Raw genomic sequence first — 48,125 nt, forward strand, 5'->3', positions numbered from 1 at the left:
CTTCATTGGCTAACGCCTGAAGATAGGCGCTGACCAGGCCAATATCGCCGCATGGCGTAAGCTCAGGCAGAACATCCACCTCTTTTGGCAGGTTAACGCACTCCCCTACCACTTCGAGCGTCTGCTCCGCACGCAGGAACGGGCTCACCAGAACACGATCGATATTCACATTTTGGTCTTTCAACCAGGTTGCCATCTGACGAGATTCATCACAACCACAACCGGTGAGAGGACGAACCGAGTCACTGGCTGCATCGAGGGCAGCGTCGCCGTGACGCATAATAAAAACTTGCATATTGCACCGCTTTTGTTGACCAGAAGCACCAGCGTCACCATAACGGTGACGCGGTAGCCGGGCATTGTGCCTTATCCATTCACTGAATGAAACGCTGATTTTTACCTTACTGGTGTAAGTATAGTCAACATCCGTTTACAAAATAGCCAAAAACCATGCATTTCATCTGGGTTCCACTACCTTTGACCTCAGCTCAGCGAATCTGTTTCATCACCTGGCCAAAAGGTATCGCCGCGTTCCGCCCGCTGCACAAGTGCCTCGCAAGGGGTAAATCGCGAACCATACTGTGTAGCCAATCGTTGCAACCGGGCAACTACCTCACCCGCGCCTAATGAATCCATATAGCGCAGCGGGCCACCGAGGAACGGTGGAAAACCAATGCCAAAGACCGCGCCGATATCGCCGTCACGGGCGCTACGGATAACGCCTTCATCACTGCAACGCGCCGCTTCATTCAGCATCAGCATCACGCAGCGTTCAGCCACTTGCTCAGCCGAACACTGACTACGCCGAGCCGACATCCCCGGGAGGGAGTAGACCGCGCTATCGACCTGTTTCTTGCTTTTACGCCCTTTCGCACCATAAAGATAGAAACCGCGACCATTTTTTCTGCCTTTGCGATCGTCATTCAAAATTGCCTGAATGAGCGTTGCAGGCGCGCTAAAACGTTCGCCGTAGGCGGCTTCAAGAATAGGCAGAATTTTGGTGCCGGTGTCGATACCCACTTCATCGAGCAACTGAATAGGCCCAACCGGGAAGCCAAATTTAACCAGCGCATTATCAATATGTTCGACACTTTCACCATCCACCAGCATGCGCATGGCCTCGGCGATGTAGGGCGCAAGAATGCGGTTAACGTAGAATCCCGCTTTATCTGCGACCACAATCGGCGTTTTGCCCTGTTTCTTGGCAAGCTTCACGGTGGTAGCAATGGTCTGCTCTGAGGTTCCTGCATGGGGAATCACCTCGACCAACGGCATTTTTTCTACCGGGCTAAAAAAATGCAGGCCGATAACCTGTTCAGGCCTTTGGGCCAAGGCAGCAATATCGCCAATCGGCAAAGATGAGGTGTTTGAGGCAAAAATAGTGTGAGGTGCGCAATACTGTTCAATCTCACTAACCATCTTCTGCTTGAGCGCTAAATCTTCAAATACCGCCTCAATCACCAGATCGCGATGGGCAAAACCACGGTAGTCAGTGCTGCCGGAGATTAACGCCAGCTGCGCGTCACGCTCTGCCGCTTTCATATGGCGACGGCGCACTTTTTGTTCAAGCTGGTCCCAGCTGTATTTCAGCGCATGGTTAATCCCGTTGGCATTAATATCTTTAATACGTACTGGCAATTTGCCTTTTATCGCCGTGACGTAGGCAATGCCTCCCCCCATTAATCCACCGCCCAGCACGCCTACCGAGCGCAGCGGGCCAGGCGCAACAACGGCACCGGGATCTTTTTTGATATCGGTACTGGCAAAGAAAATGTTACGTAGCGCTTTAGATTGCGGCGTCATCGCCAGCTCGCCAAACGCGCGCGCTTCTGCCTCATAGCCGCTGTTCACGCCATGTGCCAGGCCGGTTTCAATGACCTTCAGAATTTTATCGGTCGCCGGATAGTTACCCTGCGTTTTTTGCGCCGTCTTTTTGGCGGCCATGCTAAACAGCAGATTGCGCCCCAGCGGCCCCGCCAGAATGCGCTCGCGCACCGGCAAACGACGGTGTTCGTGATGCGGTTTGCGGGCGTATTCGGCAGCAGCTTCCAGCAGAATTGAGTGCGGTACGACTTCATCTACCAGCCCGGCTTTCAGCGCCTGACGAGCGCGAAGCTGCTTGCCGGTGAGAATCATATCCAGCGCCGTGCTGACGCCAATCAAACGCGGTAAACGCTGGGTGCCGCCGGAACCCGGTAACAGGCCAAGCTGTACTTCCGGCAATCCCAGTACGGTTCGCCCATCGTCTGAGCAAATACGCGCATGGCAGGCTAACGCCAGCTCCAGCCCGCCTCCCAGACAGGCACCGTGGATTGCGGCGACCACCGGAATCGACAGGCTGTGGATTTCGGCCATCACCTGCAGCCCCTGACGGGCGAGGGATTCCGCTGCCTGAGCGCTTTTGCAGCGGCCAATCATATTAATATCCGCCCCGGCGATAAAGTTATCTGCCTTCGCGGAGATAAGCACCACGCCCTGCAGCGCTTTGTTTTCTCTGATCTGCTTGAGGATCGCACGCACCTGGCCGCCAAACTCAGCCTTCAGGGTATTCATTTTTTCATCAGGTACGTCAATCGTCACTACCGCCACGTTGTCCGGGCGCACGGTGAGCGTAAATGCAGATTTCATTTCCATTATTCAGCCTCCAGAACCATTGCCGCACCTAATCCACCCGCCGCACACGCCGTCACCAGTCCGAAGCCACCGCCACGGCGGCGCAGTTCATTCAGGGTCTGGGTGATCATTCGTGCGCCGGTTGCCGCAAACGGGTGGCCGTAGGCAATAGAACCGCCCAGGACGTTGAATTTACTTTCATCAACCTCACCGGTAGCGTGGCTGCGCCCGAGCACCTCGCGGGCAAATTTTTCGCTCGCCAGACACTGAATATTCGCCAGCGTCTGGGCAGCAAAGGCTTCATGCATATCGATAAGCGTGAGGTCGGCAAAGGTCAGCCCTGCGCGATCCAGCGCCAGCGGCGTGGACCATGCCGGCCCCAGCAGCATATCCTGCCAGACATCAATGGCGGTAAAAGCGTAGCTGCGCAGATAGCCCAACGGCACCAGCCCCAGCTCTTTGGCGCGGGATTCGGTCATCAGGATAACCGCAGCCGCACCGTCGGTTAATGGCGTACTGTTGGCCGCCGTCACCGTGCCATGCTGACGGTCAAACGCTGGACGCAGCTTGGCGTAATCGGCAAGCGTGGAGTTTGCACGGATGTTGTTGTCCTGCTCCAGTGGGTTGCGGTACGGCGGCGAGTAGGCCGTCATGACCTCATCGTTCAATTTTCCTGCCGCCCAGGCCTGCGCCGCCAGTTGATGCGAGCGGTTTGCCAGCGCATCCTGCTGCTCGCGGGTAATGCCGTAGGTTTTCGCCATTTGCTCCGCGGTGTCGCCCATCCGTAGACCGGTCGAGTATTCCGCCACCGCCGGAGGTACCGGCATCAGGTCACGCAGGCGTAGACGAGAGAAGAGTTTGAGTTTCTGGCCCAGAGTACGGGCCTTGTTGGCATCCACCAGCGTACGCGCCAGCTTTTTGCTCACGCCGATGGGTAGCACCGAGGAAGAGTCGGCCCCGCCCGCAATCCCGGCGCGAATAGTGCCTGCCATCAGGCTTTCCGCAACGTTCGCCACCGCCTGGAAGCTGGTGGCGCAGGCGCGGCTGACGCTGTAGGCATCGGTATGCACGTTCATGCCGGTACCCAGCACAATTTCACGGGCGATATTCGGCGCAGCGGGCATCTGCACCACCTGACCAAAGACTAACTGTTCGATAACTTCAGGGGAGATTTCGCTACGGGCCAGCATTTCACCCACGACCATTTTACCGAGGTCGACGGCGGGAACGCCGTGAAAAGCGGTCGCCTGTCGGGCAAACGGGGTACGTAACCCACTGACTATAGCAATGCGATCGCCCTGACGGGTGATAAGCGGTAACGCCTGACTCATAACTCTCCCCTGTTAACGGAATAAAACCAAGTGGTCTGACCTGATAACAGTTTTAACTAATTTATTACACTTAGCCAATCAGGGAGAGAAAAAATTGAGAGCTAAAACACACTGAGAACAAAAGAAAACGCCCCTGTTACGCGAGTAGCAGGGGCGTTATTTAAAGCCGTTATGCGAGAGGCGCGATTAACGCAGGCCCAGCTGGAAAATCAGCGTTTCAGCTTCGCAGGCGAAGACAAAATCGATATCCAGCTGCACGCCGCCTTCAACGTCTTTGAAGTCAGCGGTGATTTTGCAGGGTTCAGATTCTACGCTACGGGCTTTTTCTGACAGCGCGGCCAGCGTTGCTTCTGCGTCGGCACGGTTCGCGAATACACGGCTATAGGAAGCGGTGCAGTCGGAGTTGTCCATAATGGTACCCACGTCCATGCAGCAGCAAACCGGGGTTTCATCAGCACTACATTTGCTCATTGTAGATTTCCTCTGTTTTGTGCACTCAAGGTGCCAGATAAACGATGAGGATATTTTACGTCCGCCCGCCTTACGCCTCCAGTCGAGAATGTGATCTCTGACGTTAAGTGACCGAAATCACAATTAAAAATGATCTAAAACAAATTTAGCGTTTCTGACCCTATGACCAGACCCGCAATTTTGCCAACCAGATCCCGTTTCAAACAACATCTCAGAAAAAATTAATAAACAATATTGCAACATACCAGCTGGTCAGACCTATACTCTCGTCACTGGTCTGATTTCTCTGTCGTAGTCCAGCCCCTACACTTCGCGCTTCTGTTACTACATGTAACATTGTTTGTATAAAAATAACTCAATGAGGTTATGGTCATGAGCCAGAAAACCCGTTATACGAAGTCTGCTCTTGCTGTCGCAGTGGCACTTGTTTCAACTCAAGCCTGGTCCGCAGGCTTCCAGCTTAATGAATTCTCAGCCTCTGGTCTGGGCCGTGCCTATTCCGGCGAAGGTGCTATCGCAGACGATGCGGGTAATGCTAGCCGTAACCCGGCGCTGATTATGATGTTCGACCGCCCAACGTTTTCTGCTGGTGCGGTGTTTATCGACCCAGATGTAAATATTAAGGGTAAGTCGCCAAATACAGGCAAAAGCACCAATGCCGATAATATTGCGCCAACGGCATGGGTTCCTAACATGCACTTCGTTATGCCTATTAACGAACAGTTTGGCTGGGGCGCTTCAGTAACCTCCAACTATGGTCTGGCGACGGAGTTTAATGATAACTACGCCGCGGGTCCGTTTGGCGGGACTACCGACCTGCAGACTATCAACCTGAACCTGAGCGGTGCTTACCGCTTGAATAGCTCCTGGAGCTTCGGTCTCGGTTTTGATGCGGTGTATGCCAAAGCGAAAATTGAGCGTACGGCGGGTGATATCAGTACGGTAGCAAACAGCATGGGCGCTGGCGCGCTTGTTGGTGTACCGTCAACAAGCTCACAAATCGCCCACCTTAAAGGTGATGAGTGGGGCTACGGCTGGAACGCCGGTATTTTGTATGAACTGGATAAGAACAACCGCTGGGGCCTGACCTATCGTTCCGAAGTTAAAATCGATTTTGATGGCGACTACAGAAGTTCAATTACACCTACAGGAAACGTAGTACTTCCAGGTCTGGGTATTGATGCGCCATTCGGTACCAGCGGCACCACCATTCCAGGCTCTCTAACCCTGAACCTGCCTGAAATGTGGGAAGTCTCCGGTTATAACCGCGTCGATCCGCAGTGGGCTATCCACTATAGCATCGCCTACACCAGCTGGAGCCAGTTCCAGGAGCTGAAAGCCACTGGTTCAAACGGTCAGCAGCTCTTCTATAAAGAAGAAGGCTTTAAAGATGCTTACCGTATCGCGCTGGGTACCACCTACTACTACGATAAGAACTGGACCTTCCGCACCGGTATCGCATTTGACGATAGCCCGGTTCCAGCTGATAACCGTTCTATCTCCATTCCGGATCAGGATCGTTTCTGGCTCAGCGCAGGTACCACCTACGCCTTTAACGATGACGCTTCTATCGACTTCGGTGCATCCTATATGCACGGTCAGGACGTCACCATTAAAGAAGGTGGCTACACCTTCAAATCCGAAGGTAAAGCCTGGCTATTCGGTACCAACTTCAACTATCGCTTCTGATAGCTAACCGACATAAAAAAAGGGTGAACATCATGTTCACCCTTTTTTATTGCCGCCGATTCGCTATTCAGAATCGATGTCTTTCAGATCGTCCTGAATCGCCTGCGCGTTCGGATTTTCTTCCGGCTTCAGCTTACCGCCGTTGGCAATAAAGTCATGCTGCTGGAAGTAGGCTTCGCGGACCATAATGTATGGATCAGAGGACTGGCGCAGCAGGCCGTCAGAATCGAGCAGTTGAGCGCGTGTTTCCACCCCTTCTACCATCCACTTACCAACGGACATCGGCCAGGTCAGCCAGGAAAGCACTGGGTAGGTGGTATCCGCGAAATCGCCGCCGTCTTCACGCAGCGTGAAGCTGCCGTAGAACGGCAGTTGCAGATACGGGCCGTAGCCTACGCCGTAGTGACCCAGCGTGCTGCCAAAGCGGTGCGGCTGGACGCGCTGCAGTTTAGGGTTAGCCATGCCTGCCACATCGATAAAGCCGCCCATCCCCAGAATAGTGTTGAGGAAGAAGCGGGTAAAGTGAACCATCCCCTGGTACGGGTCGCCCTGTAAGAAGGAGTTCACCATCGTTGCCGGCTCTTCCAGGTTGCTGGTGAAGTTACCCAGGCCATTACGTGCAGGTTGCGGAACATAATCACGCCAGGCTACAGCCACTGGACGAACGACATAAGGATCCAGCACGTTGAAGTTGAAGCTGTACATCGTGCGGTTAAAACCTTCGAAGGGGTCTGAACGCCCCTGCTGTTCAGTACCGGAACTCGCACAGCCCACCAGCAGTGTCGTCCCGATCGCAAGCGCCGACAGGCGAAGCTTCATAAATGTCTCCCTGTTGATTATGGCTATCGCTGATTGCCATCCATGCGGCACGTTTACGTATCCGCCTGTTTAGATGTGAGCGATTGTAACAGCCCATCGGACGATGTCTATATAGCCAAGTTTTGTTGATTTTATCATAGCCTGGTAAAGACAGGGCTGTAGCGCGCCTTGCCTGCCGACCTCAATTAAATCTATGCAGTAATGCCAGTATTTCAGAATAGCGCCAAACCTGCATTGCCTGTAACCCGCTACGCTTAGGCTATACGTGCTTATTCAGGGCCACCGCTATGGATGAAAGCAAAAAAGAGACTCTAGATCGCCACCATGATGACTTAGCAGTAGAAAGTGAAGAAAAACAGCAGGGGAAAAAAATCGAAGTAGATGAAGACCGGCTCCCTTCGCGCGCCATGGCGATTCATGAACATATTCGCCAGGAGGGAGAAAAGGAGATGGAACGCGATGCAATGGCATTGCTTTGGTCCGCCATCGCCGCAGGGCTATCAATGGGAGCATCGTTGCTCGCAAAAGGTATTTTTCATGTTCAGCTCGACGGCGTGCCCGGCGGTTTTCTTCTTGAGAACCTTGGCTATACCTTTGGTTTTATCATCGTCATTATGGCCCGCCAGCAGCTCTTTACCGAAAATACCGTCACCGCCGTACTGCCCGTGATGCAAAAACCAACCCTGGGGAATGTTGGTTTACTGATGAGGCTCTGGGGCGTGGTGCTTCTTGGGAATATTATCGGAACGGGCATCGCAGCATGGGCGTTTGAGTACATGCCTATTTTCGATGAACCGACGCGCGATGCCTTCACCAAAATCGGCATGGACGTGATGAAAAATAACCCAACAGAGATGTTTTCAAACGCCATTATTTCAGGGTGGTTGATTGCGACGATGGTCTGGATGTTCCCCTCTGCGGGAGCAGCAAAAATCGTGGTCATTATCCTCATGACATGGCTTATCGCGCTGGGTGATACCACGCATATTGTGGTCGGTTCAGTCGAAATACTCTATCTGGTATTCAGCGGCACGCTTCACTGGAGTGATTTTATCTGGCCTTTCGCCCTGCCAACCCTTGCCGGCAATATCTGCGGCGGGACTTTTATTTTCGCCCTGATGAGCCATGCACAGATTCGCAATGACATGAGCAATGCGCGTAAGGAAAAAGCGCGTTGGCAGGCAGAACAGAAAGAAATACAGCAAAAAGATGAGAAGAATCTTCCCTGAGTGGCGACTGTTTGAGCAGTTAAACAGCGACATACTTACCCCTGGGGGCAAAAAACGCTATACTCGGCGCCACTTTGTCCCCTTAGTTAAATGGATATAACGAGCCCCTCCTAAGGGCTAGTTGCAGGTTCGATTCCTGCAGGGGACAAATCCTGAATACTCCTCATGCTTCATCTCACCTAAACGATCCCGTCATATCCAGCCTCTATGCTATCTCCTGCTGGCCGACAATAAACGCCGCGAGTTAATTTTGACTCAAAAAGGTCATGGGGTTACAGACGCAATGCCGTTCCAGGCAAAGAACGTCGCTGTCGATCGGCAAAGCCATCGTTTTTTCCCCCGCATCCCACCTCTACGTCTTTTATATTATTACTAATAATATAAATAGCCTCCTAACATATAAAAAACAAATTCAAAGTCGCCAATATATCGATCCAACAAACACTTTTGAAACATTGTTCCAAATCCTGGCGTTAGACATCTATTTTTGTGAACGTCGTCATCGAAATAATTAGTTACAATCATTAACCTGCATAACGAGCAGCATTAAGTCCTTTTTTCACCGCCCTTCTCAGGAGCGGTTCTTACTCTGTTTTTTCTATTAATGGATATTAATACGTGCCTGGAGAAGGAAAATGAAATTGACAAAAACACTGTTAAGTTTATGCATTGGTTCGACCTTAATATTGACTGCCCACACGGCTCTCGCGCAAACATTACGCGCCGCTGACGTCCATCCTGCCGATTATCCAAACGTCGTTGCCGTAAAACATATGGGTGAAAAACTCAGCACCGCAACCCAGGGCCGTCTTGATATTAAAACCTTCCCTGGCGGCGTTCTCGGCGATGAAAAGCAGATGATTGAGCAGGCGCAATTGGGTGCGATTGATATTATCCGTGTATCCATGGCCCCGGTTGCAGCGATTCTGCCAGAGATTAACGTCTTTACCCTGCCCTATATTTTCCGTGATGAAAACCATATGCATCAGGTGCTTGATGGTATGATTGGTCAGGAAATTGGCGATCGTCTAACCGGCAATAGCAAGTCTCGCCTGATCTTCCTCGGCTGGATGGACGCCGGTACCCGCAACCTCATCACCAAAGAGCCGGTCGCCAAACCGGAAGACCTCAAAGGGATGAAAATTCGCGTACAAACCAGCCCAGTGGCGCTGGATACCTTAAAAGCCATGGGCGCTAACGCCGTTGCCATGGGAACCAGCGAAGTGTTCAGCGGCATGCAAACCGGCGTCATTGACGGCACGGAAAATAACCCGCCAACCTTTGTAGCCCATAACTATTTACCGGTAGCGAAGAATTATACCTGGAGTAAACACTTTATTATTCCTGAACTGTTCCTGTTTTCAAAACCAAAATGGGACAAGCTGAAAAAAGAGGACCAGCAGTTAATTCTCAATCTGGCGAAAGAGGCGCAGATGGAGCAGCGTCAACTTTGGCAAGTCTATAACGAAAAATCCCTCGAAACGATGAAGGCCAACGGCGTTCAGTTCCATAATATCGACACCGAATACTTTTATAACGCTACTCAATCCGTGCGCGATAAATACGGTAAAGACCATCAGGATTTAATTAAGAAAATTCAGGACGTGAAGTAATCGTTCGGGCGGGTGAAACTGTTCATCCGCCTCAGTTCCATTATGTCTTAGAGGTTATGATTATGGATGAACGCTATTCGTCATTGATGGATATTATCTATCGTATCTCCATGTGGATTGCCGGGCTTGCGCTGCTGGTCATGGTTGCCGTTATTCCCGTGGGTATTTTTGCCCGCTACGTGATGAACAGTGCCCTCTCCTGGCCTGAACCGGTTGCCATTTTATGTATGGTGACCTTTACCTTTATCGGTGCCGCCGTCAGCTATCGCGCGGGCTCCCATATTGCCGTCAGCATGGTCACCGATCGTCTGAGCGAAGGTGCACGCCGCGTCTGCCTGATCCTGGCCGACCTGATGCTGATGGCTATCAGTCTGTTTATTCTCTGGTATGGCACCCTGCTCTGCTACGAGCTGTGGGAACAGCCGGTGGCGGAGTTCCCGCTGCTCACCGCCGGAGAAAACTACCTGCCGCTGCCGATTGGCTCTGCCATCACCCTGCTTTTCATCATCGAAAAGCTCTGGCGCGGCCCGCAGTATCAGCGCCCCGTCGTGATGCTGGGTTCCACCAGTTAAGCCCCGGTTATTGAGAAAAGGAAAACAGATGGACGCATTTATTCTCGTCTTTACGCTCGGCATTATGCTGGCAATTGGGGTACCGGTGGCTTTCGCCGTGGGGATCAGCGCCATTATTGGCGCCTGGTATATAGATATCCCGCTGGAAGCGGTGATGATTCAGTTGACCAACGGGGTCAACAAATTCTCCCTGCTGGCGATTCCATTCTTTATTCTCGCCGGGGCGATTATGGCCGAGGGCGGCATCGCCCGCAGGCTGGTGAACTTCGCCTATATTTTCGTGGGCTTTATCCGTGGCGGCCTATCGCTGGTCAATATCGTTGCCTCGACCTTCTTTGGTGCCATCTCCGGCTCGTCGGTGGCGGACACCGCGTCTATTGGTTCGGTGATGATCCCGGAAATGGATAAAAAGGGCTATCCGCGTGATTTCGCGGCGGCAGTCACCGCTAGCGGCTCGGTGCAGGCAATCCTGACGCCACCGAGCCATAACTCGGTGATCTACTCGCTGGCAACCGGCGGCACCGTCTCCATTGCCGCACTGTTTATCGCCGGTATTTTACCGGGTCTGCTGCTGAGCTTAAGCCTGATGGTGATGTGCGTATGCTTCGCCCGTAAGCGCGGCTACCCGAAAGGCGAACGCGTGCCGTTCCGCCAGGCGCTGAAGATTTTCGTCGATACCCTCTGGGGGCTGATGACCGTGGTCATCATTATGGGCGGGATCCTCTCCGGCATCTTTACCGCAACGGAATCCGCGGCCATCGCCTGCCTGTGGTCGTTCTTCGTGACGATGTTTATCTATCGTGATTACAAATGGTCTGAGCTGCCAAAACTGATGTATCGCACGGTAAAAACCGTCACTATCGTCATGATCCTGATTGGTTTTGCCGCCGCCTTTGGCGCCATCATGACCTATATGCAGTTGCCAATGCGCATCACCGAAGCCTTCACCAGCATCTCCGATAACAAATACGTGATCCTGATGTGCATTAACATCATGCTGCTGCTGATCGGGACATTGATGGACATGGCGCCGCTGATTCTGATCCTGACGCCGGTGCTGCTGCCGGTAACCAACGCGTTGGGTATCGACCCGGTTCACTTCGGCATGATTATGCTGGTTAACCTGGGGATTGGTCTGATTACGCCGCCGGTCGGTTCGGTGCTGTTCGTTGCCAGCGCGGTCAGTAAGCAGAAAATCGAGCAGGTGGTAAAAGCCATGCTGCCGTTCTACGGCGTACTGTTCCTGATTCTGCTGCTGGTCACCTATATCCCAGAGATCTCACTGTTCCTGCCTAAACTCTTCGGGGTGATGTAAAAAACAGAGAGGCGACGTTTTCGTCGCCTCTCTCCCATTACCACCTACTGAGCGGCTTTCCACATCTCAACGCAGTTTCTTCCACGTTTTTTGGCAATGTAGAGCGCTTCATCCGCCAGTTGGATCAGCCGTTCATAGTCCGGATGGCCGTTAAACATCGCCGCCCCGATCGACAGCGACAGCGGAATATCATTGCCATCCGGCGCTTTCACTTTGGTTTTCTCCACCCGGCTGCGGATACGTTCGGCGGTGCGCAGGGTATCAGCCGGGGAAGCTTCGGTGAGGACGATAATAAATTCATCACCACCGTAGCGGAACACGTAATCACTGCTGCGCACGTTGTCATAAAAGACCTGAGACACCCGGCGCAAAATATCATCGCCGGTGTTATGGCCCCAGGTATCATTAATTGTCTTAAACTTATCGACGTCAATGACCAGGATAGACAGCGGCGTGCCAACCCGGTTGGCGTGGACGATTTCACGTTTAAAAATAGTGGGCAGAAAACGGCGGTTGAGCAGTTTGGTCAGCACGTCCATCCCCACCTCATGGCGGGAAACTTCCTCAAACAGTTCGCGCAGCAGCGTCAGGATCTGTGACACCGTACTTCTAAGTTGGATCAGAAATTTATTGCGCTGGGCTTTGTTGCCGAGCGATTTATCTCCCGCGCTCAGGGCGTGGATCACGCCGTCAAAATCCTGCATCAGACGGGAAATATGGCCCACTTCGGCAATACCACTGAAATAGTGGCGTCCCTTATGGTTAAACCACAGACCAAAGTCCGACTGGCTGAGCGGCATGCTGTTGCCGAGATCCGAATCCAGCACAATTTTATAGATGATATCGAGTTCCCAGGTCAGCAACGTAGCAATCTGACGCTCTTTCTCCTCTTCGGCATTCTCCAGCAGCGAGAAAATACGGTAGTTCTCATCTTCTTTCGATAGGCTGCTTTCACTGAAGGAAAACGCCCGCGACATCACCTCCATCGCCAGATCGATACTGTTGATAGCGAAGTGGTAGATTTGTAGCTTATCGGCCGACGCCTGCGAGCTGTAAGTAATGGCGGGATAGAGGATTTTTTTCAGCACCCGGAATCCCATCTCCACCAGTTCAACCGGAATACCGATCCGCGCGTGCACTTCCGCAACGGTATGCTGGGCTTCAATCAACCGATCGATATCTTCCTCTTTGCAGGAGAGAATATCGATAATCCACTTCTCCAGCGCGCTCTTAAGCTGCTTTTCCACCTGCTCGTTGCTGAGGAACTCCTCAGCGTGAGGGTCGGCCAGCACCACTTTATAAAATTCAGCGCACAGCGCATGGGCATTGGCGACCGCAATCTCTGCGGCCAGTGTCCGTATGTGAGGTTCGGTCTGCTCAAGCAGCAGCTGCCACTCGCCTCTCATCTTTTTCAGGTACGTCTCCATAGGCGAATCTCTCACATAACAATCATTCATAAACTAAATAACGACTAAATAACTATGGTCCCTGACGATGCAAGACACAAGCAACCCACTTCACTTGCCCGGCAAGTTCTGGCAATCTGACGACAACATTTTCCCGCATAAACAAGGCCTCAGGATGAAACAGATCACCTGTAACGATATGCAACAGCAAAGCGCCGCCGCCGCACACTCTCCTCGCCTGCGTGCGCACCGAAATTTCCATCCTGAGCTCAGCGACCCGGTGCAGCGTCTGGCGATTGCCATGGAACCGGGCACCTACGTGCGCCCACACCGCCATCCGCATACCTTTGAGCTGCTGCTGCCGCTCAGCGGGCGCTTTGTGGTGCTGAATTTTGACGAACAGGGCACCGTGACTCACCGGGCGGTGCTGGGTGAAAGCTGCACCGTGCTGGAAATGGCGGCGGGCACCTGGCATGCGGTACTGTCACTGGACAACGGCGGCGTGATTTTTGAAGTCAAACAGGGCGCGTATCAGCCTGTCGCCGAAGAAGACTACGCGGCGTGGTCTCCGGCTGAAGGGGAAGTGGGAACCACGGAACTGATGGCGTGGTATGCCATGGCACAGGTTGGCGACAGCGCACCAGCCCGCTGAGGAACCGCAATGCCCCGCCAACCTGCGCGGGGCGTTTTTAAGCACCGACGCTAAAGCCCTTCGGTAACGATTTTGGCCGCAGCGGCCAGCACATCGCGGCGGCTTTCCGCCTTCTGCTCCGGCTGAGTAAAGTAGGTCACCAGAATCAGCGGCGCATGGTTTTCCGGCCAGATAACGGCGATATCGTTGGTCGTGCCATAATCGCCGCTGCCGGTTTTATCTCCCACTACCCATGATGTTGGCAGCCCCGCCTGAATGCTCGCGCTGCCGGTCGTATTGCCCTTAAGCCACGTCACCAGCTGCGCCCGCTGGGTTTCCGCCAGCGCTTTACCCAGCGTCAGATTACGCAGCGTCTGTGCCATCGCCAACGGCGTGGTGGTGTCGCGCGGGTCGCCGGGGATGGCGGTATTAAGCGTTGGTTCGGTTCGGTCGAGACGGAAGGTTTCATCACCCAGCGAACGGGCAAAAGCGGTGACTTTCTCCGGGCCGCCAAGATGCGCAATCAGCTTATTCATGGCGGTATTGTCGCTGTATTGCAATGCCGCCGCGCTGAGCTCTGCCAGCGTCATGGTGCCGTTAACGTGCTTTTCCGCTATCGGATTGTAGTTAATCAGATCGCTCTTCTTAATTTCAACACGCTGATTTAAAAGCGCCTTATCACTTTCACTCTGCTTGAGCACCGCCGCTGCCGCCATCACCTTACTGGTGCTGCACATCGCAAAGCGTTCGTCTGCGCGATAGACAATTTGTGAATCATCGGCGGTGTTAATCAGCGCCACGCCCAGCCGTCCGCCCGCGCTTTTCTCCAACGCTTCCAGCTTTTGCTGCACGCTGCTGGTCCCGGCGTACAGTGCCGTGCTGCCAAGCAGTAGCGGAATAGTGGCCATCATCATTAACATTGTCCGGCGAACGCCCAGGGTCATCATAAAAAATCCTCTGTCAGTATTATCCCTCGTCCATTCAGTATTCATTGAAAAAACAAAAAGTAAAAACAAAACCGCGCGTTTTTGCCGATCTGCCTCCACAAACAGCAATGATTAACATTCGCGTAACAGATCACATTTTCAACAACCGCCCGTAGCGCTTTTTTTTCGCTCATCTACTATCAATACACAAATTAGATATATCGCAATAAAAGATATATCTAGATGGTGAGCCTTGTCTTAATCAGCACCCGTACCACCCCAAGCGGCCAAAGAGCCGCTACGTACCCTACTGACTGATAGAGAGAGCCCGACAATGCAGCAAATTGATGAAATAGTTAGCCTCCCGCCGTTTAACGTAACGCGAGCCAGCCATGTGGTGCTTCACGTTCGCGATCTGGCGGCCAGCAAACACTTTTATACCGAACTGATTGGACTCGTCGTCAGCGATGAAGACGAGCACACCGTCTGGCTGCGCGGCCTGGAAGAGCGCGGGCACCACAGCCTGGTGCTGCGTAAAGGCCCGAAGCCAGAGTGCACACGGATTGGCATGCGGATGCACAGCGATGACGATATCAAGCGCGCGTTCGACTATTTCAGCGAGCGCGGCGCTGACGCACGTCTGGTGGACGTTCCCTGGCAGGGGCTGACTCTGCACGTGAACGACAGTATCGGCGTGCCGCTGGAGTTTTGCGCCACGATGACGCCCTGCGAACGCATGCTTAAGCGCTACGATCGCTATCGCGGGGCCTGCGCCCAACGTCTGGATCACTACCAACTGCAGGCCAGCGACGTACGCAGCGCCTGGCGTTTCTACCAGCAGCTCGGCTTTCGTACCAGCGAATACACCTGGTCCGAACTGGATGGCAAAGAGCAGCTATGGGGAGTATGGATGCAGCGCAAAGGCAACCCGCACGACATCGTCTTTACCAACGGCGTTGGCCCGCGTCTGCACCATTTCGCTTACACCCTACCGGACAGCAACGACATGATCCGCGCCTGCGACGTTGCCGGTGCGCTAGGTTATGCCCCACAGCTTGAGCGTGGGCCGGGCAGGCACGGTATCAGCGGCGCGCTATTCCTCTATTTCCGCGACCCGGACGGGCACCGTATTGAGTTATTTAACACCCACTACCAGCACATCGACCTGGAGCCAGCCATCGGCTGGGATCTGGCCGATCCGCAGCGGGCCGATCAGTGGGGGCTTCCCGCGCAGAACAAATGGTTTACCGAAGCGACCACCTTTGCCAACGTGACCCCGCAGCCACCTGCACTGAGAGTCGATCCCCCGGATCTGGAACGTTTCCTGGCGATGGCGAACGACGCCTGATATAGCAAATCGTAACACGCTGTACCGCAACGCCTGCGCGCCACCACTGGCATGAAGGCACATTTAACAGCATTCAGGAGTACGATTGTGGCTACATTCTTACAGAATACGTATCTCAGGATCCTCGTTGCCTACGCCCTTGGGGTGATGGCAGCGATGACCGTCAGCGAAGCGGTAACCGAGCTGGGGTCAATTGCAAAAGAGTTCCATATTGCCGAGCACGGGCAGGTTGGGCTGGTGATGTCGCTGCCGTCTCTGATGGTGGCACTCGGCGCGCTGCTGGCGGGTTACACCGTTGACCGCATCGGCGATCGTGTGGTGCTGCTGATTGGCGCCGTGGTGATTATCATCGGCGATCTGCTGGTGATCGGCGCGCCAACCTTTAAGCTGCTGTTGGTCAGCCGAGCCATTACCGGTGTGGGCTACGTGCTCACCGCCGTGGCCGCCGTGACGCTACTGATTCGTATCACCACCGGCAAGCAGCGCACCATGGCGATGGCCCTGTGGTCTACCTTTGTACCGGCAAGCTTCCTGCTGCCGTTTCTCTCCGCCGGGCTCGCCGACCACTTTGCCAGCTGGCGCGCGGCGTTCCTCGCTCACTCGGTGCTGACGCTGTTGCTGGTCGGTCTGGCCCAGCTTTGTCTGCCGCGCCGTACCGTGGAAGAAAAAGCGATGTTCTCACGAACCCGTGGCCTACGCGATGTGCTGAAAAGCCCGTTGCCGTGGTTGCTCGGGATCTCATTCGGGGCCGATGCGTTCCTACAAACCGGCGTTATCACGACCCTTGCCCCGTGGCTGGCGAAAAGCTACGGCGTTGACCCGATGATGGTGTCGCGCTGGAACGTGGTTGCCATGGTCTGCAACGGCGTGGGTTGTCTGATGGTCGGCGCGCTGATTAACCGCGGCGTGAAAGCGGTTCGAATCGGCCTCGCCGGGATCGTGCTGACCGGTCTGCCCGCCCTGCTCATCTTTAGCCTACAGCCGGGGCTGTGGCCGTCAATTTTCGCCTCCTGGGTTTTCACCTTCGGCAGCGGCCTGCTGGTCGGCATGTGGGCGCTGGCGCCTATCGTCGCGCCATCTCGTGAAAGCATCGGCGCCACCAGCGGGCTGATTACCCAGTTGACGCTGATCGGCGTTTTCCTTGGGCCGCCGCTGTTCTTCCACGCGTTGCAAAACGCCTCTGGTCATTCGTTAGCGCTGCTGGTGCTGGTCGGGCTCGCCGTTTGCCTGGTGGGGCTCCCCATCTGGCTGCGTGACCCCAACCATAAACCAACGGCTGAACAACGCGCCCCGGACGGCGCTGATATCAACAAATCGTCCGTGAACTAAGCACGACATAAAACACACTCTGAGGAAGTCATTATGTTGGATATCGTCATTATTGGTGCCGGTCCGGCAGGGTTAGCTACGGCCCTTCGTCTGCACCAGCAGGGATTTAAACCCCGTTTATTTGAAACGGTACAAGAGATAAAACCACTCGGTGTCGGCGTGGATATTAAACCTTATGCGGTCAAAGAGCTGACCGAACTGGGTCTGTACGAGACGTTCTGCGACATCTCCGTTGAGGCCAAAGAGTCCATTTTCTACACCGGCTACGGCCAGCAGATCTTCGGTGAAGCCTGCGGCCGCCATATGGGCTACGAGCACGATCAGCGCTTTGTACACCGTGGCCATCTGCAGATGATGCTCTACCGCGCCGTGCAGGAACGTCTGGGCGCAGACGCGATCACCCTAGGCTGCCGCTGCACCGATTTTGTTGAAGATGAAAACGGTGTCACCGTCTATTTCGATAACCGCCATAACCCAGCCGCACCTACCCGCGTCCGTGCCGATGTGGTCATCGGCGTCGACGGCATTCGCTCAGCGGTGCGCGGCAAACTGCTGCCGGAATCCCAGCGCAGCCACTTCTCCGGGCTGACGCTTTATCGCGGCGTGACAGTGATGCCGCCGATCAAAGGCGGCGGCGCCATCCTGCATATCGGCGATCCGATCCGCCAGGGCACCATCATCGTCTACCCGATTCAGGACAACGTCGATGGCAAAGGCAATCAGCTCGTCAACTGGGTCATGGAGCAGTCAGAGAAACCGCAAAGCGAAGAGGATTGGAACCAGGAGACCGGCGTGAAGGAGATTGAGCACGTCTTTGACGACTGCCAGCTCCCGTTCCTTAACGTTGGCGAAATGATCCGTAACGCCCGCGAATGCTATCTCTTCCCACTGATTGACCACGATCCGCTCCCGCAATGGTCGTTTGGTCGCGTCACCCTGCTCGGCGATGCCGCGCACGCCATGTACCCGCGTGGCGGCAACAGCGTCTGCCAGGCGTTTGTTGACGCTCGCGTGGTGGCAGAAAAGCTGTCTGCCATCGCCGACCCGGTTGCCGCGCTGAAAGCCTATGAAGAAGAGCGGCGCGAGAAGGTGAACTGGCTGGTGCTGGCGTCGCGCGGCGAAGGCCCGGAAGTGGTGCGCCGCATCGTTGAAGAGCGCAGCGGCGGCAAACCATTCGATGATATCGAAGCCATTTTCCCGCACGAAGAGGCACTGGCCATATTCAGCGAATACCACGCCAAAGCCGGTATGCGTATTCCAGGTAATAAAGAGAGCGTCCCACCGGGGAAATATAAGTCTGTCTTTGCCACTGAACAGAAATAACGCTTTACCCAACAACACACGTGAAAAATAAAGGAAAAAGAGAATGACTAAGATTATTGATGCCAACATGCACTGGCTGCCAGGCGACCTGTTCCAGGATCAAAAACTGCTGAACGCCTTTTTAGACTGCGTGCCAAAACAGTACGGCGTGCACACCCGCGTAGAACAGATTGAAGGCAAGCCGCTCAAGCAGCTGATTATCGAACAGCCAAAAGGCTACGTGAACCTGAACTACGCCGAGGGGCAATACACCCTGGAAAGCCAACTGGCGGATATGGAGAAAGCCGGGGTCGACCACGCTATCTTCCGTCTGCCGGTGTGGCAGGAGTGGCTGGATCTGGAGACCTGTAAAAAGGTTAACGATCGCATGGCCGAGTACGTAAAACGCAGCGGCGGCAAAATGTCAGCGCTGGCGGTGGTTCCGCCGTGGGGGACCGAAGAGTGCCTGCGCGAAGTTGATCGTTGTCTGAATCAACTGGGCTTCCGCGGGGCGCAGATCGTGGCGCACTACGGGCAAATTTACCTCGACGATCCGGCGTTCCGTCCGTACCTGAAATACCTGAACTCACTGGAAGTCCCGGTCGTGGTTCACCACACCCCGCTGCCGGTAGACTTCAATTCCGTGCTGCCGTACACCAACCAACGCCGCCAGTTTGGCCGCTGCATCGACCAGGCCACCGCCGTTGGCCGCGAACTGTTTAGCGGCATGTTCGACGAACTGCCAAACCTGCGCTTTATCCACTCCATGCTGGGCGGCGCGTTCTACGCTTTCGCCGATATGCTAGTACCACCGCAGCATCAGTTTAACGATGCCGTCGATCGCTTCCAGACCGGCACCGGCAACCTGCGCGCGCAGTTGAGCAACAACATTTTCTTCGATACTTCTGGCGCACCGCAGTGGGGCAAAGCCCAGCTGGAAGCGGCGGTGAAGGTGATTGGCGGGAAGAATATTCTTTATGGCAGCTCCTACCCAATTCGGAAAGACTGGTTCTTCCAGGGCGTAGATACCATTAACAGTCTGGATATTTCGGCGGAGGATAAAGCCAATATTCTCGGTGGTAACGCCGCGCGAATGTTCCATCTGGACTAAAACAAAAATCCCGGCCTTGGCCGGGATTTTTGTTTAACATCGCCTGGAGTGAGCCCGAGCCATCCCGGCGTCGCTCCGCTCGGCCGGGCTACACTTGTTTATCGGCGCTGCCAATCAATATCCAGCGTTTCACGCACCGCGGCTTCCGCCAGGTGACGCTCCAGAATCGTCTCCATCTCAACCAGATCGTCCATCTCGGCAGCCGTCAACGTCACCCGCAGCATGTTTTCCAGCACATCAAGGCGCACCTCACCAATGCTCAGGCGGAATTGCCCGCTCTGCTCATCGCTGACCACCGGAGTTCGATGCTGAAAATGGGTACACAGTCGTCGCATAAAGCGCGCCGCGTTCGGCGTATTGATGCTCGCCACGCTGGTATGCTCACCCTCGGTGGGGGCGGGCGTCGTCAGCAGGTGCTCGATACGTTCGGCAGCGAGATGAATCGCCTGCGCCAGGCTGTCTATCATCGTCGCGGGCAGTGGCTCATACTTCACCCGCAGACTCAGCGCCTTTTTCAGATGATCCATCGCCTCCACCAGTACCATCGGAGATTCGCGATGACCCTGCGGGGCCGCTCGCGACTTCAGCATCTCAATCACCGACTGGTTAGCCGCAAGCCAGGCTTCCCCCTCGCCGGTAATGCTATAGCGCTTACGCCCGCCTTTTTCGAGATCAATCACCGCGTAGTTCCGGTCATAGAGCCAGGTTAAGGTGGGGTAGATAACCCCAGGGCTTGGTTTGTATAACCCACCAAAGCGGGCTTTAATATCGTTAATCAATTCGTAGCCATGGCTGGGTTGTTCCGCCAGCATTGCCAGAAGTAGTACACGTAGCTCACCGTAATCGAATATCCGCCCTCGGCGGCCCACCTGCCCCGCTTTTGGCGAGGCGGTCTGGGTCTCCTGCGAGGCAGTTTTTTTTCCGGAGCGTATTGTTGGTTCCATCGTCGACTCCTTTATTCACTCCCTGCAACATAACTAAACTTTAAATATATCGCAAAGTAATGTTGCAGGGCTGAGAGGTGTTTATCAACGGCAGTAAAAAGGCAGGATAAAAAAGGGGAGATTAGAGCACCGCGATAAAGTCACACTGGATACGAATATTACCGCTACCGGCCTCTTCAATAGTATGCCTTGCGGGCCGCGATGCCGGGTCCGGGAAATAGCGTAGCCAGTGGTGATTCACGGTTTCGCGTTCGTTCTTATCCCGCATCCAAAAGGTGATTTTAGCAATGTGTTCCAGCGTCCCCCCGGCATCTTCAATAATCGTCTTGATATGGGAAAACAGTAACGCACACTGTGCATCAATATCGTCCGGGACGATCAACGTTTCAGCATCGCGGCCATAAATAATACCGGAGAAAATCATATTGCCAACCCGACTCGCCGCCGGCACCGGGTTTTTATGGACAAAGGCGTTGCTATAAATACTTTCACGATGTGGTTTCATAAAAAACTCCTGAGCGATCTGCCAATAAAGGCAGATCGGTTGATTAAATTAATATTCACTGTCCGGTTTTAACGCACCAAATTTATAGACCAGGCGCAGTCGCTCGGCATGATAATCACCGGTAACTGGCGATGGAGAATCAATGTAGTCGAATTCAAATTCAGCGTGTAATCGTGGCGTCAGGTTGTAGCCCAAAATCATAAAACCGGCGTTAATGTTCTTCGCCGCAATTGGATAATAGATACCGGTGGAATCTTTCAACTCCAGGCGGGTATAGCCGAGCACCGCCAGCGCTTTTTCATTATGGTAGACATAGCGCACCGCCAGCGCATCACCCGGTTGGTTGCTGGTGATCATCGAGGCCAGTGGCTGCCCGGCCTCAATCGGCGTAGTGTCATAAATGCCGAAGTTGTACGGTGCAAAATAGGCGCCGTTGAGGAAAGCGTCATCTTTGCTCGGCACATGGGTGCCAATCACCGCGAAACTGTGATTGCGCGAGCGAATACCCAACCGCGCAGAGTAGAGGTCGGTATCAACATTCCGGTAGGGCCAGCTCTGGTCGCTAGCATCCCACTCGTGCAGGTACTGCGCGCCAATAAACGGCGTCCACTGCCCCAGGCTCAGCGCGCGAACCGGCAACTCGGTACCGGCAAAGGCCATCTGCGCACGCTTATCAAAGTTGTAGTACCAGGCTTCAGCCTGAGCATCAAACAGATGGCCATAGCGCAAACCGATAGTCGTAAAACCATCGCTGTCCACCGTCGGGATACTGGTGTCATCGACTTCCGGTGCCCCGGCATCGCCTTTGCCAAAGGTATCAGAGCTAAACGGTTTAAAACGATAAATACGGTAGCCGTAGAGCTTCATTTTCTCTTGTTCAAGAAAGGCATAATCACCGCCAAAACCTTCATACAGCGCCGGGATCATGGTGCGCCCTTCTCCACCGTTGGCAAACGGCGTATCCAGCGCAATTCGTCCGCCCTGCAGATCAAAGCCATATTGGTGGTAGCGCAGATAGGCTTTTCCCAATACGTTGATATTATCCGCCGGGAGATAGCCTTCCGTCTTATTTGGATCATCAGGGTTAAACCCTAAATTCCAGGAAGCGTAATCCGCCACACCAAAACTAAAACCATAGAATTCCGGGCTGACATATTGAATATTGCCGCCAAACGCGTGAGTTCTTTTATCATAAACGGTGCCGGTGAACTCTTTAAAAAACTGCATGGTTTTGACTTCGCCATAAATATTCCCCTGCGAGAGCCAATCGTTAAATGCATCCGAACTTTCAGCTAATGGCGCTGAATTGGCATAGCATTGACTACAAAACAACGCCAGCGGAAATAACGCCATCGTTGAGACTCGGAATGACTTTTTTAATTCCATTGCCAGATAACCTCGATATAGGTGACAGAGATATTTTTATTTACCGCTTTGTATTTGGCGCGTCACTGCGCCCGCCGCCGCTGAGAATAAGCGGCGACGTGAAAGGCAAAAAAGAGAGGCGGATATTATCCGCGGTACTGCTGAAGCAGGGCTTTACCGTAATCATTCCCGTTAGGAATACGGGTAATGGTATGAATATGAAAACGCGCTGGCTGCTCATTGGTTAGCCACATGCCGTTGTGATGATCAAACTCCAGCATCACCACCGGGCTTTGAATCCGATAGTAAAAGACATCATCATCGCCACAGCCGCCGATCCAGCACCACCAGGTCTCATCCAGATAGCGCTCAATCAGCGCCAGCCGGGCCTGACGCGGGCCGTCGGGCAGGAGATCGAGAAAACGCCCCACCGTGGTCATCAATTTCTGCCGCTGCTCGGCATTAAACTGCGCCACGCAGATCCCTTCATACGGAATAATACGATTATCCTGAAACGCGCCGCCAAGATGGCGCTGGTCGGCGAAATTAAAGCGCTCCGGCGGCATCAACGGATCTTCCATCTCGCGAAAAAGGGTTGCCTGCGCCTGCTGTTCGGGCGTGAGCGATTGCATCAGCGCCAGACCGTCGTGCTCCTCGTCGTTAAACAGCGTGCAGTCGTGCTCATCGCCACGATCGATAACGTTCGGCTCCACGCCCATAAACGTCGGCGCGATGGTTAACTGGTGGCCGACGATAAAGCAGCAGAACGCCACATGATGCCCGTAGATGCTCCAGCCCCAGGGTTTTTCCAGCGACGGCTCGCCGAACAGCAGAAAGTGGAAGCTCCAGCGATTCATGATGTTATTCAGATCATACAGTTCGCCAAGAAAATGGTTGGCATCCATCAGGCGATGAACTTTATCGAAGCCTTGCTGGCTGGTACAGGCGCGCAGCAGCAAGAGAAATGCCTCTCGCGTCGCGACGGTTGTCACTTCCAGCCGCACACCGTAGTCGTTAAAGGGGATCTCCGGGTTATACCAGGCCCGCCACTGCGGCGCGTCGATAGGCTGGCAGATACGCTGGCGCTGGTCAGGGGTTAGCGTCATCAAAAAGGCCGCCGCAGCCGACACCGCCCCGGCAACATCAAAACCTTCATCCTCAAGGGCAAACAGCCCTTCGCGCACCTGGCCATCGGTGGTAATACCGCGATAGGTTTCGTCCAGCATCGCCTGCCACTGGGCCTGAAGGTCACGCGCCTTGTCGGTCGCCAGCATTCTGCTGCCGTAGGTAGCAACATCCACATCGCGCGCCGCCAGAATGCGTGGCGCGTCCGGCGGTAATAGATAATCACGGTAGTCGCGGCTGGTCATAACGGCTTGCCCTCGGCGATAACGCGGTGTTCAATCATCCCCAGCTCGCTGATGGAAAGCCGCATCACGTCACCCGGCTGCAGGAAGCGCCCCGTTGGTGCGCCGATGCCGGACGGCGTCCCGCTCGCCAGAATATCGCCCGGTTCGAGCGTCATCACCGACGACAGATATTCAATCTGCTGATAGATGTTGTAGATCATATCCGCCGTCGACGATCGCTGGCGCAGTTCACCGTTAACGCTAAGCTGCATCTCCAGCGCCATCGGGTCACTGACCTCATCGGCGGTGACAATCCATGGCCCAATCGGCCCATGGGTATCAAAGGATTTGCCGAGGGTAAAGGTCGGCGATTTCTTCAGCCAATCGCGGGCAGAGACGTCATTGACGATCAGGTATCCAGCAATCACCTCGCTTGCTGCGTCGGCACGTACATGGCGGCAGCGGCGGCCAATGACGACCCCCAGTTCAATTTCGTAATCCATCTCCTGCGTCACTTCAGGCTTGACCACCGGATCAAACGGCCCGTTAATGCAGGAAACCTGCTTGTTGAACCACATTTGCGAAGCGGGAATGGGAATGCCCGCCTGCCGCGCCTCTTCCGCGTGCTGGCGGTAGTTCATCCCAATACCGAGAAATTTCTGCGGGTCGTGGATGGGGGCCGCCAGTACCACATCGCTCAGGGCAAGCGAGGGGCCGGTAGCCACGTCTAACACGTTGCGGTAGGCTGGCAGCACCGTCAACAGCTGGCGCATTGAATCACCGCCGCCCACCGTTTCTGACAGATCCACAACCCGATCACCCACCACTTTACCCAGCCGCGTTTGGCCGCCATGACGATAACGTACGAGTTTCATAAAGCATCCTTTGTTACGCCGTAAGCGGCGTCATTTGCGAAAGCACAATGAGCCAGCCCTGCGCCGAGCGACGCAGCACCAGCGTGGAAAAACCGTGACGAACCGCCTCTTCACCGCTCTCCAGCAGACGGACGGTATTGCGCGTCTCGCCGCTCAGAATGGCAACATCGCCACAAAGACGGATATCCGGCAACGGGCGGTCAATCGCCACAAAGCCGCCCATCCGGCTGACGTGCTGAAGAAGCTGCGTTTTGTTGTGGGCCATGCCGGTGCTGTGGATATGCAGTAGCTCGTCGGCGAGGAGCGTCGCCAGAAGCGCAGTGTCTGCCGTGACCAGCGCCTGCTGCCGGAGGGCTTCTAACGCCAGCAGCGCCTGAATATCGGCGTTCATAGCAGCCCCTCGTAGGTTCCACCGTCGAGCTGCAGGTTTTGTCCGGAGATATAAGCGGCCTGCTCGCTGCATAAAAACGCGCAGGCGGCGGCAAATTCATCCGGGCGGCCAAAGCGCCCGGCGGCAATCGACTGTTCGCTGCGCTGACGCGCTTCCTGAAGGGTGATGCCTTCAAGACTCATCAGCCGTTGCAGCATAAAAGCCTGGCGCGGCGTGTCGATACGTTCCGGCAACAGGTTATTAATGGTGACGTTATCGGCCACGACTTCGCGGCTGATGGCTTTGCAAATCGCCGTCAGCGCCGTGCGTGCAGAGGTGGAGAGCCCCATCATATAGTGCGGCGATTTCACCATTGCTGAGGTGATATTGATGATGCGGCCAAAGCGCCGCTGCTGCATGCCGGGCAGCCAGCTGCGGATAAGCTGAACGGCGGGGATAAAATTAGCCTCCATTGCCAACAACAGCGCCTCTTCTGTCCAGTCGTTGAGTACTCCCGGTTTCGGCCCGGCGTTGTTGGTCACCAGAATATCGACCTGCGGATAGCGGGCAACAATTTCAGCCCGCCCCTGTCCCGTAGTGAGATCGGCGGCGATGGTGGTCACCGTTACACCGGGGAAACGCTGGCGCAGCGTAGCGGACGCAGCGGCAAGTTTCTCTTCATTGCGACCGTTCAGCGCGACATGAACGCCTTCCGCTGCCAGCGCCGTCGCGCACGCCAGCCCTAACCCCTGCGACGATGCGCAGATAAATGCCCGTTTCCCCGCAATCCCCAGATCCATTTCCGCCCCTAATGTTAACGGTTGGTAAATATTGTATGTTTATTGATATATCGATAATTACGATATGTCTAGATTTGCGACAGTGTGATAAGACAAAAGTCAGAGATCGCTCACGAAAGCGGCAGCACATTTGGTTTTGCTATTTCACCGAAGAAGGTTCAGGAGCAGAGCGATGATTTTTCGACATCCGTCACAAAATTAGCCTTAAAATCAATGGGGTTTAAGCGAGCAAAAAGCGGTAAACGAAACGTCGCCAGAATGGAATTTATTACCGTATGAAATTAAAGTGTCGCTGAATCACGACACTCGTAAGTAACTAAAAATTAATAAAAAAATCCCTCTTGTTTCCCCTCATCTTTAGGCGTACATTAGCGCCATCTGGAGCACAAATGCACAGAATTCTGAGGTGATGCCAACCGCGAAAAGTGGGTCAGATTTTTCCGTCGGTTGATATCAACTCGCAGTATCACCCGGTCATAAGTGCGTAGAAAAAATTACGCGGAGAGATGAGTCGTGAAATATTTCTTTATGGGCATTTCCTTTATGGTCATCGTTTTTGCCGGCACGTTCGCCCTGATGATCTAGCCAATAAAAAGCAAAAAAAACAGGAGCCGATTGGCTCCTGTTTGCTTTTATGGGGATGAAGCGATCAGCCTGCCGATTTACCCTCTGACGGCAGCAGGCCGTCGGCGCGGAACATCGCTTTGATACCGCGAATGGCCTGGCGAATACGGTCACGGTTTTCAATCAGCGCAAAGCGCACGTGGGTATCACCATAATCACCAAAACCGATGCCCGGCGACACGCAAACCTTCGCGTCCTGCAGCATCTTCTTGGCGAACTCCAGCGAACCCATATGGGCGTACTGTTCGGGAATTTTAGCCCATACGTACATCGACGCTTTCGGCATGTCGACCATCCAGCCCGCTTCATGTAACCCTTTTACCAGCACATCACGGCGGCGCTTGTACTGTGCGGCAATATCAAGCACGCACTGCTGATCCCCTTCCAGCGCAGCAATGGCCGCCACCTGCAGCGGGGTGAAGGTGCCGTAGTCGTGATAGCTCTTAATACGCGCCAGGGCGTTGACCAGGGTTTTGTTGCCCACCATAAAGCCGATACGCCAGCCCGCCATGTTGTAGCTTTTCGACAACGTGAAGAATTCAACCGCCACGTCGCGGGCACCGGGGACTTCCATAATCGACGGCGCTTTCCAGCCATCGTAGACGATATCGGCGTAGGCCAGGTCATGCACCACCAGCACGTCGTAACGTTTAGCCAGTGCGACCACTTTTTCAAAGAATTCCAGCTCGACGCACTGCGCGGTCGGGTTTGACGGGAAACCTAAGATCATCATCTTCGGCTTCGGATAGCTTTCGCGGATCGCCCGCTCCAGCTCGTTAAAGAAATCGACCCCTTCCACCAGCGGGACAGAACGCACCTGGGCTCCGGCGATCACCGCACCGTAGATATGGATCGGGTAGCTCGGGTTTGGCACCAGTACGGTATCACCATGATCGAGCGTCGCCAGCATCAGGTGCGCTAGCCCCTCTTTCGAACCAATGGTCACAATCGCTTCGCTTTCCGGGTCGATCTCAACGTTGTAACGATCCTGATACCAGCGAGAGATCGCCCGGCGCAGGCGCGGAATACCGCGTGAGGTAGAGTAGCCGTGGGTATCCGGGCGTTGAGCCACGGTGCAAAGCTTTTCGACGATGTGCGGCGGCGTCGCGCCGTCCGGGTTCCCCATACTGAAATCGATAATATCTTCGCCGCGCCGACGCGCAGCCATTTTCAGTTCAGCGGTAATGTTAAAAACATAAGGGGGTAAGCGATCGATACGCGTAAAACGGCGTTCAGGACTGGAGTCAGCCATAGGTTCCTCAGATTTACGTTAGCGCCCGAACCGTTCGAGCGACGCTGCCACCGATGTGGCATGACTAGAAAATAACCTGAAAAAATTGGCGCTGTCGAGGGGGTAGGTAAAAAAATATTTCCCAGACGAAAAGAGGAAGCTCTGCGAACAGGTATCAACCACTAACGGTCAAAATCATTAAAATTAAAACATATATATAACAATATATTATCTAAAAGTTTTCATTAGATCCGTACTGGCAGGTCGCAAATTTATGGCTTCGCCTCGGTGATTCATTTCTTCTATCAATCCCCTTTTAAAAATAAGGTTTATCCCTATTCATGCGTACCGCTGGTCATCCGCCGTCGGGTTTCTTATCATAAGCCCTTTCCTGAAAACATTCGGCGCTCCCCCATGCACGAAATACTCGATATGCTGCTCGCGGTCTATGATCGGGCCGCATTAATGCTGATCTGTCTTTTTTTCCTGATTCGCATCCGTCTGTTCCGCGAACTGCTGCATAAATCAGCGCATACCCCGAAAGAGCTGCTGGCGGTCACGGTCATTTTCTCGATGTTCGCTATCTTCAGTACCTGGTCCGGCGTGCCGGTGGAGGGGTCGCTGGTAAACGTCAGGATTATTTCGGTGATGTCCGCGGGGATCCTCTTCGGTCCGTGGGTGGGTATCATTACCGGCATCATTGCCGGCGCGTACCGCTATTTAAGCGATATCGGCGGAGTGACCGCCATACCTTGTTTTATTACCACCATCGCCGCAGGCATTATTTCGAGCATCATTCATCGCAAAATCCCAAAAGAACAGCATTGGCGTGTAGGGATCCTCGGCGGAATGTTATGCGAAACGGGCACGATGATTCTGGTTATTCTTTTTGCACCAACCACGGCGCTTGGGGTCGATATTGTGTCGAAGATCGGTATCCCGATGATTGCTGGCAGCATCTGCATCGGCTTTATCGTTCTGCTGGTGCAGAGCGTTGAGGGGGAAAAAGAGGCCAGCGCCGCGCGTCAGGCCAAGCTGGCGCTGGATATCGCCAATAAAACGCTGCCGCTGTTTCGCCAGATAAACAGCGACACGCTGCGCCAGATTTGTGACATCATCCGTCAGGATATTCACGCTGACGCGGTAGCGATCACCAATACCGACCGGGTACTGGCCTACGTCGGCGTCGGGGAAGATAACTACCACAATAACGATGATGCCATCAGCCCGACCACCAAGCAGGCGATCAACAACAACGAAATCATCATTAAAAACAATGATGAAGCCTATCGTACGCCGGAAATTCACTCGATGCTGGTGATCCCGCTTTCCGAGAAAGGAGTCGTCACCGGTACGCTGAAAATTTACTACTGCCACGCCCACCAGATCACCTCCTCGCTGCAGGAGATGGCGATAGGGTTATCGCAAATCATCTCTACCCAACTGGAAGTTTCTCGCGCCGAACAGCTGCGGGAAATGGCAAATAAGGCAGAGCTGCGTGCGCTGCAAAGTAAAATCAATCCCCATTTCCTGTTTAACGCCCTGAATGCGATTTCTTCATCGATCCGCATGAACCCGGATACCGCCCGGCAGCTGATTTTCAATCTCTCACGCTACCTGCGCTATAACATTGAATTAAAAGATGATGAGCAGATTGATATTCGTAAAGAGCTGTACCAGATTAAAGACTATATCGCCATCGAACAGGCGCGTTTCGGCGATAAGCTCACGGTCATTTATGATATTGACGATGAGGTGAACTGTCTGATCCCTAGCCTGCTGATCCAACCGTTAGTGGAAAACGCCATTGTGCACGGCATTCAGCGCAGCAAGGGGAAAGGCGTGGTCACCATCAGCGTGACGGAGTGCGGCAACCGGGTGCGCATTGGCGTGCGCGATACCGGGCCGGGTATTGATCCGCTAGTGATTGCGCGAGTTGAGGCCAACGAAATGCCGGGGAATAAGATAGGCCTGCTCAACGTCCACCACCGCGTCAAGCTGCTGTACGGCGAGGGGTTGCATATTCGCCGTCTGGAGCCGGGCACGGAAATGTCGTTCTATATTCCTAACCAGCGTACGCCCGTGCCGGTCGCCGCCACGTTATTGCCCTAATCCGGAGCTTACATGAAAGTCATCATTGTCGAAGATGAATTCCTGGCGCAGCAGGAGCTTACCTGGCTGATTCAGCAGCATAGTCAGATGGAGATTGTCGGGACGTTTGACGACGGGCTCGACGTGCTGAAATTTTTGCAGCACAACAAAGTGGATGCCATTTTCCTCGACATCAACATTCCGTCTCTGGACGGCGTGCTGCTGGCGCAGAACATCAGCCAGTTTGCCCATAAGCCGTTTATCGTCTTTATCACCGCATGGAAAGAGCATGCGGTAGAAGCCTTTGAGCTGGAAGCGTTCGACTATATTCTGAAGCCGTATCAGGAATCACGCATCGTCACCATGCTGCACAAACTGGAGGCCAGTTGGCAACAGCAACAGTCCAGCGGCGTCAGCGTGGCCAGCAGCGCGCCGCGTGAAAACGACACCATTAACCTGATTAAAGACGAACGCATCATCGTGACGCCGGTAAACGACATCTACTACGCTGAAGCGCACGAGAAGATGACGTTTGTCTACACCCGACGTGAGTCGTACGTGATGCCGATGAATATCACCGAGTTTTGCGCCAGGCTGCCAGCCAGTCAGTTTTTCCGCTGCCACCGCTCCTTTTGCGTCAACCTGAATAAAATTCGCGAGATAGAGCCGTGGTTTAATAACACCTACATTCTGCGTCTGCGCGACCTGGAGTTTCAGGTACCGGTGAGCCGCAGCAAGGTGAAAGAGTTTCGCCAGATTATGCATCTCTAGTTCGGGGACGGGCGACGTTAAAAGGATATTCTGTAGATGAAAGCGATGCCCTATCAAGAGACCTTACAGAGTCTTTTACTTGCCGACCCTGGCAGAATGCAGGCGCTTCATGCTGTGCAAACCCTAAGGCTTCAGGACGGCTGGATCGGTGCAGGATTCGTGCGAGAGGCGGTGTGGGATCACCTACATGGATTTACCCCACGTCCTGTAGCAGGCGACGTGGATGTGGTGTTCTTCGATGAAAACCATTGCAGCCCAAATGAGGATCGACACCAGGAAGAACAGCTTCAACAACTTGCCCCCGCCTTTGACTGGTCGGTAAAGAACCAGGCTAGAATGCATCATCATAACGATAACCCTCCCTATCACTCAACGGAGCATGCTCTGAGCTTCTGGCCCGAAACCGCAACGGCGGTGGCTGTCAGAATAGGTGAATATGGGGTTATTGAGGTGATCGCCCCGTATGGTCTGAACGATCTATTCGAACTGCGTCTCAGGCCGACGCCCCCGTTTGAAGGGGAGAAGGCCGCAATTTTTAGGAAGCGGGTCGCAACGAAAAGATGGATGGAGCGCTACCCGCTATTGCGACCTGAATTTTCTGCATTGTCTGTTTAAACGTGGCGGGAGAACGGCCTCATCTCTCTTGTTTATCGGGCACCACTTTTCAGCGGTGCCCGTCCCCTCGCAAATTTATCGGCGTATTAACGCAAAAACACCCCAGCCAAAATACTCTCTCGTCCAACGGACATGACGCTCTGGTGCAATCGTCAGTTCTGCCCGCACCTCTTGTGCGAAGTCATCATCTGGGTTGAGCTCAAGCCAGCGGCGCAGAGTCATCCATTTTGCCGCTTCGTATCTATCCCAGCCCTCCTGATCAGCCAGTACCATTTCCACGACGTCATAACCCAGGCTGGAGAAAGAGATCACCAGTTCAGGCAGCGTAAGAAAATCACTCAGAGATGTTGCGCCACACGCTTTGGCTATCTCCTGGGTTGCGGGCACCTGACGCCAGTAAGGTTCACCGATAAGGAGAATTCCCCCAGGCTTCACACTTTTTGCCAGCAATTGAATCGTTCCGGGATAGCCATCCGCAATCCAGGTTGCCCCAACACAGGCGGCAACGTCACATTTTTCATCGGCCACATATCCTGCGGCGTCCTGGTGAAGGAAACGCACACGGTCACTGACGCCCAATGCTTCGGAACGCCGTTTGGCCTGCTCTGTAAAAAGCGGGCTCATGTCGATACCAAGACCGGTGATACCGTGGTCACTAGCCCAGGTGCAAAGCATTTCACCCGATCCACTACCCAGGTCGAGGATCCGTGCCCCCGGTGTCATGCGCAATACTCGGCCCAGAGTGGCGTATTTTTCCGGCGTAAAGGGGTTATGTATTCGATGTTCACTTTCACTGATGGTAAAAATGCGTGGGATATCCATTATCCTCTCCTTAACGATTATCTGGCTGGGCGCGAACGTTGTTCAGCCCGGTAGTGTTAATGCGGTACGGTTGCCCATTAACCGATTTGATGAGTTTTTTTGTTTTAAGTTTTTTAAAAACAGCGAGCGTGCAGTCGGAAAGCAGCAGCCCTTCGCGGCTATAGCATTCAACGGCGGTGACGCGACCTGAAGTATCACGGACGTGCGTAATGCGGCCACCTTTGGCGAGAACGTGTAAGGTACGTTGTTCCTGACGGGATAAATTCATACTGGAAAACCTGTTTAATCATCATGTGCAAAACGTGCAAACACGCAGCGGTGTCCGCATTCGATTTCGGCGCATTGATAACCAGTCCGGCCTAAAAAGGTCGGTAAGCTGATTATCGGATGATTACATTCTCCAGCATCAAAGCCTCGGGTTGAGTTGAAAGGTGTTTACCAGAAGCCATGCTAACACACCATTTTACCGGGTGTATTTCCGAAGCGATAAATGTGATCCGACAGGGGAAAATGCTTCTATTCCACCCTATTTCTAAGCCAAGCCAAGCTTGACTTACCTAGCCCCTTTCACGCAGATCTTATTCAAACAGCAATGAAGAAAGCCCGATAAACATGACAACGTTCAGAATCAACTGAATCAAAACGACAATAAAAGCCAGTATGCCAAATACCGTGATTTTTCGGCGCAATATAAACGTAATACCGGAAATGACCGCACCGAACAGAATCACCTTAAAGATATAGGACAGCGGAACGATAGCTGCATGGCCGGTATGTATACCCACAAGGCCAAAGATACCTATCACCAGCCCGCCACAAAATCCCCATCCCCAGAACGTCATTGGCAAGCTCAGTTGCCCGGTGACCAATTTTTTCAACACTGCGCTATCCCTTTTTCATTATCTCTGTACGTTAATGCTTTTATCATCCGTTATCCTGGACGGTATAGCGAATTTTACCAATCCCTTTCAGGTTAAAAAAAACCATCCAAAATGAGGTGTCGGGCACCTGTCAGGTTGGTGTCGCCTCCCTGTCGTGCCACTGTTGGGAAAGATGTGCAAGACTCTTGCTATCACATATCTACGAGGCAGCAGCAATGAGTACGAGTGAGAAAATTAAAGCCTACCGGCTCAAAAATGCATGGTCGCAGGAACAGCTGGCGCAGCTGGCCTCCCTGTCGGTGAGAACGGTACAGCGTATTGAAAGCGGACACACTCCGGGGCTGGAAACCATCAGCGCGCTGGCCTCGGTATTTAATGTTACGGTATCAGAACTGTCGGAGGAGACAGATCCCACAAGCGAAGCGCTGGATACCCGGATTCACGACGCCAGACATCGCGTGCAGGAGGAAGCGCGCTTCTACCGCGCTCTGACCATTGCCACGCTGGTTTGTGCCGGGCTGATGGCGGTGAACTACGTTTACTCGCCTGGCAGCTATTGGTCGCTGATCGTCACCCTTATCTGGGGCTCGCTTATCGCCTTTCGCGGGCTGAGAACCTTTGTTCTCCGGGAGCGTATTGCCCTATGGCAGCACAACCGGATGCTGCGGCTTTTGCGTGAAAAAAAGGCCGCATCGACGCCGGATAAAACGCATGCCGATAGCGAACGCTAATTCATGATGTCATGAACGAATTGCCGGATAAGGCGTTTACGCCGCCATCCGGCGATTCGCACCAGAAGCGCTATGCCAATTGATAGGGAAAGAGGTGAACAACATTACTCGCTAGCGGGAAGAGCCCCAGGCTTTCGGTTCGTTTTCGAGTCTCTTCCTGCGGCAGCCCGGCAATCGGTTCACGCCCGCCCCAGATCAGCAGGCCTTTGCTGGCATAGTCAGCCATGACTTCCACCGTTTTGCCATTGTTAAGCGCGATCAGCAGCTTGTTCTCTTTCACCTGACGCAGAACGCCATTAGCGTCCGCAATACACAGCGCAATACTGCCCCAAGTAGAAATATTTTCATGATGCGGGGAGATAATCATGCCATTCGACGCCACCGGCACGATGTTCAGCGGCGAGAACGTATTATCAGCCGCGGTGACAGAGGGCATTCTCCCGCCCCAGATATGGATACCGTCGGGAATTTCCGCCGGTAGCGGCTGCGGACTTTCTGCCAGTTCCAGCGTTTTACCGTTATCAAATTCAACCACAATACTGCTGCCTTGCTGCAAGGCTAAGCCACCCTTCTGGTCGGTGATGTAGAGGTTCATACCATCCCCTTATCCAGCAGTAGATACACCGCTATCATCGCTGCAACGCTCACTATTACACTGATAATAAAGTACGTTTTAAACGGCTGTTTTTGCGTTTTATGGCGAAAAATCTGCTGCCCCACCAGCGCGCCGGGCCAACCACCCACTACGCCAAACGCCAGCAGCGTGGCCTCCGGCACCCTGCGCCAGCCCTGACGAGCCGCCAGTTTATCCGCGCCGTACATCACCAGCGTCAGAACGTTAGCCAGCAGGAACCACGCCGCCAGCGGATAGGGTGTAAAAATGCTGGCAAGAGCCGCCAGCGCCAGCAGCAAATAACAAAAGCGATTGAGATTCATCGTCGTCAGTACAAGGTTGTTGAGCGAATCGAAAGCGCATTATACGCAAAATGAATGTTTTTCACCTTCCCGGCGACCACCACCATGAACTTCTCTCATGTTGCAATGAAATTAAGTCGCTTTCCCTCTTCCACCGCCTCTGGCATAAATTATCAACATTAACTTATCGGCAACATTAAGACTGCTGAATGAGCAAACCAGAGCACAAACTCTGGGTACCAGGATGTGATTTTAATTTTCATTTCAGCACTCGGGATGCAAGACGCGATGAACAAAGACTTTACCTTTACGATTAAAAGCAGCCGTTTCGACGAGAACTATAACCCGGCGGAAAATACGCGTATTACCACCAACTTCGCGAACCTGGCCCGTGGGGAAAATCGTCAGGAGAACCTGCGCAATACGCTGAAGATGATTGATAATCGCTTCAATACCTTAGCGCATTGGGATAACCCGAAAGGCGATCGCTATGCCGTTGAGCTGGAAATTATTTCCGTCGAAATGAATATCGATGCGGACGGGAAAACGAACGCCTTCCCGGCCATCGAAATTTTGAAAACGCATATTGTTGATAAGCAGACCAACGAGCGTATCGAAGGGATTGTCGGCAATAACTTCTCGTCCTACGTGCGGGATTATGACTTCAGCGTCCTGCTGTTAGAACATAATAAAAACCGTACAGAATTTAACATCCCGGATACCTTCGGCGACCTGCACGGCAATATCTTTAAGCTCTTCGCTCACTCCGCAGAGTACAAAGCGAACTTTAAAAAAGCGCCGGTCATCTGCCTGAGCGTGTCCAGCAAAGATGTCTACCGCCGTACCGGCAATGAACATCCGGTGCTGGGCATTGAATATCAGCCGAGCAGCGCGTCGCTGACCGAGCAGTACTTCGGCAAAATGGGCCTGGAAGTACGCTATTTCATGCCAAAAAACAGCGTCGCACCGCTGGCCTTCTTCTTCTCCGGTGACCTGCTGGCGGATTACACCAGCCTGGAGCTTATCAGCACCATCAGCACCATGGAGACGTTCCAGAAGATTTATCGCCCGGAAATTTACAATGCCAACTCAGCGGCGGGCCTGTGCTATCAGCCAGACCTGAACCAGCAGGATCACTCATTAACCAAAATTGTTTACGACCGCGAAGAGCGTAGCCGGTTAGCGATTGAGCAGGGCAAATTTACCGAAGAGCACTTTATTAAGCCTTACCAGAACATTCTTGAGCAATGGTCCGCAAGCTACGCTCTTTGATTAACGAAAAATACCAGGTTATCGACTATGAAAACATTGCTCCCTACTTCCACCGCCGGCAGCCTGCCGAAACCTTCCTGGCTGGCGCAGCCCGAGACGCTATGGTCTCCATGGAAGCTGCAGAACGACGAGTTAATTGAAGGGAAACAGGATGCGCTGCGTCTCTCCCTGCAGGAACAGCTGCTGGCCGGTATCGATATCGTCAGCGACGGCGAGCAGACCCGTCAGCACTTCGTCACTACCTTTATTGAGCACCTAAGCGGCGTCGATTTTGAAAAACGCGAGATCGTGAAAATTCGTAATCGCTACGATGCGAGCGTACCGACGGTGGTGGGTGAAGTGGCGCGTCAGAAACCGGTCTTTGTTGAAGACGCACGCTACCTGCGTCAGCTCACTAAGCAGCCTATCAAATGGGCGCTGCCGGGGCCGATGACCATGATTGATACGCTGTATGACAACCACTACAAAAGCCGCGAAAAGCTGGCGTGGGAATTTGCCAAAATCCTTAACCAGGAAGCCCGTGAATTAGAAGCCGCTGGCGTGGATATCATTCAGTTCGATGAACCGGCATTTAATGTCTTCTTTGATGAAGTTAACGACTGGGGCATCGCCGCCTTAGAGCGCGCCGTTGAAGGGCTGAAATGCGAAACCGCGGTACATATTTGCTACGGCTACGGCATTAAAGCCAACACCGACTGGAAAAAGACGCTGGGCTCAGAGTGGCGTCAGTACGAAGAAGCGTTCCCGAAACTGCAGTCGTCGAATATCGATATTATCTCGCTGGAGTGCCATAACTCCCGCGTACCGATGGATCTGCTGGAGCTGATTCGCGGTAAAAAGGTGATGGTTGGGGCGATTGACGTGGCAAACCACGCGATTGAAACGCCAGAAGAAGTGGCCAATACGCTGCGCAAAGCCCTGCAGTTTGTGGATGCAGAGAACCTCTACCCGTCCACCAACTGCGGCATGGCGCCGTTGCCTCGTCAGGTAGCACGTGGCAAGCTCAAGGCATTGAACGCGGGGGCCGAGATTATCCGTAAAGAGATTCTGGGCCGAACACCGCCTCTGGCGTAAAAATAAAAAAACCGCGATGAACGCGGTTTTTGGTTTTATAGGGCCGGGGATTACAGTACCTGGCCCAGCGTTTGACGCAGGTGCGCACCGGAGCCAAGCAGCCCTGGATTGTCATGAACAATCAGGTAAACCGGGATCGGGTGAACATAATCTTTAAAGCGGCCTTTATCTTCAAACCCGCCGCGGAAGCCGGAGGCTTTAAAGAACTCGAGGAAGCGCGGCACGATGCCACCGGCGATATAGACGCCGCCAAAGGTGCCAAGGGTCAACGCCAGATCACCGCCAAAACGCCCCATGATAACGCAGAACAGCGACAGCGCACGGCGGCAGTCGGTACAGGTATCCGCCAGCGCGCGTTCGGTAATATCCTTCGGCTTGTAGTTTTCCGGCACACGGTTGTCGGACTTCACAATGGCCCGGTAGAGGTTGACCAGACCTGGACCGGAGAGCACGCGCTCGGCGGAGACATGACCAATTTCTTCCCGCAGTACTTCGAGAATAATCCCCTCTTCTTCGCTGTTTGGCGCGAAGTCAACGTGGCCGCCTTCACCAGGCAGGCTGACCCAGCGCTTATCGACGTGAACCAGATGCGCCACGCCAAGGCCAGTACCCGCACCGTAAACGGCGATCGGTTTGCCTTCAACCGGCTCGGTGCCGCCGAACTGGATCAGATGCTCTTTTTTCAGCATCGGAATCGCCATGGAGACCGCGGTGAAATCGTTGATGATTTCCAGGTGCGAGAAACCGAGGTTTTTCTTCATTTCGGCAATGGAGAACTGCCAGGTGTGGTTGGTCATCGCCACCCAGTCACCGGTAATCGGGCAGGCAATCGCGATACAGCCGTCTTCGACCGACACGTTATGCTCGTCGAGATAGACGCGGACAACGGCTTCCAGGCTTGGATAATCCAGGCCGGAATAGGTTTTCGCCTGCGAAATTTCACCGCTGGCTAAATCGCACAATGCCAGACGCGCATTGGTGCCCCCAACATCACCCACTAAAGCAAACTTTGTCATTCCGTTACGGCTCCGCTAAAGTCAGAATAAATCTTTGTCACACTGTAAATTCAAGGCGCTGTCACGACAATGACGTTTGTGTGAGCACCCCAGGATTATCGATCCCGGTCACATTTTTTGCGTCATTCTTATCAGATGCAAAGGCCGGATGCGCTATCGCGCCGTATCGTTTCAGCATCATTTGCGCTGAACGTAAACGCCGGAAAATGCAAAGTAACCTCAGCATTCAGTCAAAAGGATAAAAACATGCTCCACCCGCGAGCCAGAACGATGTTGTTGCTCTCTATTCCCGCGGTGCTGATCGGTATCGCCTCGAGCCTGCTTTTAATTGTGGTGATGAAAATCGCCGCCGTGCTGCAGCACCTGCTGTGGCGCAATCTGCCCGCGACGTTCGGCGTGGCCTTTGACTCCCCTTTTTGGATAATCCTGATGCTGACCCTGACCGGTATCGCCGTCGGTCTGGTCATTCGCTATAGCCCCGGCCAGCGAACCGTTAATCGGCGCGGCGGTTCCCCCTTCACATCTACCGGGACTGGTCATTGCGTTAATTATCGGCCTGGCGGGCGGCGTGAGCCTCGGCCCTGAGCACCCGATTATGTCGGTGAACATCGCACTGGCGGTTGCGCTGGGCGCACGCGTCTTCCCGCGCGTGAGTTCGCTGGACTGGACCATTCTCGCCGCAGCGGGCACCATCGGCGCACTGTTTGGCACCCCGGTTGCCGCCGCGCTGATTTTCACCCAGACGTTAACCAGCAATAACGAATCACCGCTGTGGGACCGCCTGTTTGCGCCGCTGCTGGCCGCCGCCGCCGGGGCATTAACCACCGGCGTATTCTTTCATCCGCAGTTTTCGCTACCAATTGAGCATTATCAGACGCTGCGCATCGTCGATATTTTCAGCGGGGCGATTGTCGCCGTCTTTGCTATCGCCATTGGGATGGTCGCCGTCTGGTGTCTGCCGCATCTGCACGCATTGATGCACCGTTTAAAACATCCGGTATTGATCCTTGGCGTTGGCGGTTTTGTGCTGGGGATTATTGGTACCGTGGGCGGGCCTATCACCCTGTTTAAAGGGCTGGATGAGATGCAGCGGCTAACCGCAGGTCAAAGTTTCGGCGCAGGCGACTATATGCTGTTTGCACTCAGCAAGCTGGCAGCGCTGGTCGTAGCGGCAGCCTGCGGGTTCCGGGGTGGGCGCATCTTCCCGGCGGTATTTGTCGCGGTGGCGCTAGGCCTGATGCTGCACGCCCATGTAGATGCCGTTCCGGCGGCGATTACCGTCTCCTGCGCTATTCTGGGGCTGGTTTTAGTGGTTACTCGCGATGCCTGGCTGAGCCTATTTATGGCCGCCGTGGTGGTGCCCGATACTACGCTGCTGCCGCTGCTGTGCATCGTGATGCTCCCCGCCTGGCTCCTGCTGGCGGGGAAACCCACGATGATGGTGCCGCGCAAACGTAAAGATTAATGGCTGCTGTTGCGGGCCTCCAACGCCTGCGTGACCGCTTTTAGCAGCGGTGGGATATCCATTTTAGGCAGCATGACCTCAAGAAAAGTCAGTCTGTCCCGGCGCGCGGCGCGTGAAAGCGCGTCGTTAAGCTGGGATACATTAGTCACTTTCCAGCACTCGGCCTGGCAGTCCAGGTTGAGTGCCTGTGGAAGCTGGGTCCAGTTCCATAAGCTGATATCGTTATAGCGCTCTTCCGGGCCATGAATCGCCCGCTCAACCGTATAGCCTTCATTATTCAGCAGCAGGATCAGCGGCTTCAGTCCATCGCGGAGCATTGAGCTGAGCTCCTGAATCGTCAGCTGCGCAGCCCCATCCCCGACCACCAGCACCACACGCCGCTCCGGCTGCGAGGTCTGCGCGCCAAACGCGGCTGGCAGGGTGTAACCAATCGATCCCCATAGCGGCTGCACGATCAGACTGGCTCCCTGCGGCAGCGTCAGATCGGCAAGCCCGAACGCCGCCGTCCCCTGATCGCCTAGCACAATATCGTGCGGCATCAGGTAGTTATCCAACGCCTGCCAGAAATGACGCTGGGTCAACTGTCCCGTATCCGCCGTCGTCGTTTTCAGCGCTCGAGGAGGCTGAATTTGCCACTGTGCTGAAAAATCACGACTCAGCGCGATAAGTGCATTCACCGCCTCCTGCATACCTATCCCGCTAAACCAGCGTTTCCCCACCCGTGCCGCAAAAGGCTGGATCTCAATCGATTTTTCTGCCGGGATCTGGTGGGTAAAGCCCGCCGTGATCGTGTCGGTAAAACAGGTGCCGATGCAAAAAATAACCTCCGCATCTTCTATCGCTGCACGCGTTTCCGGCTGGCTGGCTCCACCGCTGTAAGTCCCCACAAACCCAGCGTGCGTCTCATTGAACAGTCCTTTACCCATTAGCATGGTGGCGTGAGGAATGGGCACCGCATCCATCCATTTGTTTAGCGTCGATTGCAACCCAAAGCGCAGCGCAAGCACGTCCGCCAACAGCGACACACGGCAGCGGTCATGCAGTAAAGCGCGGACATGCGAGACAAAATCCGCCAGTTCAGTGGGATCCGCCACCGCCATATTCATGGTGAGAGCGTTTACAGGGGGAGAGGTTGGCAGCGCTGCGATATCCGCAGGCAGCAGCAGATAGCCAGGGCGGCTATAGTGCAGAATATCGCGCAGCACGCGGTCTATTTCATCGCGCGCGTTAGCCGCATCCAGTACGCCCTGCGCCACCGAGATTGGCGCGCTCATCTGGCGGAAGCGATCGAAATTGCCATCACCCAACGTGTGGTGTAAACACTCACGTCGCTGCTGGGCACCGGTACAGGGCGCACCGACAATATGCAGTACCGGAACATGCTCAGCAAAGCTTCCCGCGACTCCGTTCAACGCACTCAGCTCACCCACGCCAAAGGTAGTGAGCAGCGCGCCGCACCCCTGCATTCGTGCATAGCCATCGGCGGCGTAGGCGGCGTTGAGTTCATTCGCGCAGCCGACCCAACGAATCTGGCGATGCGCAATAACGTGGTCAAGAAACTGGAGGTTGTAGTCTCCGGGAACACCAAACAGGTGGTCAACGCCGCAGTCGGCGAGGCGATCGAGCAGGTAATCTGCCACGGTATAGGACGTTGTCATCATGCACCTCCTCCAGTCAGTATTCTTTTGAGTATTGAGGAAGTGTTAAGGCTGTCCAGATTTCGTCAAAAAGTCCCCTGGAAAGCAATTTTTACAGATTTCAGGAGTGTACGAGCCGGTGGACATTCGCTAGTGTAAGCGTATACACAACCGGATAATCTGGAGGACATAATGGTTTATAAGGCAAGCCCGACGCGTTACGAGACCATGACGTTTCAGCGCTGCGGCAACAGCGGCCTCAAGCTGCCAGCCATTTCGCTGGGGCTGTGGCACAACTTTGGCGATGAAACGCGGGTGGAAAACAGCCGCCAGCTACTGCACCACGCATTCGACCTTGGGATCACCCATTTCGATTTGGCCAACAACTACGGGCCGCCTCCGGGCTCTGCTGAAAGCAACTTTGGTCGTATCCTGAGGGAAGATTTCCTGCCCTACCGCGATGAGCTGATTATCTCCAGCAAAGCCGGCTATACCATGTGGGACGGGCCGTATGGCGATTGGGGTTCACGCAAGTACCTGATTTCAAGCCTCGATCAGAGTCTGAAGCGGATGGGGCTTGAGTATGTCGACATCTTCTATCACCACCGCCCGGACCCGGAGACGCCGCTGATAGAAACCATGCGCGCGCTGGACCATCTCGTGCGTCAAGGTAAGGCACTGTACATCGGGCTTTCCAACTACCCGGCTGAACTGGCAAGTCAGGCTATTGCGATGCTGAACGACCTCGGTACGCCGTGTCTTATTCACCAGCCGAAGTATTCAATGCTTGAGCGAAGCCCTGAAAATGGTCTGCTTCAGGTGCTTCAGCAAGAAGGCGTGGGCTGTATCGCCTTCTCGCCGTTAGCGGGTGGGCAACTGACCGACCGCTATCTGCACGGCATTCCGGCAGACTCCCGCGCCGCCAGCGGCAGCATCTTCCTGAAGCCGGAGCAGTTGACCGATGGCAAGCTGGAAGCCGTACGCCAGCTTAATGCTATCGCGGAGCAGCGTGGTCAGAAACTGTCGCAGATGGCGCTGGCGTGGGTATTACGCCAACAGGCGGTGACGTCGGTGTTGATTGGTGCCAGCAAAACCGCGCAGCTTGATGATGCCGTGGGCATGCTGAGCAATCGGCATTTCAGCGCTGAGGAAAACGAAACCATCGATAGCATTCTGCGCAGTATAAAATAACGGCTTCTTTAGCAAAAAGTGCTCTCTCCTGACGATTTAAGAGTTACCCCAATAATCGCGGTATTTACCGAATTGTAATATTGCGTTAACAGGTCTTGCAGACCACGATCGTATAGGAGAGAAGTATGTTCAGGTCACTGATTCTGGCGGCAGTATTGATGGCATCGGCCCCGATGTTCGCGAATGCTGGTGAAATCACCCTGCTGCCGTCCGTAAAATTACAAATTGGCGATCGCGATAACTACGGTAACTACTGGGATGGCGGTCGCTGGCGTGACCGTGATTACTGGCATCGTAACTGGTATCACCGCGATAACGGCTGGCACCGTGGTTGGGATAAACGTAAAGCCTATGAGCGCGGCTACCGCGAAGGCTGGAACGACCGGGACGATCATCGTGGACGCGGGCGCGGCCATGGACACGGGCATCACCACTGATATTTTCCCGGAGTCGCTGCGCTCGTCCGGGCTACACGTTAAAAGTAGCCCGGACGAGCGCAGCGCCATCAGGCAAGCAACGTTCCCAGCAGCAGCCACCCATTCAGCGCCACCACAATTGCCACAATCACCCAGCCAATTCGTTTAATCCACAGCGTGTTGACCAGCTCGCCCATCAACTGGCGATTGCTGGTGAATATCAGCAGCGGCACCAGCGCCAGCGCGATGCCGAAGCTTAGCAGCACCTGGCTCATCACCAGAATACGCGTTGGGTCGAGCCCCATCAGAATCACAATAAATGACGGCAGCATCGTCACCGCACGGCGGAACCACAGTGGAATGTGGAAGCGAATAAAGCCCTGCATCACCACCTGACCGGCCAGCGTCCCGACGACCGTGGAGGAGAGCCCCGCTGCGACCAGGCTCAGGCCGAAGATGGTTGCTGCCGCATGGCTCAGCAACGGTTCGAGGGTGAGATACGCCTCATCGAGGTCGGCAACACCGGTATGACCGTGAAAATGGAACGCCGCGGCCGCCGTCGCCATCATCGCCAGGTTCACAAAGCCGGCAATAGTCATGGCGATAGCGACATCCCAGCGCGTGGCGTGATAGCGCTCTTTGGCACTCCCGCCGTGCAGATGCTGAGTCAGCGAGGAGTGCAGATAAATGACGTGTGGCATGATGGTCGCACCGAGTACGCCCGCCGCGAGGAACACCGCCTCGGAGTTAGGCAACGACGGAATAATCATCCCTTTGGCGAGCGGCGCCATCTGCGGCTGGGAGAAAACCAGCTCAACGATATAGGCCGCAGCAACAAACAGCAGCAGGCCGCCGATCACTTTTTCCAGCGGCTTTTGCCCACGGCGCTGCAGCATTAGAATCAGGTAGGTGGCAATCCCCGTCAGCACCGCCCCTTGCAGCAGCGAAACGCCGAGAATCAGCTTAAAGCCGATTGCCGCACCGATAAATTCTGCCAGATCCGTCGCCATCGCGATGATTTCCGCCTGCACCCAGTAGAACCACACCACCGGGCGCGGATAATGGTCGCGAATTTGCTCCGCCAGGTTTTTCCCCGTGGCGATACCGAGTTTCGCGGACAGCACCTGAATCAGCATCGCCATCAGGTTCGCCCAGACGACAACCCACAGCAGTTGATAGCCGAAGCTCGCCCCCGCCTGAATGTTGGTGGCAAAGTTGCCGGGATCGATATAGCCGATGGCGGCAATAAATGCGGGCCCCATCAGCGCAAGCCGCATACGGCGCGCTGCACGACCGGTGTTACTCTCAACGCGACTGTTTGTCATGGTCTGCCTCAAAAACATAGCCTTTGCTATGTTTCAGGCTAACAGAATGAGAATGATTATCAAGTTCATTTGTAAGAGATGATAATGATTGCTCTGATAGCCGGAATCAATCGCCAGACTGGAGGTTGCGGGGGTTTGGTGTACGCTTAAGATGAGAGTAGTACAACAAGGGAACTTTTCATACATTTACTTAACATCACAAAAATGTATCTTTGATCACTAATTTTGAATTTGCTCACAGGATCTAAATATAGTGGGATGGAGATCTCGTTTTATTTAATGATGTTACATAGAATGTGCAAGAAAATTTAACCCGTCTCATGTTTGGAGCAAATATGGACCGCGTCTTGCATTTTGTTCTCGCGCTCGTTGTGGTAGGTATCCTGGCCCTGCTGGTCAGCACCAACCGCAAAGAGATTCGCATTCGTTATGTTATTCAATTACTTGTCATTGAAGTTTTACTGGCATGGTTCTTCCTGAACTCTGATATTGGTCTGGGCTTCGTACGTGGCTTTGCCGAAATGTTCGAAAAACTGCTTGGTTTTGCGAACAACGGCACCGACTTCGTCTTCGGCAGCATGAACGATAAAGGTCTGGCCTTCTTCTTCCTGAAGGTGCTCTGCCCTATCGTCTTCATATCCGCGCTGATCGGTATTCTGCAGCATATCCGTATTCTGCCGATTGTCATTCGTGCGATTGGTACCGTGCTGTCTAAAATCAACGGCATGGGTAAGCTGGAGTCTTTCAACGCCGTCAGCTCCCTGATTCTGGGCCAGTCTGAAAACTTCATCGCTTATAAAGATATCCTCGGCAAAATGTCCCGTAACCGCATGTACACCATGTCGGCCACGGCGATGTCTACCGTTTCCATGTCTATCGTTGGCGCCTACATGACCATGCTGGAGCCGAAGTTCGTTGTTGCGGCGCTGGTACTGAACATGTTCAGCACCTTTATCGTTCTGTCGCTGATCAACCCGTACCGCGTAGATGCCAGCGAAGAGAACATTCAGATGTCTAACCTGCACGAAGGACAGAGCTTCTTCGAAATGCTGGGTGAATACATTCTGGCAGGCTTCAAAGTTGCGATTATCGTTGCGGCCATGCTGATCGGCTTTATCGCCCTGATCGCCGCGCTGAACGCCCTGTTCGCCACCGTTACTGGCTGGTTCGGTTACAGCATCTCCTTCCAGGGCATTCTGGGTTACATCTTCTATCCTGTTGCATGGATTATGGGTGTACCGGCAAGCGAATCCCTGCAGGTTGGTAGTATCATGGCGACCAAACTGGTTTCTAACGAATTCGTTGCCATGATGGATCTGCAGAAAGTCGCCGCTGAACTCTCCCCTCGCGCAGTTGGTATCATCTCCGTATTCCTGGTTTCCTTCGCTAACTTCTCTTCTATCGGCATCATCGCAGGCGCGATTAAAGGCCTGAACGAAGAGCAGGGTAACGTGGTTTCCCGCTTCGGTCTGAAGCTGGTTTACGGTTCTACGCTGGTGAGCGTCCTGTCTGCTTCTATCGCTGCGCTGGTTCTGTAATCCAACAGCGTTAAAAAAGGGCCTGTAACTGAGTTACAGGCCCTTTTTCTTTATGACTCCGTTTGGTAGCCAATGTCACACAACGGCCTTGGCTTATCGATGAGATACCCCTGCATATAGTGCACACCCAGCTCCGTCAGCAGCGCCTGCTGCGCCTCGGTCTCTACGTATTCCGCAACAACTTCCAGGTTCTGCATCTCCGCCAGTTCGCAGATAGAGCGAATAATCATCGCATCCATGGGGTTAGTGAGCACGTCACGCACGAACGCACCGTCAATCTTGATAATATCGGCCTCAAGGCGCTTCAGGCGCTCATAGTTGGCGTAGCCAGTACCGAAGTCATCAATCGCAATCTGGCAACCGAATTCCCGCAGTCTATTGAGGTTCTGAATGCTGATATCCGAGTTCGAAAACGCCTGCTCTTCGGTAATTTCAATAATGATGCGCTGAACCTTAACCCGATAGCGTCGGAACAGCGCGATGATTTCGGCAGCGCTCTCTTTGTGCATCAACGTGTAGGGCATCAGGTTGACGGAAAAACGCTGCCCTGGAAACGCCGGCAGCGAGCGGAACAGATTTTCCAGCACCTGCATGTCGAAGCGTTTGCTCAGGTTGAACTGCGTCAGAATGGGGATAAATTTATCCGGCATCACCATGCCGTTGGCATCCACCAGTCAGCTAAGGATTTCATAGTAGCCTTCGCCCGATGGCTTTCTGATAGGCTGCGCGTAGAGGACAAAGTTGTCCCACTCCAGCGCGCTTTTAATACGGTTGAGGAGCACAACGCGGTCGCCGGTTTCGTCATAGGCTTCCACCTGGCCGTTATCCAGTTGCAGTATCTGGCTCTCTTCACCGGCCTGCTCTGCCAGCCAGCTAAGCTGCCCAAGCGTATGGTAGAGATTGTCGTCCTGCGTACACACCCTGCCCCACGAAATACCGTATTCCAGCGTCAACAACGTGTTATTCCAGCGAATATCCTGACGGCGCAGAAAATCCACCAGATGGTTAAGCCTCGCTTCCGTTTCCGGGCCGTTCAGCACCAGCAGTAGTTCGTTGCCCGGCAACTGGAAGAGTTTCTCATTGTTATCGAGCTTAGGCTGCAACACCTGAGTGATACTGCGCTTGCACTGAATACGCATCATCATGCCGTAGTGGCGGCTGAGGAAGTCCAGGTTTTTGATGTGCAGGCAGCAGACGCTAGTGACGCCCGGCGCCTTCATATAATCCTCCAGCGCACGCAGGTTAGGCAGCCCGGTCAACGGATCAATCATGGCCTGCTCGTGCCATTTCTGCTTCAGATGCTTGCTGCGGTGGTAGATTTGCAGCATGTACTGCAGACAGACGGTAAACGAGATCAGCGCCGATAGGATAAATGAGAGCGAGTACTGGGTTTGAATGCCGTGCAGGAAGTTTTTGTTGTACATCACCAGCACAAAGGCGGACAGCGTCCAGCTTATCATGATCAGCGGATACGCCAGCTTGCTGATGCCAAAAGCAAAAAAGATAAAGATGATGGGGACGAGATACCCGGCAAAGTAGCGATCGCCGAACGGCGCGCAGAGGAAAACCAGCATGAAAATCAATGCGAGAAACCAGGCGATGGCAAAGCATTTGCCTTTCAGACCCGTATAACTCGCGATGTTTTTACGCCAGAACACCCTTGCATAGCGAGCGTTCAGGCCCATCCGTATAGGATAGTAGAATAGTTTAGTAAATATTAAGGATGCGCAAACCAATCCCTGAATATCAACAATCGTATAAATAACGGACGTTATATTAAAATAGCTAAACATTGCAGCAGGAACAATGGTCATCTCTCCTACTAAATACATCATAAACTTGGCTAATATCGGCGTTGCAAAACCGAACCAAAAAATACATAAGCCAATATGATGAATGACCAGACCATGCCGCCAACGTCGCCCCAAAATAGAATATAAAATAAGACTAGAAATACAAACGGCAGTCAGCTGACAAAACAATAATATTAATGAATCAAGCGGCGAAATGTGCAGTTGCCAGTAGTTAGTCGCGGTAAACCCCAGCGCCAGAGGCAGCACGGCATGGCGGCCAAACAGCATCATCAGCGCAATCATTACGCTCAGCGGTAACCACGCAAGATATACAGAGTGACCATCATAAAATGCGGTCGGAGAGATATACCGAGAAACAGGAATCATCACCAGGCTAATAACCAATGCCAGGACGAATTTTCTTAATGGGGTACTCCGTTGCACAGTCATGCGTATCTGCCGATATCCTTTATCGTACGTAGAGTGACTGTTCAAATATTATTGTTAGTTATTATTCGAAGCAAACCGAGTTGAGTAAATCCTGATCTACGCATGCCTTTTATAATATAAACGCTGCTTTTTTATTCGCACCCAGAAAGCAAAAAACCCCCGCCATAGGCGAGGGTTTCGAATTTTGGTGGAGCTAAGCGGGATCGAACCGCTGACCTCTTGCATGCCATGCAAGCGCTCTCCCAGCTGAGCTATAGCCCCACATTTTCTTTACGTTCCAAACCTGATGGGAGCAGGATTTGGTGGAGCTAAGCGGGATCGAACCGCTGACCTCTTGCATGCCATGCAAGCGCT

At 53.9% G+C, this 48,125-nt stretch carries 43 protein-coding genes, 3 tRNA genes and 2 pseudogenes (2 of these 48 cut by a window edge); 22 read left to right on the top strand and 26 right to left on the bottom strand.

The window, feature by feature from the left end; genetic code table 11:
* The 4 genes from sixA to V6944_RS03290 form a co-directional block, all read right to left on the bottom strand.
* On the bottom strand, positions 1 to 295 hold the 5' portion of the coding sequence (gene sixA, locus V6944_RS03275) for a phosphohistidine phosphatase SixA (protein WP_220438227.1). It extends 191 nt beyond the left edge of the window; only the first 295 of its 486 coding nucleotides appear in the window; its start codon is at positions 293 to 295; its stop codon lies off the left edge, out of view.
* A gap of 188 nt (positions 296 to 483) precedes the next feature.
* Positions 484 to 2,634 carry a fatty acid oxidation complex subunit alpha FadJ gene (gene fadJ, locus V6944_RS03280; protein ID WP_333497860.1) on the bottom strand — a complete coding sequence of 717 codons (2,151 nt, stop codon included), beginning with the start codon at positions 2,632 to 2,634 and terminating at the stop codon, positions 484 to 486.
* A complete protein-coding gene (gene fadI / locus V6944_RS03285; protein WP_333497861.1) occupies positions 2,634 to 3,944 on the bottom strand; it encodes an acetyl-CoA C-acyltransferase FadI in 1,311 nt (436 codons plus the stop codon). Before fadI ends, fadJ begins: the two co-directional genes overlap by 1 nt.
* Before the next feature lie 186 nt (positions 3,945 to 4,130).
* Positions 4,131 to 4,415 (bottom strand): YfcZ/YiiS family protein, encoded by a 285-nt coding sequence (locus V6944_RS03290; protein ID WP_333497862.1) that lies wholly within the window; start codon positions 4,413 to 4,415, stop codon positions 4,131 to 4,133.
* Positions 4,416 to 4,787: 372 nt separating this feature from the next.
* Between V6944_RS03290 and fadL the strand changes: the two genes are divergently transcribed.
* Positions 4,788 to 6,104: a long-chain fatty acid transporter FadL gene (gene fadL / locus V6944_RS03295; RefSeq protein WP_333497863.1), complete on the top strand. Its 1,317-nt coding sequence runs from the start codon at positions 4,788 to 4,790 to the stop codon at positions 6,102 to 6,104.
* Positions 6,105 to 6,167: 63 nt separating this feature from the next.
* Here fadL and mlaA read toward each other — a convergent pair whose 3' ends face one another.
* Positions 6,168 to 6,923, bottom strand: coding sequence for a phospholipid-binding lipoprotein MlaA (gene mlaA, locus V6944_RS03300; protein ID WP_333497864.1), 756 nt, complete (start codon positions 6,921 to 6,923; stop codon positions 6,168 to 6,170).
* Between the two features lie 287 nt (positions 6,924 to 7,210).
* Between mlaA and V6944_RS03305 the strand changes: the two genes are divergently transcribed.
* From V6944_RS03305 to V6944_RS03325, 5 genes are all read left to right on the top strand, one after another.
* On the top strand, positions 7,211 to 8,152 hold the full coding sequence (locus tag V6944_RS03305; protein ID WP_333497865.1) for a formate/nitrite transporter family protein: 942 nt from the start codon (positions 7,211 to 7,213) through the stop codon (positions 8,150 to 8,152).
* Between the two features lie 76 nt (positions 8,153 to 8,228).
* Positions 8,229 to 8,300: transfer RNA gene (locus V6944_RS03310), tRNA-Arg, on the top strand.
* A gap of 487 nt (positions 8,301 to 8,787) precedes the next feature.
* Complete coding sequence (locus V6944_RS03315) at positions 8,788 to 9,765, top strand: TRAP transporter substrate-binding protein (protein ID WP_333497866.1); 978 nt, start codon at positions 8,788 to 8,790, stop codon at positions 9,763 to 9,765.
* Between the two features lie 62 nt (positions 9,766 to 9,827).
* Entirely contained in the window at positions 9,828 to 10,337 is a 510-nt protein-coding gene (locus V6944_RS03320) for a TRAP transporter small permease (protein ID WP_185669522.1), read from the top strand.
* Between the two features lie 28 nt (positions 10,338 to 10,365).
* Positions 10,366 to 11,652 (top strand): TRAP transporter large permease, encoded by a 1,287-nt coding sequence (locus V6944_RS03325; protein ID WP_185669521.1) that lies wholly within the window; start codon positions 10,366 to 10,368, stop codon positions 11,650 to 11,652.
* A gap of 44 nt (positions 11,653 to 11,696) precedes the next feature.
* On the opposite strand, the gene V6944_RS03330 is transcribed toward V6944_RS03325, so the two are convergent.
* Entirely contained in the window at positions 11,697 to 13,079 is a 1,383-nt protein-coding gene (locus tag V6944_RS03330; RefSeq protein WP_333497867.1) for a diguanylate cyclase, read from the bottom strand.
* Positions 13,080 to 13,233: 154 nt separating this feature from the next.
* Here V6944_RS03330 and V6944_RS03335 point away from each other — a divergent pair, with 154 nt between their 5' ends.
* Positions 13,234 to 13,710, top strand: coding sequence for a WbuC family cupin fold metalloprotein (locus V6944_RS03335; RefSeq protein WP_333497868.1), 477 nt, complete (start codon positions 13,234 to 13,236; stop codon positions 13,708 to 13,710).
* A gap of 50 nt (positions 13,711 to 13,760) precedes the next feature.
* Here the strand turns inward: V6944_RS03335 and blaCTX-M are convergent, their stop codons facing one another.
* On the bottom strand, positions 13,761 to 14,636 hold the full coding sequence (blaCTX-M, locus tag V6944_RS03340) for a CTX-M family extended-spectrum class A beta-lactamase (RefSeq protein WP_333497869.1): 876 nt from the start codon (positions 14,634 to 14,636) through the stop codon (positions 13,761 to 13,763).
* 313 nt (positions 14,637 to 14,949) lie between these two features.
* Between blaCTX-M and hpaD the strand changes: the two genes are divergently transcribed.
* From hpaD to V6944_RS03360, 4 genes are all read left to right on the top strand, one after another.
* Complete coding sequence (hpaD, locus tag V6944_RS03345) at positions 14,950 to 15,963, top strand: 3,4-dihydroxyphenylacetate 2,3-dioxygenase (protein WP_333497870.1); 1,014 nt, start codon at positions 14,950 to 14,952, stop codon at positions 15,961 to 15,963.
* A gap of 87 nt (positions 15,964 to 16,050) precedes the next feature.
* A complete protein-coding gene (locus tag V6944_RS03350; protein ID WP_333497871.1) occupies positions 16,051 to 17,292 on the top strand; it encodes an MFS transporter in 1,242 nt (413 codons plus the stop codon).
* 33 nt (positions 17,293 to 17,325) lie between these two features.
* Positions 17,326 to 18,615, top strand: coding sequence for an FAD-dependent monooxygenase (locus V6944_RS03355; RefSeq protein ID WP_333497872.1), 1,290 nt, complete (start codon positions 17,326 to 17,328; stop codon positions 18,613 to 18,615).
* Positions 18,616 to 18,658: 43 nt separating this feature from the next.
* A complete protein-coding gene (locus V6944_RS03360; RefSeq protein WP_333497873.1) occupies positions 18,659 to 19,705 on the top strand; it encodes an amidohydrolase family protein in 1,047 nt (348 codons plus the stop codon).
* A gap of 98 nt (positions 19,706 to 19,803) precedes the next feature.
* Here the strand turns inward: V6944_RS03360 and V6944_RS03365 are convergent, their stop codons facing one another.
* From V6944_RS03365 to V6944_RS03395, 7 genes are all read right to left on the bottom strand, one after another.
* The gene (locus V6944_RS03365) at positions 19,804 to 20,649 is read right to left on the bottom strand and encodes a DUF2218 domain-containing protein (RefSeq protein WP_333497874.1); all 846 of its coding nucleotides are present in this window, start codon (positions 20,647 to 20,649) and stop codon (positions 19,804 to 19,806) included.
* Positions 20,650 to 20,770: 121 nt separating this feature from the next.
* Positions 20,771 to 21,154 carry a RidA family protein gene (locus V6944_RS03370; RefSeq protein WP_333497875.1) on the bottom strand — a complete coding sequence of 128 codons (384 nt, stop codon included), beginning with the start codon at positions 21,152 to 21,154 and terminating at the stop codon, positions 20,771 to 20,773.
* A gap of 48 nt (positions 21,155 to 21,202) precedes the next feature.
* Positions 21,203 to 22,381 (bottom strand): hypothetical protein, encoded by a 1,179-nt coding sequence (locus tag V6944_RS03375; RefSeq protein WP_333497876.1) that lies wholly within the window; start codon positions 22,379 to 22,381, stop codon positions 21,203 to 21,205.
* Between the two features lie 284 nt (positions 22,382 to 22,665).
* The gene (locus V6944_RS03380; protein WP_333497877.1) at positions 22,666 to 23,889 is read right to left on the bottom strand and encodes a DUF3500 domain-containing protein; all 1,224 of its coding nucleotides are present in this window, start codon (positions 23,887 to 23,889) and stop codon (positions 22,666 to 22,668) included.
* Positions 23,886 to 24,743: a fumarylacetoacetate hydrolase family protein gene (locus V6944_RS03385; protein WP_333497878.1), complete on the bottom strand. Its 858-nt coding sequence runs from the start codon at positions 24,741 to 24,743 to the stop codon at positions 23,886 to 23,888. Before V6944_RS03385 ends, V6944_RS03380 begins: the two co-directional genes overlap by 4 nt.
* A 13-nt stretch (positions 24,744 to 24,756) precedes the next feature.
* Complete coding sequence (locus V6944_RS03390; protein WP_333497879.1) at positions 24,757 to 25,134, bottom strand: nuclear transport factor 2 family protein; 378 nt, start codon at positions 25,132 to 25,134, stop codon at positions 24,757 to 24,759.
* Positions 25,131 to 25,913 (bottom strand): SDR family oxidoreductase, encoded by a 783-nt coding sequence (locus tag V6944_RS03395; RefSeq protein WP_333497880.1) that lies wholly within the window; start codon positions 25,911 to 25,913, stop codon positions 25,131 to 25,133. Before V6944_RS03395 ends, V6944_RS03390 begins: the two co-directional genes overlap by 4 nt.
* Positions 25,914 to 26,426: 513 nt before the next feature.
* Here V6944_RS03395 and ypdK point away from each other — a divergent pair.
* Positions 26,427 to 26,498, top strand: coding sequence for a membrane protein YpdK (gene ypdK / locus V6944_RS03400; RefSeq protein ID WP_100249902.1), 72 nt, complete (start codon positions 26,427 to 26,429; stop codon positions 26,496 to 26,498).
* 64 nt (positions 26,499 to 26,562) lie between these two features.
* On the opposite strand, the gene alaC is transcribed toward ypdK, so the two are convergent.
* On the bottom strand, positions 26,563 to 27,789 hold the full coding sequence (gene alaC / locus V6944_RS03405) for an alanine transaminase (RefSeq protein WP_333497881.1): 1,227 nt from the start codon (positions 27,787 to 27,789) through the stop codon (positions 26,563 to 26,565).
* Between the two features lie 393 nt (positions 27,790 to 28,182).
* Between alaC and V6944_RS03410 the strand changes: the two genes are divergently transcribed.
* From V6944_RS03410 to V6944_RS03420, 3 genes are read left to right on the top strand one after another with little or no spacing between them, the layout of a single operon-like run.
* Positions 28,183 to 29,880, top strand: coding sequence for a sensor histidine kinase (locus V6944_RS03410; protein WP_333497882.1), 1,698 nt, complete (start codon positions 28,183 to 28,185; stop codon positions 29,878 to 29,880).
* A gap of 12 nt (positions 29,881 to 29,892) precedes the next feature.
* Positions 29,893 to 30,630, top strand: a complete 738-nt coding sequence (locus tag V6944_RS03415) for a LytR/AlgR family response regulator transcription factor (protein ID WP_333497883.1) — start codon at positions 29,893 to 29,895, stop codon at positions 30,628 to 30,630.
* A gap of 45 nt (positions 30,631 to 30,675) precedes the next feature.
* The gene (locus V6944_RS03420) at positions 30,676 to 31,245 is read left to right on the top strand and encodes a nucleotidyltransferase family protein (RefSeq protein ID WP_333497922.1); all 570 of its coding nucleotides are present in this window, start codon (positions 30,676 to 30,678) and stop codon (positions 31,243 to 31,245) included.
* Positions 31,246 to 31,320: 75 nt separating this feature from the next.
* Here the strand turns inward: V6944_RS03420 and V6944_RS03425 are convergent, their stop codons facing one another.
* The 3 genes from V6944_RS03425 to V6944_RS03435 form a co-directional block, all read right to left on the bottom strand.
* Complete coding sequence (locus V6944_RS03425) at positions 31,321 to 32,067, bottom strand: SAM-dependent methyltransferase (protein ID WP_333497884.1); 747 nt, start codon at positions 32,065 to 32,067, stop codon at positions 31,321 to 31,323.
* A 10-nt stretch (positions 32,068 to 32,077) separates the two neighbouring features.
* On the bottom strand, positions 32,078 to 32,335 hold the full coding sequence (locus V6944_RS03430) for a YjhX family toxin (RefSeq protein ID WP_333497885.1): 258 nt from the start codon (positions 32,333 to 32,335) through the stop codon (positions 32,078 to 32,080).
* Positions 32,336 to 32,645: 310 nt separating this feature from the next.
* Positions 32,646 to 32,948: a hypothetical protein gene (locus V6944_RS03435; RefSeq protein WP_333497886.1), complete on the bottom strand. Its 303-nt coding sequence runs from the start codon at positions 32,946 to 32,948 to the stop codon at positions 32,646 to 32,648.
* Positions 32,949 to 33,163: 215 nt separating this feature from the next.
* On the opposite strand from V6944_RS03435, the gene V6944_RS03440 reads away from it, so the two are divergent.
* The gene (locus tag V6944_RS03440) at positions 33,164 to 33,679 is read left to right on the top strand and encodes a helix-turn-helix domain-containing protein (RefSeq protein WP_333497887.1); all 516 of its coding nucleotides are present in this window, start codon (positions 33,164 to 33,166) and stop codon (positions 33,677 to 33,679) included.
* Positions 33,680 to 33,749: 70 nt separating this feature from the next.
* Here the strand turns inward: V6944_RS03440 and V6944_RS03445 are convergent, their stop codons facing one another.
* Positions 33,750 to 34,274 (bottom strand): hypothetical protein, encoded by a 525-nt coding sequence (locus V6944_RS03445; protein WP_333497888.1) that lies wholly within the window; start codon positions 34,272 to 34,274, stop codon positions 33,750 to 33,752.
* The gene (locus V6944_RS03450) at positions 34,271 to 34,615 is read right to left on the bottom strand and encodes a DUF1294 domain-containing protein (RefSeq protein ID WP_333497889.1); all 345 of its coding nucleotides are present in this window, start codon (positions 34,613 to 34,615) and stop codon (positions 34,271 to 34,273) included. Before V6944_RS03450 ends, V6944_RS03445 begins: the two co-directional genes overlap by 4 nt.
* A gap of 267 nt (positions 34,616 to 34,882) precedes the next feature.
* Here V6944_RS03450 and V6944_RS03455 point away from each other — a divergent pair, with 267 nt between their 5' ends.
* Together V6944_RS03455 and V6944_RS03460 are read left to right on the top strand one after the other, a co-directional pair.
* On the top strand, positions 34,883 to 35,866 hold the full coding sequence (locus tag V6944_RS03455) for a DUF1852 domain-containing protein (RefSeq protein ID WP_333497890.1): 984 nt from the start codon (positions 34,883 to 34,885) through the stop codon (positions 35,864 to 35,866).
* A 27-nt stretch (positions 35,867 to 35,893) separates the two neighbouring features.
* On the top strand, positions 35,894 to 36,940 hold the full coding sequence (locus V6944_RS03460) for a methionine synthase (protein WP_333497891.1): 1,047 nt from the start codon (positions 35,894 to 35,896) through the stop codon (positions 36,938 to 36,940).
* Positions 36,941 to 36,990: 50 nt separating this feature from the next.
* Here the strand turns inward: V6944_RS03460 and glk are convergent, their stop codons facing one another.
* Positions 36,991 to 37,956: a glucokinase gene (gene glk, locus V6944_RS03465; RefSeq protein ID WP_333497892.1), complete on the bottom strand. Its 966-nt coding sequence runs from the start codon at positions 37,954 to 37,956 to the stop codon at positions 36,991 to 36,993.
* Between the two features lie 246 nt (positions 37,957 to 38,202).
* Between glk and V6944_RS03470 the strand changes: the two are divergent.
* A pseudogene (locus tag V6944_RS03470) lies at positions 38,203 to 39,421 on the top strand (ion channel protein).
* Here V6944_RS03470 and V6944_RS03475 read toward each other — a convergent pair.
* Positions 39,418 to 41,079: an alpha-keto acid decarboxylase family protein gene (locus V6944_RS03475; RefSeq protein WP_333497923.1), complete on the bottom strand. Its 1,662-nt coding sequence runs from the start codon at positions 41,077 to 41,079 to the stop codon at positions 39,418 to 39,420. The pseudogene V6944_RS03470 and the gene V6944_RS03475 overlap by 4 nt on opposite strands.
* A gap of 171 nt (positions 41,080 to 41,250) precedes the next feature.
* On the opposite strand from V6944_RS03475, the gene mgrA reads away from it, so the two are divergent.
* Both mgrA and V6944_RS03485 read left to right on the top strand, forming a co-directional pair.
* Positions 41,251 to 42,249 (top strand): L-glyceraldehyde 3-phosphate reductase, encoded by a 999-nt coding sequence (gene mgrA / locus V6944_RS03480; protein WP_333497893.1) that lies wholly within the window; start codon positions 41,251 to 41,253, stop codon positions 42,247 to 42,249.
* Between the two features lie 125 nt (positions 42,250 to 42,374).
* On the top strand, positions 42,375 to 42,686 hold the full coding sequence (locus tag V6944_RS03485) for a DUF2502 domain-containing protein (protein WP_333497894.1): 312 nt from the start codon (positions 42,375 to 42,377) through the stop codon (positions 42,684 to 42,686).
* A gap of 68 nt (positions 42,687 to 42,754) precedes the next feature.
* On the opposite strand, the gene V6944_RS03490 is transcribed toward V6944_RS03485, so the two are convergent.
* Positions 42,755 to 43,990, bottom strand: coding sequence for an Nramp family divalent metal transporter (locus V6944_RS03490; RefSeq protein ID WP_333497895.1), 1,236 nt, complete (start codon positions 43,988 to 43,990; stop codon positions 42,755 to 42,757).
* Positions 43,991 to 44,325: 335 nt separating this feature from the next.
* On the opposite strand from V6944_RS03490, the gene V6944_RS03495 reads away from it, so the two are divergent.
* Entirely contained in the window at positions 44,326 to 45,528 is a 1,203-nt protein-coding gene (locus tag V6944_RS03495) for a NupC/NupG family nucleoside CNT transporter (protein WP_333497896.1), read from the top strand.
* Between the two features lie 50 nt (positions 45,529 to 45,578).
* Here V6944_RS03495 and V6944_RS03500 read toward each other — a convergent pair.
* The 3 genes and pseudogenes from V6944_RS03500 to V6944_RS03510 all read right to left on the bottom strand — a co-directional run.
* Positions 45,579 to 47,771 (bottom strand): annotated as a pseudogene (locus tag V6944_RS03500) (EAL domain-containing protein).
* 185 nt (positions 47,772 to 47,956) lie between these two features.
* Positions 47,957 to 48,032: transfer RNA gene (locus tag V6944_RS03505), tRNA-Ala, on the bottom strand.
* A gap of 39 nt (positions 48,033 to 48,071) precedes the next feature.
* Positions 48,072 to 48,125, bottom strand: a tRNA-Ala gene (locus tag V6944_RS03510); it runs 122 nt beyond the window's last position.

The sequence above is a fragment of the Kluyvera sp. CHPC 1.2972 genome (assembly GCF_036759925.1).
Lineage (GTDB): Bacteria > Pseudomonadota > Gammaproteobacteria > Enterobacterales > Enterobacteriaceae > Kluyvera.

Bases quoted from the DNA above. Each gene is read 5' to 3' on its own strand.
- fadJ (WP_333497860.1), bottom strand. From the start codon at position 2,634: ATGGAAATGAAATCTGCATTTACGCTCACCGTGCGCCCGGACAACGTG.
- fadI (WP_333497861.1), bottom strand. From the start codon at position 3,944: ATGAGTCAGGCGTTACCGCTTATCACCCGTCAGGGCGATCGCATTGCT.
- V6944_RS03290 (WP_333497862.1), bottom strand. From the start codon at position 4,415: ATGAGCAAATGTAGTGCTGATGAAACCCCGGTTTGCTGCTGCATGGAC.
- fadL (WP_333497863.1), top strand. From the start codon at position 4,788: ATGAGCCAGAAAACCCGTTATACGAAGTCTGCTCTTGCTGTCGCAGTG.
- mlaA (WP_333497864.1), bottom strand. From the start codon at position 6,923: ATGAAGCTTCGCCTGTCGGCGCTTGCGATCGGGACGACACTGCTGGTG.
- V6944_RS03305 (WP_333497865.1), top strand. From the start codon at position 7,211: ATGGATGAAAGCAAAAAAGAGACTCTAGATCGCCACCATGATGACTTA.
- V6944_RS03315 (WP_333497866.1), top strand. From the start codon at position 8,788: ATGAAATTGACAAAAACACTGTTAAGTTTATGCATTGGTTCGACCTTA.
- V6944_RS03320 (WP_185669522.1), top strand. From the start codon at position 9,828: ATGGATGAACGCTATTCGTCATTGATGGATATTATCTATCGTATCTCC.
- V6944_RS03325 (WP_185669521.1), top strand. From the start codon at position 10,366: ATGGACGCATTTATTCTCGTCTTTACGCTCGGCATTATGCTGGCAATT.
- V6944_RS03330 (WP_333497867.1), bottom strand. From the start codon at position 13,079: ATGGAGACGTACCTGAAAAAGATGAGAGGCGAGTGGCAGCTGCTGCTT.
- V6944_RS03335 (WP_333497868.1), top strand. From the start codon at position 13,234: ATGAAACAGATCACCTGTAACGATATGCAACAGCAAAGCGCCGCCGCC.
- blaCTX-M (WP_333497869.1), bottom strand. From the start codon at position 14,636: ATGATGACCCTGGGCGTTCGCCGGACAATGTTAATGATGATGGCCACT.
- hpaD (WP_333497870.1), top strand. From the start codon at position 14,950: ATGCAGCAAATTGATGAAATAGTTAGCCTCCCGCCGTTTAACGTAACG.
- V6944_RS03355 (WP_333497872.1), top strand. From the start codon at position 17,326: ATGTTGGATATCGTCATTATTGGTGCCGGTCCGGCAGGGTTAGCTACG.
- V6944_RS03360 (WP_333497873.1), top strand. From the start codon at position 18,659: ATGACTAAGATTATTGATGCCAACATGCACTGGCTGCCAGGCGACCTG.
- V6944_RS03365 (WP_333497874.1), bottom strand. From the start codon at position 20,649: ATGGAACCAACAATACGCTCCGGAAAAAAAACTGCCTCGCAGGAGACC.
- V6944_RS03370 (WP_333497875.1), bottom strand. From the start codon at position 21,154: ATGAAACCACATCGTGAAAGTATTTATAGCAACGCCTTTGTCCATAAA.
- V6944_RS03375 (WP_333497876.1), bottom strand. From the start codon at position 22,381: ATGCAGTTTTTTAAAGAGTTCACCGGCACCGTTTATGATAAAAGAACT.
- V6944_RS03380 (WP_333497877.1), bottom strand. From the start codon at position 23,889: ATGACCAGCCGCGACTACCGTGATTATCTATTACCGCCGGACGCGCCA.
- V6944_RS03385 (WP_333497878.1), bottom strand. From the start codon at position 24,743: ATGAAACTCGTACGTTATCGTCATGGCGGCCAAACGCGGCTGGGTAAA.
- V6944_RS03390 (WP_333497879.1), bottom strand. From the start codon at position 25,134: ATGAACGCCGATATTCAGGCGCTGCTGGCGTTAGAAGCCCTCCGGCAG.
- V6944_RS03395 (WP_333497880.1), bottom strand. From the start codon at position 25,913: ATGGATCTGGGGATTGCGGGGAAACGGGCATTTATCTGCGCATCGTCG.
- alaC (WP_333497881.1), bottom strand. From the start codon at position 27,789: ATGGCTGACTCCAGTCCTGAACGCCGTTTTACGCGTATCGATCGCTTA.
- V6944_RS03410 (WP_333497882.1), top strand. From the start codon at position 28,183: ATGCACGAAATACTCGATATGCTGCTCGCGGTCTATGATCGGGCCGCA.
- V6944_RS03415 (WP_333497883.1), top strand. From the start codon at position 29,893: ATGAAAGTCATCATTGTCGAAGATGAATTCCTGGCGCAGCAGGAGCTT.
- V6944_RS03420 (WP_333497922.1), top strand. From the start codon at position 30,676: ATGCCCTATCAAGAGACCTTACAGAGTCTTTTACTTGCCGACCCTGGC.
- V6944_RS03425 (WP_333497884.1), bottom strand. From the start codon at position 32,067: ATGGATATCCCACGCATTTTTACCATCAGTGAAAGTGAACATCGAATA.
- V6944_RS03430 (WP_333497885.1), bottom strand. From the start codon at position 32,335: ATGAATTTATCCCGTCAGGAACAACGTACCTTACACGTTCTCGCCAAA.
- V6944_RS03440 (WP_333497887.1), top strand. From the start codon at position 33,164: ATGAGTACGAGTGAGAAAATTAAAGCCTACCGGCTCAAAAATGCATGG.
- V6944_RS03445 (WP_333497888.1), bottom strand. From the start codon at position 34,274: ATGAACCTCTACATCACCGACCAGAAGGGTGGCTTAGCCTTGCAGCAA.
- V6944_RS03450 (WP_333497889.1), bottom strand. From the start codon at position 34,615: ATGAATCTCAATCGCTTTTGTTATTTGCTGCTGGCGCTGGCGGCTCTT.
- V6944_RS03455 (WP_333497890.1), top strand. From the start codon at position 34,883: ATGAACAAAGACTTTACCTTTACGATTAAAAGCAGCCGTTTCGACGAG.
- V6944_RS03460 (WP_333497891.1), top strand. From the start codon at position 35,894: ATGAAAACATTGCTCCCTACTTCCACCGCCGGCAGCCTGCCGAAACCT.
- glk (WP_333497892.1), bottom strand. From the start codon at position 37,956: ATGACAAAGTTTGCTTTAGTGGGTGATGTTGGGGGCACCAATGCGCGT.
- V6944_RS03475 (WP_333497923.1), bottom strand. From the start codon at position 41,079: ATGACAACGTCCTATACCGTGGCAGATTACCTGCTCGATCGCCTCGCC.
- mgrA (WP_333497893.1), top strand. From the start codon at position 41,251: ATGGTTTATAAGGCAAGCCCGACGCGTTACGAGACCATGACGTTTCAG.
- V6944_RS03485 (WP_333497894.1), top strand. From the start codon at position 42,375: ATGTTCAGGTCACTGATTCTGGCGGCAGTATTGATGGCATCGGCCCCG.
- V6944_RS03490 (WP_333497895.1), bottom strand. From the start codon at position 43,990: ATGACAAACAGTCGCGTTGAGAGTAACACCGGTCGTGCAGCGCGCCGT.
- V6944_RS03495 (WP_333497896.1), top strand. From the start codon at position 44,326: ATGGACCGCGTCTTGCATTTTGTTCTCGCGCTCGTTGTGGTAGGTATC.